Source organism: Cupriavidus sp. 2TAF22 (genome assembly GCF_052115045.1).
Classification (GTDB): domain Bacteria; phylum Pseudomonadota; class Gammaproteobacteria; order Burkholderiales; family Burkholderiaceae; genus Cupriavidus.
Map to the genome: position 1 here is coordinate 1 of NZ_JBFRFX010000042.1, position 54,876 is coordinate 54,876.

The 54,876-nt window shown below is 68.0% G+C and carries 51 protein-coding genes, 1 rRNA gene and 1 pseudogene (1 of these 53 only partly in view); 31 read left to right on the plus strand and 22 right to left on the minus strand.

Annotation, left to right across the window (positions count from 1 at the left end; all coding sequences use genetic code 11):
• The 4 genes from rrf to AB4Z48_RS33010 form a co-directional block, all read left to right on the plus strand.
• Positions 1–94, plus strand: a 5S ribosomal RNA gene (gene rrf, locus AB4Z48_RS32995); the annotation flags it as partial.
• A 175-nt stretch (positions 95–269) separates the two neighbouring features.
• Positions 270–572 carry a GIY-YIG nuclease family protein gene (locus tag AB4Z48_RS33000; RefSeq protein WP_441621837.1) on the plus strand — a complete coding sequence of 101 codons (303 nt, stop codon included), beginning with the start codon at positions 270–272 and terminating at the stop codon, positions 570–572.
• A gap of 129 nt (positions 573–701) precedes the next feature.
• The gene (locus AB4Z48_RS33005) at positions 702–2,165 is read left to right on the plus strand and encodes a DegQ family serine endoprotease (RefSeq protein ID WP_441621839.1); all 1,464 of its coding nucleotides are present in this window, start codon (positions 702–704) and stop codon (positions 2,163–2,165) included.
• A gap of 284 nt (positions 2,166–2,449) precedes the next feature.
• Positions 2,450–2,767, plus strand: coding sequence for a hypothetical protein (locus AB4Z48_RS33010; RefSeq protein WP_441621841.1), 318 nt, complete (start codon positions 2,450–2,452; stop codon positions 2,765–2,767).
• A 199-nt stretch (positions 2,768–2,966) separates the two neighbouring features.
• On the opposite strand, the gene AB4Z48_RS33015 is transcribed toward AB4Z48_RS33010, so the two are convergent.
• The 5 genes from AB4Z48_RS33015 to AB4Z48_RS33035 all read right to left on the minus strand — a co-directional run bounded on the left by AB4Z48_RS33015 (position 2,967) and on the right by AB4Z48_RS33035 (position 9,156).
• Positions 2,967–4,541, minus strand: coding sequence for an MFS transporter (locus tag AB4Z48_RS33015; protein ID WP_441621842.1), 1,575 nt, complete (start codon positions 4,539–4,541; stop codon positions 2,967–2,969).
• Positions 4,538–5,026, minus strand: a complete 489-nt coding sequence (locus AB4Z48_RS33020) for a MarR family winged helix-turn-helix transcriptional regulator (RefSeq protein ID WP_441621844.1) — start codon at positions 5,024–5,026, stop codon at positions 4,538–4,540. Before AB4Z48_RS33020 ends, AB4Z48_RS33015 begins: the two co-directional genes overlap by 4 nt.
• 117 nt (positions 5,027–5,143) lie before the next feature.
• Complete coding sequence (locus AB4Z48_RS33025; RefSeq protein ID WP_441621846.1) at positions 5,144–7,168, minus strand: transglutaminase TgpA family protein; 2,025 nt, start codon at positions 7,166–7,168, stop codon at positions 5,144–5,146.
• Positions 7,165–8,229, minus strand: a complete 1,065-nt coding sequence (locus AB4Z48_RS33030) for a DUF58 domain-containing protein (protein ID WP_441621848.1) — start codon at positions 8,227–8,229, stop codon at positions 7,165–7,167. The genes AB4Z48_RS33025 and AB4Z48_RS33030 overlap by 4 nt, the downstream gene beginning before the upstream one ends.
• 6 nt (positions 8,230–8,235) lie before the next feature.
• Entirely contained in the window at positions 8,236–9,156 is a 921-nt protein-coding gene (locus AB4Z48_RS33035) for an AAA family ATPase (RefSeq protein ID WP_441621850.1), read from the minus strand.
• A gap of 180 nt (positions 9,157–9,336) precedes the next feature.
• Here AB4Z48_RS33035 and AB4Z48_RS33040 point away from each other — a divergent pair, with 180 nt between their 5' ends.
• Positions 9,337–10,185, plus strand: a complete 849-nt coding sequence (locus tag AB4Z48_RS33040) for a phytanoyl-CoA dioxygenase family protein (protein ID WP_441621852.1) — start codon at positions 9,337–9,339, stop codon at positions 10,183–10,185.
• A 10-nt stretch (positions 10,186–10,195) separates the two neighbouring features.
• Here AB4Z48_RS33040 and AB4Z48_RS33045 read toward each other — a convergent pair whose 3' ends face one another.
• On the minus strand, positions 10,196–11,041 hold the full coding sequence (locus AB4Z48_RS33045; protein ID WP_441621854.1) for an IclR family transcriptional regulator: 846 nt from the start codon (positions 11,039–11,041) through the stop codon (positions 10,196–10,198).
• A gap of 153 nt (positions 11,042–11,194) precedes the next feature.
• Between AB4Z48_RS33045 and AB4Z48_RS33050 the strand changes: the two genes are divergently transcribed.
• On the plus strand, positions 11,195–12,118 hold the full coding sequence (locus AB4Z48_RS33050; protein ID WP_441621856.1) for a LysR family transcriptional regulator: 924 nt from the start codon (positions 11,195–11,197) through the stop codon (positions 12,116–12,118).
• A gap of 136 nt (positions 12,119–12,254) precedes the next feature.
• On the opposite strand, the gene AB4Z48_RS33055 is transcribed toward AB4Z48_RS33050, so the two are convergent.
• On the minus strand, positions 12,255–12,533 hold the full coding sequence (locus AB4Z48_RS33055; RefSeq protein WP_441621858.1) for a hypothetical protein: 279 nt from the start codon (positions 12,531–12,533) through the stop codon (positions 12,255–12,257).
• Positions 12,534–12,806: 273 nt separating this feature from the next.
• The gene (locus tag AB4Z48_RS33060) at positions 12,807–13,376 is read right to left on the minus strand and encodes a YggT family protein (RefSeq protein ID WP_441621860.1); all 570 of its coding nucleotides are present in this window, start codon (positions 13,374–13,376) and stop codon (positions 12,807–12,809) included.
• A gap of 201 nt (positions 13,377–13,577) precedes the next feature.
• On the opposite strand from AB4Z48_RS33060, the gene AB4Z48_RS33065 reads away from it, so the two are divergent.
• Complete coding sequence (locus tag AB4Z48_RS33065) at positions 13,578–14,027, plus strand: MarR family winged helix-turn-helix transcriptional regulator (RefSeq protein ID WP_441621862.1); 450 nt, start codon at positions 13,578–13,580, stop codon at positions 14,025–14,027.
• Positions 14,028–14,159: 132 nt separating this feature from the next.
• Positions 14,160–14,846: a glycine zipper 2TM domain-containing protein gene (locus tag AB4Z48_RS33070; protein WP_441621864.1), complete on the plus strand. Its 687-nt coding sequence runs from the start codon at positions 14,160–14,162 to the stop codon at positions 14,844–14,846.
• A 13-nt stretch (positions 14,847–14,859) separates the two neighbouring features.
• Here AB4Z48_RS33070 and AB4Z48_RS33075 read toward each other — a convergent pair whose 3' ends face one another.
• The 3 genes from AB4Z48_RS33075 to AB4Z48_RS33085 all read right to left on the minus strand — a co-directional run bounded on the left by AB4Z48_RS33075 (position 14,860) and on the right by AB4Z48_RS33085 (position 18,292).
• Positions 14,860–16,395: a fatty acyl-CoA synthetase gene (locus tag AB4Z48_RS33075; RefSeq protein WP_441621866.1), complete on the minus strand. Its 1,536-nt coding sequence runs from the start codon at positions 16,393–16,395 to the stop codon at positions 14,860–14,862.
• Between the two features lie 269 nt (positions 16,396–16,664).
• Positions 16,665–17,372: a dienelactone hydrolase family protein gene (locus tag AB4Z48_RS33080; RefSeq protein WP_441621868.1), complete on the minus strand. Its 708-nt coding sequence runs from the start codon at positions 17,370–17,372 to the stop codon at positions 16,665–16,667.
• 182 nt (positions 17,373–17,554) lie between these two features.
• A complete protein-coding gene (locus AB4Z48_RS33085; RefSeq protein WP_441622003.1) occupies positions 17,555–18,292 on the minus strand; it encodes a DNA/RNA non-specific endonuclease in 738 nt (245 codons plus the stop codon).
• A 316-nt stretch (positions 18,293–18,608) separates the two neighbouring features.
• On the opposite strand from AB4Z48_RS33085, the gene AB4Z48_RS33090 reads away from it, so the two are divergent.
• Together AB4Z48_RS33090 and AB4Z48_RS33095 are read left to right on the plus strand one after the other, a co-directional pair.
• Complete coding sequence (locus AB4Z48_RS33090; protein ID WP_441621870.1) at positions 18,609–19,520, plus strand: LysR family transcriptional regulator; 912 nt, start codon at positions 18,609–18,611, stop codon at positions 19,518–19,520.
• A 127-nt stretch (positions 19,521–19,647) separates the two neighbouring features.
• Positions 19,648–20,391 carry an SDR family oxidoreductase gene (locus tag AB4Z48_RS33095; RefSeq protein WP_441621872.1) on the plus strand — a complete coding sequence of 248 codons (744 nt, stop codon included), beginning with the start codon at positions 19,648–19,650 and terminating at the stop codon, positions 20,389–20,391.
• Between the two features lie 37 nt (positions 20,392–20,428).
• Here AB4Z48_RS33095 and AB4Z48_RS33100 read toward each other — a convergent pair whose 3' ends face one another.
• A complete protein-coding gene (locus AB4Z48_RS33100) occupies positions 20,429–20,680 on the minus strand; it encodes a hypothetical protein (RefSeq protein WP_441621874.1) in 252 nt (83 codons plus the stop codon).
• Between the two features lie 349 nt (positions 20,681–21,029).
• Here AB4Z48_RS33100 and AB4Z48_RS33105 point away from each other — a divergent pair, with 349 nt between their 5' ends.
• Positions 21,030–21,236 carry a dodecin gene (locus AB4Z48_RS33105; protein WP_441621876.1) on the plus strand — a complete coding sequence of 69 codons (207 nt, stop codon included), beginning with the start codon at positions 21,030–21,032 and terminating at the stop codon, positions 21,234–21,236.
• Here AB4Z48_RS33105 and AB4Z48_RS33110 read toward each other — a convergent pair.
• Together AB4Z48_RS33110 and AB4Z48_RS33115 are read right to left on the minus strand one after the other, a co-directional pair.
• Complete coding sequence (locus AB4Z48_RS33110) at positions 21,205–21,996, minus strand: tetratricopeptide repeat protein (RefSeq protein WP_441621878.1); 792 nt, start codon at positions 21,994–21,996, stop codon at positions 21,205–21,207. The genes AB4Z48_RS33105 and AB4Z48_RS33110 overlap by 32 nt on opposite strands.
• Before the next feature lie 101 nt (positions 21,997–22,097).
• Positions 22,098–24,311 carry a TonB-dependent receptor gene (locus tag AB4Z48_RS33115; RefSeq protein WP_441621880.1) on the minus strand — a complete coding sequence of 738 codons (2,214 nt, stop codon included), beginning with the start codon at positions 24,309–24,311 and terminating at the stop codon, positions 22,098–22,100.
• A gap of 551 nt (positions 24,312–24,862) precedes the next feature.
• Between AB4Z48_RS33115 and AB4Z48_RS33120 the strand changes: the two are divergent.
• Positions 24,863–25,066 (plus strand): annotated as a pseudogene (locus tag AB4Z48_RS33120) (sigma-54-dependent Fis family transcriptional regulator); the annotation flags it as partial.
• A gap of 30 nt (positions 25,067–25,096) precedes the next feature.
• Here AB4Z48_RS33120 and AB4Z48_RS33125 read toward each other — a convergent pair.
• Positions 25,097–25,423 (minus strand): hypothetical protein, encoded by a 327-nt coding sequence (locus AB4Z48_RS33125; RefSeq protein WP_441621882.1) that lies wholly within the window; start codon positions 25,421–25,423, stop codon positions 25,097–25,099.
• A 107-nt stretch (positions 25,424–25,530) separates the two neighbouring features.
• A complete protein-coding gene (locus AB4Z48_RS33130; protein WP_441621883.1) occupies positions 25,531–26,415 on the minus strand; it encodes a helix-turn-helix domain-containing protein in 885 nt (294 codons plus the stop codon).
• Positions 26,416–26,789: 374 nt separating this feature from the next.
• Here AB4Z48_RS33130 and AB4Z48_RS33135 point away from each other — a divergent pair, with 374 nt between their 5' ends.
• On the plus strand, positions 26,790–27,767 hold the full coding sequence (locus AB4Z48_RS33135; protein WP_441621885.1) for a Bug family tripartite tricarboxylate transporter substrate binding protein: 978 nt from the start codon (positions 26,790–26,792) through the stop codon (positions 27,765–27,767).
• Positions 27,768–27,861: 94 nt separating this feature from the next.
• Here AB4Z48_RS33135 and AB4Z48_RS33140 read toward each other — a convergent pair whose 3' ends face one another.
• Complete coding sequence (locus AB4Z48_RS33140) at positions 27,862–28,206, minus strand: YgiW/YdeI family stress tolerance OB fold protein (RefSeq protein ID WP_441621887.1); 345 nt, start codon at positions 28,204–28,206, stop codon at positions 27,862–27,864.
• Between the two features lie 235 nt (positions 28,207–28,441).
• Between AB4Z48_RS33140 and AB4Z48_RS33145 the strand changes: the two genes are divergently transcribed.
• The 7 genes from AB4Z48_RS33145 (at position 28,442) to AB4Z48_RS33175 (ending at position 37,744) form a co-directional block, all read left to right on the plus strand.
• Positions 28,442–29,587, plus strand: coding sequence for an exonuclease SbcCD subunit D (locus AB4Z48_RS33145; protein WP_441621889.1), 1,146 nt, complete (start codon positions 28,442–28,444; stop codon positions 29,585–29,587).
• Positions 29,584–32,661 (plus strand): AAA family ATPase, encoded by a 3,078-nt coding sequence (locus tag AB4Z48_RS33150; protein ID WP_441621891.1) that lies wholly within the window; start codon positions 29,584–29,586, stop codon positions 32,659–32,661. The genes AB4Z48_RS33145 and AB4Z48_RS33150 overlap by 4 nt, the downstream gene beginning before the upstream one ends.
• A gap of 394 nt (positions 32,662–33,055) precedes the next feature.
• Entirely contained in the window at positions 33,056–33,736 is a 681-nt protein-coding gene (locus AB4Z48_RS33155; protein ID WP_441621893.1) for a 3-oxoacid CoA-transferase subunit A, read from the plus strand.
• Positions 33,737–33,756: 20 nt separating this feature from the next.
• Positions 33,757–34,401, plus strand: coding sequence for a 3-oxoacid CoA-transferase subunit B (locus tag AB4Z48_RS33160; RefSeq protein WP_441621895.1), 645 nt, complete (start codon positions 33,757–33,759; stop codon positions 34,399–34,401).
• 53 nt (positions 34,402–34,454) lie between these two features.
• Positions 34,455–35,657 (plus strand): 3-oxoadipyl-CoA thiolase, encoded by a 1,203-nt coding sequence (gene pcaF, locus AB4Z48_RS33165; RefSeq protein ID WP_441621897.1) that lies wholly within the window; start codon positions 34,455–34,457, stop codon positions 35,655–35,657.
• Positions 35,658–35,866: 209 nt separating this feature from the next.
• Positions 35,867–36,598: an SDR family NAD(P)-dependent oxidoreductase gene (locus tag AB4Z48_RS33170; protein ID WP_441621899.1), complete on the plus strand. Its 732-nt coding sequence runs from the start codon at positions 35,867–35,869 to the stop codon at positions 36,596–36,598.
• A gap of 126 nt (positions 36,599–36,724) precedes the next feature.
• Positions 36,725–37,744, plus strand: coding sequence for a Bug family tripartite tricarboxylate transporter substrate binding protein (locus AB4Z48_RS33175; RefSeq protein ID WP_441621901.1), 1,020 nt, complete (start codon positions 36,725–36,727; stop codon positions 37,742–37,744).
• Between the two features lie 211 nt (positions 37,745–37,955).
• Here the strand turns inward: AB4Z48_RS33175 and AB4Z48_RS33180 are convergent, their stop codons facing one another.
• Complete coding sequence (locus AB4Z48_RS33180) at positions 37,956–38,177, minus strand: hypothetical protein (protein ID WP_441621903.1); 222 nt, start codon at positions 38,175–38,177, stop codon at positions 37,956–37,958.
• 342 nt (positions 38,178–38,519) lie between these two features.
• Here AB4Z48_RS33180 and AB4Z48_RS33185 point away from each other — a divergent pair, with 342 nt between their 5' ends.
• A complete protein-coding gene (locus AB4Z48_RS33185; RefSeq protein ID WP_441621905.1) occupies positions 38,520–39,062 on the plus strand; it encodes a PadR family transcriptional regulator in 543 nt (180 codons plus the stop codon).
• Positions 39,063–39,116: 54 nt separating this feature from the next.
• Here AB4Z48_RS33185 and AB4Z48_RS33190 read toward each other — a convergent pair whose 3' ends face one another.
• Positions 39,117–40,112, minus strand: a complete 996-nt coding sequence (locus AB4Z48_RS33190; protein ID WP_441621907.1) for an NAD(P)H-dependent flavin oxidoreductase — start codon at positions 40,110–40,112, stop codon at positions 39,117–39,119.
• 101 nt (positions 40,113–40,213) lie between these two features.
• On the minus strand, positions 40,214–40,588 hold the full coding sequence (locus tag AB4Z48_RS33195) for a nuclear transport factor 2 family protein (protein WP_441622005.1): 375 nt from the start codon (positions 40,586–40,588) through the stop codon (positions 40,214–40,216).
• A 348-nt stretch (positions 40,589–40,936) separates the two neighbouring features.
• Here AB4Z48_RS33195 and AB4Z48_RS33200 point away from each other — a divergent pair, with 348 nt between their 5' ends.
• Together AB4Z48_RS33200 and galE are read left to right on the plus strand one after the other, a co-directional pair.
• Positions 40,937–42,001, plus strand: coding sequence for a tyrosine-type recombinase/integrase (locus AB4Z48_RS33200; protein WP_441622007.1), 1,065 nt, complete (start codon positions 40,937–40,939; stop codon positions 41,999–42,001).
• A 134-nt stretch (positions 42,002–42,135) separates the two neighbouring features.
• A complete protein-coding gene (gene galE / locus AB4Z48_RS33205; protein WP_441621909.1) occupies positions 42,136–43,155 on the plus strand; it encodes a UDP-glucose 4-epimerase GalE in 1,020 nt (339 codons plus the stop codon).
• A 93-nt stretch (positions 43,156–43,248) separates the two neighbouring features.
• Here galE and AB4Z48_RS33210 read toward each other — a convergent pair whose 3' ends face one another.
• Positions 43,249–43,554, minus strand: coding sequence for an H-NS histone family protein (locus AB4Z48_RS33210; protein WP_441621911.1), 306 nt, complete (start codon positions 43,552–43,554; stop codon positions 43,249–43,251).
• Between the two features lie 339 nt (positions 43,555–43,893).
• Between AB4Z48_RS33210 and AB4Z48_RS33215 the strand changes: the two genes are divergently transcribed.
• From AB4Z48_RS33215 to AB4Z48_RS33225, 3 genes are all read left to right on the plus strand, one after another.
• On the plus strand, positions 43,894–44,505 hold the full coding sequence (locus AB4Z48_RS33215; RefSeq protein ID WP_441622009.1) for a flavin reductase family protein: 612 nt from the start codon (positions 43,894–43,896) through the stop codon (positions 44,503–44,505).
• Between the two features lie 140 nt (positions 44,506–44,645).
• Complete coding sequence (locus AB4Z48_RS33220) at positions 44,646–46,391, plus strand: methyl-accepting chemotaxis protein (protein ID WP_441621913.1); 1,746 nt, start codon at positions 44,646–44,648, stop codon at positions 46,389–46,391.
• Positions 46,392–46,526: 135 nt separating this feature from the next.
• Positions 46,527–48,476 carry a putative bifunctional diguanylate cyclase/phosphodiesterase gene (locus tag AB4Z48_RS33225; protein WP_441621915.1) on the plus strand — a complete coding sequence of 650 codons (1,950 nt, stop codon included), beginning with the start codon at positions 46,527–46,529 and terminating at the stop codon, positions 48,474–48,476.
• A gap of 52 nt (positions 48,477–48,528) precedes the next feature.
• Here the strand turns inward: AB4Z48_RS33225 and AB4Z48_RS33230 are convergent, their stop codons facing one another.
• Positions 48,529–49,281 (minus strand): hypothetical protein, encoded by a 753-nt coding sequence (locus AB4Z48_RS33230; protein WP_441621917.1) that lies wholly within the window; start codon positions 49,279–49,281, stop codon positions 48,529–48,531.
• 473 nt (positions 49,282–49,754) lie between these two features.
• Here AB4Z48_RS33230 and AB4Z48_RS33235 point away from each other — a divergent pair, with 473 nt between their 5' ends.
• The 5 genes from AB4Z48_RS33235 to AB4Z48_RS33255 all read left to right on the plus strand — a co-directional run.
• Positions 49,755–50,138 (plus strand): response regulator, encoded by a 384-nt coding sequence (locus AB4Z48_RS33235; RefSeq protein ID WP_441621919.1) that lies wholly within the window; start codon positions 49,755–49,757, stop codon positions 50,136–50,138.
• A 169-nt stretch (positions 50,139–50,307) separates the two neighbouring features.
• A complete protein-coding gene (locus AB4Z48_RS33240) occupies positions 50,308–50,784 on the plus strand; it encodes a chemotaxis protein CheW (RefSeq protein WP_441621921.1) in 477 nt (158 codons plus the stop codon).
• 46 nt (positions 50,785–50,830) lie between these two features.
• Positions 50,831–52,480: a methyl-accepting chemotaxis protein gene (locus tag AB4Z48_RS33245; RefSeq protein ID WP_441621923.1), complete on the plus strand. Its 1,650-nt coding sequence runs from the start codon at positions 50,831–50,833 to the stop codon at positions 52,478–52,480.
• A gap of 271 nt (positions 52,481–52,751) precedes the next feature.
• Positions 52,752–54,563, plus strand: coding sequence for a methyl-accepting chemotaxis protein (locus AB4Z48_RS33250; RefSeq protein ID WP_441621925.1), 1,812 nt, complete (start codon positions 52,752–52,754; stop codon positions 54,561–54,563).
• A 93-nt stretch (positions 54,564–54,656) separates the two neighbouring features.
• Positions 54,657–54,876: the 5' end (the start) of a DUF4088 family protein gene (locus tag AB4Z48_RS33255; RefSeq protein WP_441621927.1), read on the plus strand. 515 nt of this gene lie beyond the right edge of the window; only the first 220 of its 735 coding nucleotides appear in the window; the start codon lies at positions 54,657–54,659; its stop codon lies beyond the right edge, outside the window.

Here is a 54,876-nt window from a genome sequence, read left to right on the forward strand (position 1 = left end):
GGAACCACCCCTTCCCATCCCGAACAGGACCGTGAAACGACTCCACGCCGATGATAGTGCGGATTACCCGTGTGAAAGTAGGTAATCGCCAGGCTCTCCCTTGAAACCCCTCAGTACGCAAGTACTGGGGGGTTTTGCTTTTGCGGCGCTGATTTATAGCGATCGATCCGCAGCGGCGGTCTTGCGATGGCCTGAATGCACGGTGTCTTTGCAGTCATCGTGCCAGCCGGCATAATTGCCCTGTTTCCATACATTTCTAACCCCCCCGGATGCCAGCCGAGAGCAACGTTTCATGGTTTCTCTACCTGCTCGAATGCGAAGGTAATACCATCTACACCGGCATCACGACCGATGTGGAGCGTCGTTTTGCCCAGCATCAGGCAGGAACCGGCGCCAAATACACGCGTTCGCGCAAGCCGATCCGGATCCTCGCCTGGCAGGAATTCGAAAACCGCTCGGAAGCCTCGAAGGCCGAGGCTGCCGCCAAGCGCCTGAATTCAGCGCAAAAGCGCGCATTATGCGCGATGTTGTCGGAAAATCACGATCCCGGGCAAATGACTGCGGCCAGCTAGTACGCCGCGGACTCCAGAGTTCCCACTTCCTTTCCTTCCCTTAAGTCTGGTTTAAGGATGGCCCCTTAGCATGGTCCTGTCGCGTCCCGACTCGAGGACGCCCAAGGTAACTCAGGAAAGGAAGACGCCATGATCCGCCAGACACTAGCCCGCTCTGCCATCGGTATTGCTGCCCTGGCTGCGCTTGCCGGGGGATATACCTATCTGCAGAAGGAAGTCATCACGCCGGGATATGCCGCACAGGCGCCCGCGACGGCATCGTCGCAGCCAGTGGCCGTGGCCACCCCGGCCGATTTTTCGGGCATCGTCGACCAGTACGGCCCTGCCGTGGTCAATATCAGCGTGACCGCGCGCGCGCAGCGCACCTCGGCGCAGGTGCCGCAGGGTATGGACCCCGACGACCCGCTGTTCCAGTTCTTCAAGCGCTTCGGTCCGCAGTTCCAGGGTCCGCAGAGCGGCCAGCAGCAGTTGGTGCGCGGCCTCGGCTCGGGCTTTATCATCAGCCCGGACGGCCTGATCATGACCAATGCCCATGTGGTGGACGGCGCCCAGGAGGTAACCGTCAAGCTGACGGACCGCCGCGAGTTCAAGGCCAAGGTGCTCGGCGCGGATGCGCAGACGGACGTTGCCGTGATCCGCATCGATGCGAAGAATCTCCCGACGGTGCGCCTGGGCGATCCTTCGCGCGTGCGCGTGGGCGAACCGGTCCTCGCCATCGGATCGCCTTACGGTTTCGAAAACACGGTGACCGCCGGCATCGTCAGCGCCAAGTCGCGCTCGCTCCCGGACGACACCTATGTGCCGTTCATCCAGACCGACGTTGCCGTCAATCCCGGCAATTCGGGCGGCCCGCTGTTCAACCAGCGCGGCGAGGTGATCGGCATCAACTCGCAGATCTACAGCCAGACCGGTGGCTACCAGGGACTCTCCTTTGCGATTCCGATCGACGTGGCCACCAAGGTGCAGGCGCAACTGGTCGCGCACGGCAAGGTCACGCGCGGCCGTCTTGGCATCGGCGTACAAGAGGTAAACCAGGCCCTGGCGCAATCGTTCGGCTTGCCGAAGCCCAGCGGCGCGCTGGTGAACTCGGTCGAGCCTGACAGCCCCGCGGCGAAGGCCGGCGTCAAGCCGGGCGACGTGATCGTGCAACTGGGAAGCGACGTGATCGATCATTCGGGCGACCTGCCCGAGCACGTCGCCGACCTCGCGCCGGGCACGCAGACTTCGCTCAAGGTGATCCGCAAAGGCGAGCCCGTGACCCTGACCGTCAAGATCGGCACGGCGAAGGATGCGGCTGTCGCCGACAAGAGTCCCGCCAACAATGCGGGTGGCAAGCTCGGCCTGGCGGTGCGTCCGCTGAGCCCCACGGAGAAGCGCGACAGCGGCATCGACGGCGGCCTGGTCGTGGAGGATGTCGCGGGCCCGGCGGCCAAGGTAGGCATCCAGCCCGGCGACGTCATACTGTCGATCAACGGCACGCCGATCAGTTCGGCGGATCAGTTGCGCGCGCTGGTGTCGAAGTCCGGCAAGCAGGTCGCCTTGCTGGTGCAGCGCGATGACGCCCGTATTTTCATCCCGCTCGACCTCGGTTGAGCGTCGTTGGAAGCGTGGTAAACCGCCGCTGAAAGCGCGGTGATAATCGAGTCGGAAAACGTGAGCGGGCCGGTAAACGCGTATACGTTTACGTATACGCGGACGTATACGCCAGGTATACGTCCGGCCCGCCAAGCCTTGCTGGAAGCCGAATTCCGGTGCAAATAGGGCTGTCAGAACGCGCTGTAACAGGTATTATCTCGACTGCGACGCAAGACACGCCGCGACGGCTGCAGGCCCTTGTTGCGAATTCGTCTTGCTGACTCGAAGACACAAGGAAGTCTATGCAGTTGGATTTCACCCGCGCGTCCGCGATCACGGGTACCGAAAGAGCGCGGCGCCTGCCGCAATCGACGCCCTCTCCGCGCCGCCGCAAGAAAGCTGAAGCCCCGCACTGGGAGCGTGGCTACCGTTCGCACTTCTACCGCAATGAGCGTGGCGAGAAGCTTGGCGAGGTACGCCTGTCAGATCGTGGCGAGCTGCCGGTCGTCTATCACTGGGCCGCCGGCAACTATTCCGGCGCGGAAGGCTCGCTCGTGCATGCGCGCATGCGTGTGGAAGAAACCATCGGCTTCGGCATGCGCCAGCTGCCGCTGTTCTAAGCGCAGGACTCCGATGTCGCCGGCGGCTTTGCCGGCAGATGCAGTGCCCGTATCGCGCAAGCGCGCCGCAGCGATCCAGCCCGGCCACACGCATTGCCCACGGCAAGCCGCCAAGCGGTGACGCCCGCCTCACCATCCCCGCGGCACGCACGCCGTATCCGAACCAGTCCCTGCCGCTCTCCGTTCAGTCGCGCTCCGTTCAGTCCAGGCGTCTCTGAGCCAGCATGAAGGCCGCAGCGGTCAACGCCAGCACCGCGATCAGCCGGTACAGGTCCTCGCATGCAATCAGCCGGGCCTGTGTGTCGACCAGGCTGGCGAGTTGCGCCATCGCGGCCTGGTGCGCACTGCCGGCATCGAAGCCGCGCGCGCTCCAGCCCGCCTGCACCGCGTCCAGCCATTGCTGTGCCTGTGCGGTGTGCTGGCCAAGGGCGCCGGTCAGGCTGGTGTGCACGGCGAACTGCCGGTTCTGCAACAGTACAGCGCCCAGCGCGGAGGCAAACGAGGCGGCGATCTGGCGCAGCAGATTCTTGCTGCGATAACCATGCGCGAAGTCTTCCTCGGCCAGCGAGCGGAAGGTCAGGCCCGCGATGGGGATGATCACCATCACGCCAAACAGGCCCTTGCCGATCAGCCCGGCGATCAGCGCCTGCGTACCGGCGTCCGGCGGCATCGACGAAAACCACCATGCCGCGCCTGCCATCAGTAGCAGCCCGCTCGCCATCAGCGGCTTCTTGTGCGGCAGCTTTGGCGCCACCCGCAGATAAACCACGATGCCGGCCAGGCTGACCATGGCGGCAAAGCTGTTGAGCCAGCCGGTGGTGGCCAGCGGCATGCCCAGCGCCTGTTCCGCGTAGATCGGGAACACGTAGGCGCTCAGGTTGCTGATCAGATAGTAGGCGAAGTACATCCCCAGCCCGGTCAGGTAGACGGGGTTGCGCAGCGCGCGCACGCGCAGCACTGGCGCGCTGTGGTGCCATTGCTGCCAGAGGAACCAGCCGAACAGGCCGACCCCGACCGCGCCGATCGCCACCAGTCGCAGCGGGTGCGAAAAGACGTCGAAGCGGGCCTCGGTCAGGGCGGCCTGCAGCGACACTACCGCCGCGCCGAACAGCAGCAGCGGGCCAAGCGCGGGGCCCTGGTCGTCGTTGCCCGGCTCCGCATCGGGCAGCAGCAGCCACGCGCCCAGCGCCGCCAGCGCCGCGAAGGGCAGCGCGCCGTAGAACACGTCCTGCCACACGCCGCGCTCGATCAGTTCCGCCGCCAGTGCCGGCGCCACCGCGGAGGCCGAGAAGATGCCGAGCATGAAGATGCGCGCCGCGCGGGGCCGGTCGGCCGGCGCGAACATCACATTGACCAGGATGCGGCAGCTCGTAAACAGCGCGCCGCCACCGACGCCCTGGACGAAGCGCGCGCCCACCAGCTGCGGCAGCGAATGGCTGGTCGCCGCCGCCAGCGTGCCCGCCATGAAGATCAGCAGCGCGCCGGTGAGGTAGTAGCGGTAGCCGAAGCGCTGCGCCAGCCATTGCTGCTTGAGGATCATCAACATGCTGCCGACCGCGTAGGCGGCCTGGACCAGGGCGAAGCTGCGCGGGTCCGCGTCCACGCCGCCGACGATGTGGCTGGACGCAAACACGAACATGATGTTCTCGAGAAACTCGACCGAGGTGGCCAGCGCGAGCAGCAGCATGACCAGTGTCTGCCGCTGCCGGCGGCTGAGCAGGCGCAGCCAGCGCAGCCCGAGCCGAAGCGGGCGCAAGGCAGAGCCTGATCTCATGGCTCCAGCGCGAGCAGGTTCTTGTGCATGCGGTTCAGGGCCCGCGTGGTGGTGCCCAGGCCGCTGTCTCCCAGTGGCTGCCAGGCTTCGGCGTAAGCGGCGTGCACCGCCGGTGCGGCACGTTCGAGCAGGCGCAGGCCGGCCGCGGTGAGCACGAGCTCGGTGCTGCGGCGGTCCTGCGTGGAAGCATTGCGGCGTACCAGCCCGCGCGCTGCCAGGCTGTCCATCAGGCGTGTCATCTGGGTGCGGGTGGCGTCGAGCGTCAGCCCTAGCTCGGACGGCAGCGTCGGCTGGGCGTCATCGGTGGCGAGCATGCTGATCGCCAGGTATTGCTGGAGGTCCAGCTCGAACGGTGCAAGTGCCCGGTCGATATGGTCGCGCAGCAGGCGCGCCGTGCGCAGCAGCAGCCGCGAGGCCAGGATCAGGTCACGCGGTGCCTCGGGGTGGCTGGCACAAAAGCGTTCAATGCGGTCTTCGAACGACATGGAGGCGTAATGCTTCTGGTGATGCCGGCGCAAGCGGGTGCTGCACCGGCGAATTGATTTCGTATGAAATTATATCACTTGAAACAAGTAGCCGAGATGACGGGCGGCTCGGCAGCTTCATGCGCCCCGCGGGGTGCGGTGGAGTTGCCGCAGGGCCCGGCGCAGCGCGGCCAGCTCGGCCGTACGCAGCGCCGGCGCAAGTTGCCCGTAGCGCAGCCTGACATAGCGCTGGTTGAAATCGTGCACGGCGCGGGCGGCGGCCGGCCAGGCGAGCGCCGCGCGTTCGGCGAAATCCTGCGGCCCCTCGGAAGGCGAGCGTACGCACCCGTGGCGTGCCAGTTGCCGGCAGAAGCGCGCATAGAGCGCCTGTACCGGATCGGTCTCGCGGCGCCGGCGCATGAGCGGCACCAGCCCCAGCAGGCTGAGCGCGGCCAATCCACCGAGCAACGCCTGCGGCAGGTTGTCGCCGACGCCGATCCGGTGCATGAACCGGGCCTGCTGGCCGCGATCGTATTGCAGCACCCAGCGCTGCCAGGTGTAGACCATGCCATCCATGCCCCAGCGCAGGTTGCGCAGCCAGCCCGGGTCGCGTACCGCGCGCAGTGCCTCGATCTCGCTGGCGTCGAGCGCTGCGTCGATGCCGCGCTCGACGCGGCTTGGCGCCACCGCGCTGGTGGGATCGACGCGCACCCAGCCGCGTCCGGCCAGCCAGATCTCCGCCCATGCGTGCGCATCGGCCTGGCGCACGATGTAGTTGCCGCCGATCGGGTTGTACTCGCCGCCCAGGTAGCCCGTGACCACCCGCGCCGGCACGCCCGCCGCGCGCATCAGGAAGACGAAGCTGCTGGCATAGTGCTCGCAGAAGCCGCGGCGGGTGTCGAACAGGAAGCTGTCGATCTGTTCGCGCCCGAGCGGGGCGGGCGACAGCGTGTAGCCGAACGGCGCCGCCGCGAACAGCTGCAGCGCGGCCTGCGCGCGTTGCGCAGGCTCCGGATAGCGCTGCGCCCATTCGGCGGCAAGCGCGCGGCTGCGCGGGTTGCCGGGCGGCAGCGAGAGCGCCAGTTGCAGTGCCTGCGGATCGAGCGCTTGCGCTGCGCCCGGCGCCGAGCGCGCGCGATAGCGCAGGCGCCGGTCGACCGCGTCGCGGACGAAAAACTCGCCGTCGGCATTGATCGTGGCGCCGGCTTCGGCAGCGATGGCCTGGCCGCGGTCGAGCAGGAACAGCCACGGGTGCTGGCTGGGTTCGAGCGTGATGCTGTAGTCGATCACGCCGGTCGCCGCCGTGTTCGCGGCTGTGCCAGCCACGGTGTCCGTCGCGTCGGCAGCTGGCGGCAGCCCCGGCGCGGGCTGCGCGGCGCGTTGCCTGCCCGGCGCCGGGCGCCAGGTCTGGCCGTCGAACTGCCAAAACACCAGCGCCCGCCAGTACAGGGCGCCGGCCGGCAGCGGGCCGCCTTGCACGTCGGCGCGCAGCGCCACTTCGGTCGACTGCGTCAGCTGGCTCACGCTGCCGGGGCTCATGGTGTCGCTGATGCCGGTGGCGGCTGTCGCCTCGGCCTGCGGCAAACGCCACAGCGGTCGGTCCAGGCGGGGAAACAGCACGAACAGCACCAGCGCCCACGGCAGCCCGATCAGCGTCAGCTGGCCTAGCAGCGGCCATACCGCGAGATAGCCGCGCGCCTCCGGATGGCCCAGGAACAGCCAGTTGCGCAGCAGCCAGGCAGCGATGGCGAGGCCATACAGCGCCAGCCAGAAAGGCTGGTCGAACAGGTACAGGCTCAGCAGCAGGTAGAAGCAGAGCTGCGTCACCAGCGTGGCGTCGGCCAGCACGCGGCACTCGAGCAGCTTGAGCACGACGAAGGCGCCGAGCAATGCCACCGAGAGATCGCGGCCTACGTTGCCGCCGGCCTGCCACGCCAGCGCCGCGGCCACCAGCAGCACCAGCCCGGCGGTCAGCCCGAGCATCAGGCGCGACGGCAGCGGCGCGCGCTGGCGCCAGAGCAGCCAGCGCCAGCCCATCAGCAAGACCAGCAGGACGCTGATGGTGACGGGCAGCCCGCGTGCCTGCGGCGCCAGCACCAGCGCCAGCTGCCCGAGCAACAGGCCGTGCTCTTCGTGGGCGAGCGCGCGCGGCGGCGCTTTCATCGCGGGCTTTCCGGCGCGGGCTGTCCCGGCTTGCCAGGCCACAGCGCCAGCGCCTCGAGGCAGGCGCGGCGATGCGGGCCACCGCGGCCGGGCGCGATCTCCACGCCGGGCAGCCGCAGGCCGATCTCCACTGCATCGCCCGCGGCCAGTACCCATGCGCACAGGCGCGACAGCCGTGCCTCGTTGCCCAGGGCGGGCGGCATCGAATGCCATTCGAGCCAGCAGGACGGCTGGCTGCCGGACTGCCCGGTGCGACTCAGCCAGCGCCCGGTGCGCGCGCTGTGCTTCCAGGCGATGCGGTGTAGCGGGTCGCCGCTACGGTAGCGCCGCAACTGGTCGGTACCGTCGTCCGACACCAGCGTGGACGCGCCATCCTCGTCCGCCTGCGTGGCGAACGGCAGCGGCGGTGCGCCGGCCTCTGGCAGCGGGTAGACCAGGGCGGCCAGCGGCAGGTCGGCGTAACTCCATACCCGGAAGAGGTTGAACGGAAAGCGGCTCGACAGCGTCACGCGCGGCAGCGCAAGCCAGCCGCGCCGGCTGGTGGGCAGCCGCAGCGTGAGCGTGCCCGCGGTGCCGCGCGCCAGGCTCAGGCTGGCCGGCGGCGCTCCGGCCTGCGCCGGCAGCGTGGCTTCGATGCCGATGCGCACCGGCGCATCGTCGCCGGCGACGCCCGCCACGCGCAGGCTGAACGCAGCGGACTCGCCGACGAAGACCGGCGCGGCGCTGGCGCCGGCCACGGTCATGTCGAGCAGGTTGCGGTAGGCCTGCCACATGCAAGCCATGCCGATGCCGCCCAGCAGGAAGGTGAGGGCGAAGCCGAGGCTGATGTTGTAGTTGAGCGAAGTCAGCAGCATGGCCAGCAGCAGCAATGCAAAGCCGAGGCCCGCGCGGCTGGGCAGGATATAGAGATGCTGGCGGTCGAGCGTCACCAGGCCTTGCCGGGGCGCGCGCCTGCGCCGCAGCCACGGCGCCGTGGCCCAGGGCCATGGCTTGCGGCCCGGCGCACGTGCCGGGGACGGCCGCGGCGGGCTATGCGGCGAGAGCGGCCGGCTGCGCGACATCGCGGCTCAGGGAATGGCAACGTCGGCCAGCAGCCGCGCGATGGTCTCCTGTCCCGCGCCGGCGCCGCTCGCGGGCAGCAGCCGGTGGCCGGCCACCGGCTCGAACACCGCCTGCACGTCTTCCGGCAACACCATGTCGCGCTGGTGGAGCAGGGCCCAGGCCCGCGCGCAGGCCAGCAGCGCAAGGCCGGCGCGCGGCGACAGCCCGGCCGCAAAGCCAGGATGCGCGCGGGTGGCCTGCACCAGCGCCAGCGCATAGTCCACCAGGGCGGGGCCGGCATAGACCTGCGCCGCGGCCTGCTGCAGCGCCGCCACCTGGTCCGAATCCATCACGGGAGCGGCGGCCGCGGGCGCCGCGCCGCCGAGGTACAGCACACGCTCGAAGGCCGCATCGGGGTAGCCCAGCGACAGCCGCATGGTGAAGCGGTCGAGCTGCGACTCGGGCAGCGCGTGGGTGCCGATCTGGTCCAGCGGATTCTGCGTGGCGATGACGAAGAACGGCGAGGGCAGCGCGTGCGTGACGCCATCGTGCGTGACCTGGCCTTCGGCCATGGCTTCGAGCAAGGCGCTCTGCGTCTTGGGCGTGGCGCGGTTGATTTCGTCGGCGAGTACCACCTGCGCGAAGACCGGCCCGCGATGGAAGCGGAATTCCGCGCTGTCGCGCATATACACGGAGACGCCGATCAGGTCCGCCGGGAGCAGGTCGCTGGTGAACTGCACGCGCTGGAACTGCAGGCCGAGCGTGCGCGCCAGCGCATGGGCCAGCGTGGTCTTGCCCACGCCGGGCAGGTCCTCGAGCAGCAGGTGGCCGCGCGCCAGCATGCAGGCCAGCGCCAGGCGGAGTTGCCGGGGCTTGCCCAGGACGATGCGGCCAAGCTGGGCTTCCGCCTCGGAGAGCGAGGCGACGATGCGGGGGCGAGCGGTCACTGGAGGCCTGCGGGTCGGATCGAGGACCCGGCCATTGTAGCGGCGCGCGCGTACCGGGGAACAGTCTGTTTGCGCACGTAGCGAGGGCTACTGGCGGGCCGGCTTGCGCCAGATCACGCCGGATGGCGCGGCTTCTGGCATTATCGAAGCTGTCAGCCCTGCCAACCCACATCCGCTGCAATGAACTCCCCCCTCGCCGCATCCCCGGGCGCCGCTGCTTCGGCGGCAGCCCAGGCCTCCGCCATCGTTCCCGCTCCCGCCGAACTGGAAGCGCTGAACCGTGCCTTCCATGCCGATGGCTTTATCGTGCTGCGTGGCTTTGCGCCGCCCGAAGTCTGCGACCGCCTCGAGCAGGTCACGCGCGCGCAACTGGCCCAGGCGGCAGCGCCGGTGGAATACGAAGCCGAACTCGGTTATCCGGGCGCGCCGGCCAGCCGCGATGCGGCGGGCGGCGGCACCGTGCGCCGCCTGCGCCAGGCATATGGGCGCGACGAAGCCTTCCGCCAGTGGGCAAGCGACCCCGCGGTGACGCAGGTCGTGTCGACGCTGCTGGGCGAGCCGGTCTGCCTGACGCTGGCGCACCACAACTGCGTGATGACCAAGCATCCACACTATGGCAGCCAGACCGGCTGGCACCGCGATACGCGCTACTGGTCGTTCGCCAGTCCTGAACTGGTGACGGTGTGGCTGGCGCTGGGGCGCGAGGACGAGAGCAACGGCGTGCTGCGCGTGATTCCCGGCTCGCACACGGTGGCGCTGGAACCGGGGCAGCTCGACGCGGCGGAATTCCTGATCGAATCGCACCCGGCCAGCCAGGCTTTGCTGCGCGGCGTGCGGCCGCTGGCGCTGGCGCGCGGCGACGTGCTGTTCTTCGACAGCCGGTTGTTCCACAGCGCGGGCCGGAACAGTTCCGAGGCGGTCAAGCTGTCCGCGGCCTTCGCGTATTTCGGCGCCAGCAACCATCCGTTGCCGGGCACGCGCTCGGCCGAGTTCGGCAGCGTCGCGCTGCCCGCGGGCGAGGCGCGCTGAGCGCGCTCTCTCAGGTTCGCAGGCTGATCAGGCTCGAGATCTTCTCGGACGCCGCCAGCAGCGGCGGCAGGAAACTGGCGGCCATCTCGTCGGCGCTGGTGCGGTTGGCCTGGCCGCTGATATTGATGGCGGCGATGATCTGTCCCGCGCGGTTGCGGATGGGCGCCGCCAGCGACACCAGGCCCTCCTCGAGTTCCTGGTCGTTGAGCGCCCAGCCGCGCTCGCGGATGCCGGCGACGATGGTCTTGAGTGCCGCGGGATCGGTGACCGTGCGACTGGTGCGGGCGCGCAGGTCGGAGGCGCCCAGCACGCGCTCCAGCTCCGCGTCCGGCAGGCCGGCCAGCAGCACGCGGCCCATCGACGAGCAATAGGCCGGCAGGCGGCTGCCGATGGACAGGTTGATGGTCATGATCTTGCGTGCCGGCACGCGCAGCACGTAGACGATCTCGGTGCCATCGAGCACCGAGATCGAACAGCTCTCGTGCACCTCCTGCGAAAGCGCCTCCATGATCGGCTCGGCCAGGTTCCAGAACGGCATCGAGGTCAGGTAGGCGAAGCCGAGGTCCAGGATCTTGGGCGTCAGGCGGAACAGGCGCCCGTCGGCGCGCACATAGCCCAGCCCCACCAGCGTCAGCAGGATCCGGCGCGCGCCGGCGCGCGTCAGGCCGCTGGCCTGAGCGATCTCGCTCAGCGTCTGGGCCGGATGCTGGGCATCGAAGGCGCGGATGACCGAAAGGCCGCGTGCGAAGGACTGCACATAGGTATCGCTCGGTTTTTCCTGGGCCGGTGCTGCGGGGTCCGCGCCGGCGCCGGCGGCAGGGTTGGCTGGATTGTCTGGAGCGGCAGGGCTGGCCATCGGTCGGTTCGGCCGAACGCCGAATATGCACGGAAAGGCCGAAAGGGTAGAGGAAATGCGCGCCGCGCGCCAGTGTTGCCCTGCGCGGCCGCCGCGCGTGCCGCATAATGGCGCGCGTCTGGAAACATAGTTTGGAAAAGGAAGACCGGCCTGGTGAACGAGACAATCCAGTGGAACGATTGGGAAGCCTTCTGCTGCGTGGTCGAGCAAGGCACTTTCACGGCAGCGGCCGAGCAGCTCGACTGCCCGAAGTCCCGGGTCTCGGCGGCGGTGGCACGGCTGGAAGCCGCCATCGGAGCCAAGCTGCTGCAGCGTACCACCCGGCGCATGCGTCTGACCGACGCCGGCAGCGCCGTGTACCGCGATGTGGCGCCGCTGTTCGCGCGGCTGCGCGAGATCCGGCAGGAAACGCTGGCGCGCGAGGAGCGCGTGCAAGGCGTGCTGCGTATCGCCACGCCGTACGAGTTCGGTGCGCAGCGCCTGGGCGGCGTGATCTGTCATACGCTTGCCGCCCACCCGGCCCTCGATGTGAAGGTGGAAATCTGCCAGGGCATGGTCGATCCCATCCGTGACGGCTTCGATGTCGCCTTCGTCGCGGTCGATAACGACCTGCCCGACTCCGGCACGGTGGCGCGGCGCATCTATCACGTCGAACGTGGCTTGTTCGCGGCGCCGGCGCTGGCCGCCAGCCTGCCGCAGCAACTGCAACCGGAGGACCTGTCCAACCTGCCCACGCTGACCACGCCCGGGGACGGGATGTGGGAGTTCATGCGTGGCGAGGAACGCGTGTCCGTGCCGATCCGCCCGCGCATGCAGACTTCCAACGCGGAATTGCGTCTGCAAGGGGCGCTGGCCGGACTTGGCATCGCGCGGTTGTCAGAGGCTTATTGCGAGGCGGAGGTCGCGCAGGGGCGGCTGGTCAAGGTCATGCCGGACTTCCTGACGCCGCCGCTCCGGGTCTTTGCCCTGCTGCCGGACCGCAGGCTGCAGCCGCGCAAGGTACGCGTGTTCATGGAAGCCGTGGAGGCCATGATGGCGGCCTCCGACCTGCAGGGCCAGCTGCGCGAGGACGGCTGAGCTGCTGCGGCGCGCCCAAAACGAAACAGCCGCGCCCGGCCCGTGAGGGCTGGCGCGGCTGCATGACCGGCTGGCAGGCCGGCCTTGGCCTGCTGCTGTTGTCTCTTCCGTCCCGGGGGATACCGTTGTGCTGTGCTCAGGCGCCGTCGCTGAAGCTGCTGCGCGCATCGCTCACGCTGCGGGCACCGTCGGTGAACGCATCGCGCTGGCCGGTCAGCGCGCCATCGGTGAACGGGTCGCGCGGGCCTTGGCGTGCGCCGTCGGTGAAAGCGTCGATCTGGCGGCCGATGCTGCCGTCCAGGCGGGCCAGGTCCGAGACCGGCGTGCTGGCGTGCGCGGAAGCGGCGGCCAGCGACAGGCCAATGGCGCAGAGTAGGGTTGCGGCGAGGGTGCGGGGCTGTGCGAGGGTCTTCATGGAGCTTTTCTTCCTGGGCTTATCGTGATGCTTAGTGGCGTGCGCCACGTTGCCCGTAATGTATGCTGCCGGCTTCCCAGGAAAAAGCCCTAATCCTCGAAACACTGTCCAACGTCATGGACAATGGTAGTCCTGCATGCCGCTGGCGACGGGCCAGGCGAAGGCTCGCCGGCGCCCCGGCAGGCACCATGGCAGCCCCTCAGCGTCAATTCAAGTGTTCTGGGCTGCTCATGCGCCACTCGCGCCCCGCCAATGTGTCCTTCAGAGCCCGAATCAGAGCCCGAATCGCGCGCCGAACAGCCCCGCGCCCAGGCGGGCGATGATCATAAGGAGGATCTGCGCGATCACGAACAGCACCAGCGGCGAGATATCGAAGCCGCCCAGGCGCGGCACCACGCGGCGGATCGGGCGCAGCAGCGGTTCGGTCAGGTGGTTGATGGCAGGGGTGACCGGCGAATGCGGGTTCACCCACGACAGGATGGCCATCAGCAACGTGACCCACATCACCATGCTGATGCCCCATTTCAGCACGTTGAGCAGCGAGATGAACACCAGCAGCGGCAGCAGGGTGGACGGATCGGCGCCCGACAGCATGATTACCAGCAGCAGGAACACGATCGCGGTCAGCCATGCGCCCAGCAGCGTGGCCCAGTCGATGCCACCAAGGCCGGGGATGATCCGGCGCAACGGCCGCACCAGCCAGTCCGTGATCTGGAATACACCTTGCGAAACCGGGTTGCGGGTTGGCAGGCGCGTCCATTGCATCCAGACACGCAGCAACAGCGCCATGCCGAACAAGGTGAAGACGGTATCGAGCAGGAAGAGGGCGATTTCCGTGAACATCGGTTTCGGTTCCGTGGCAATGAAAGGTGTCGGCAGTCGGGAGTGTCTGCGGACGCACAGATTCTGCCATACCCGCACCGGTGCCGGTCGAAATGCGGGCGCATGCACGCTGGCTTGCTGCCGCAGCCCCAAGGGACGGCCCCGGGCACAGCCCTATAATGAGCGTCGAGCCAAGATCACAGCGCAACGACGCTGCCCGCCATGACCCGTCAGCCTGCCGCCTCCAAACCGCTTGCCAAGCAGGATTTCGAGGCGCTTTCCGATTTCCGCTACCAGCTGCGGCGTTTCCTGCGTTTCTCGGAGGACGCGGCCCACAACGAAGGCCTGACCGTGCAGCAGTATCTGCTGATGCTGCATATCCGCGGCTGCGCCGACAAGGACTGGGCGTCGATCGGCGAGCTGGCCGAGCGCCTGCAGGCCAAGCAGCATGGCGTGGTGGCGCTGGTCAATCGCTGCGAGGCAGCGGGCCTGGTCAAGCGCAAGGCCAATTCGGACGACCGCCGCATCGTGGAAGTGCATCTGCTCGCCAAGGGCGAGCGCTTCCTGAACCGGCTGGCGATGCTGCATCGGAGCGAGCTGGAGTCGCTGCGCGGCACCTTCCGCGTGGCGCGCCTGACCCAGTTCAACGACGACGGCGCGGAGCGCGGCTGAACGGGCGCATCGCGGCGCCGCGCACGCGGCGTTACAGGCAGTTACCAATCACAAGCCTCGGTGACACCCGCGGCGCCCTGCCGGCCCTAGACTCGCGCGCATCACAACACGCGACTACCGCAGGAGCCACCGATGTCTTTCCCCTTTTCTCCCCTTCGTACCACCGTGCTGGGTTTGCTTGCCGCCGGTGCCCTGGCCGGCTGCGTGACCGCGCCATATGGAGGGTATGGCGCAGGCTATGGTGGCTACGGAGCCGGCAGCACGCAGGCCAGCGCAGGCTATCCGGTTGCCTATCCGCAGCAGGGTTACCCGCAAGCAGCCTATCCGCAATCGGGCTCCCAGCCTGGCTATCCGCAAGACAGCTATCCGCAGCAAGGCTACCCGCAGCAGAGCTACCCTCAGCAGGGCTACCCGCAGCAGCCGTATCCCCAGGCCGGCTACCCGCAGGCCAACCCTGCCGAGGGCGGCTATGACGCCTATGGCGTGCGTTACGGCCAGGTCGAATCGATCGAGATGGTGCAAGGGCAATCGCCGGGCGGCGGCGTCGCCGGCGCGCTGATTGGCGGGGTGGTCGGTGGCCTGCTAGGCCACCAGGTCGGCGGCGGGCGCGGCAACACGGTGGCGACCATCGGCGGCGCCGTCGCCGGCGCGGTGGCCGGAAACGAAGTCGAGAAGCATGCCAATACGGCGCCGCCGGCTTACCGCATCCGCGTGCGCACCACCGACAACGGCTATCTCACGCTGACCCAGTCGACGCCGTACAACCTGCGCAACGGCGACCGGGTCAAGGTGCAGAACGGCGTGGCGATGCCGTACTGACGGCGCGGCGGCATCAGGCGCCGAACAGGCTCGCGTAATCCTCGCGCAGCTGGCGCTTGAGCAGCTTGCCTGCCGTGTTGCGCGGCAGGTCCGCCACGAACACGATGCGCTTGGGCACCTTGAACGGCGCCAGCGCCGCGCGCGCATGGGCGAGCAGCGTTTCTTCGCCTGCGTGCGCGTCGCGCTTGAGCACCACGCAGGCGGCCACCGCCTCCACCCACTTCGGATGCGGCAGGGCGAACACGGCCACTTCCGCCACTGCCGCATGCTGGTACAGGCACTCCTCGACCTCGCGGCTCGAGACCAGCACGCCGCCGGAATTGATCACGTCCTTGATGCGGTCGACCACATAGAGATAGCCTTCCTCGTCCATATAGCCCAGGTCGCCGGAATGGAACCAGCCGCCACCGAACGCCTCGGCGGTCTGCTCCGGCTTGTCCCAGTATTCGGTCAGCAACTGCGGCGAGCGGTGCACGATCTCGCCAAGCTCGCCGGGGCGCGCATCGCGCATCGTCTCGTCGACGATGCGCGTTTCCACATTGAGCACCGGGCGACCCGCGGAGGCTGGCCGTTCGCGATGCTCTTCCGGCCCCAGCACGGTGGCCAGCGGCCCGATCTCGCTCTGCCCGTAGCAGTTGAACAGGCGCAGCGCGGGCAGGCGTTCGCGCAACTCCTGTAGCACCGGCAACGGCATGATCGACGCCCCGTAGTAGGCCTTGGTGAGGCTGCCAAGCTGGCGCGGATCGAACTCCGCGTGGCGCAGCAGCGAGATCCAGACCGTGGGCGGCGCGAAGAAGCTGGTGATGCCGGCCTCGCGCACCGTGCGCAGGCAGAAGCCCGGCTCGGGGGCCTGCGCCAGCAGGCAGGTGCCGCCCATCAGCAGCAGCGGCATCAGGAACACATGCATCTGCGCCGAGTGGTAGAGCGGCAGCGCCGCCAGCGAATAGTCTTCGGCCTTGATATCGCAGGTGGCGATGGCGCTCATGTACTCGGCCAGCAAGGCGCGATGCGTGAGCACCGCGCCCTTGGGCGCCGAGGTGGTGCCCGAGGTGTAGAGGATCTGCGCCGGCATGGCTTCGTCCAGCGTGGCGAGGATCGCGCCGGCGGCCCCATCGGCGGCGGCCAGCACATCGTGCGGGCCTCCGCCATACAGGCTGCCAGTCACGTTGCAGGGCAGGCCGTCCACCAGCGGCGCCAGCGCCGGATCGGCAAACAGCGCGCTGGCGCCGGACTGGCTGACGATGTACTCCACCTCGCCGCGCGTCATCGAGAAATTCACCGGTACATGGATCAGCCCGGCGCGCAGGCAGCCCAGCCACAGCAGCACATAGGCATCGGAATTCTTGCCGAACGCCGCCACGCGGTCGCCCGGACGCAGCCCCCAGCGCTGCAGCGCGGCCCCCACGCTGGCGCTGGCCGCTTCGAGCTCGCGATAGCTCCAGCTGCGTTCGCCGAAGCGCAGCGCGGTTTTGCCGGGGCTGCGCCGTACCGCGCGGGCAAGGGCATCGGGGATGGTGTTGCGCAGGACGCGCTGCTGCTCTGACTGCATGGTGGTCTCCGTCTTGTCGTTAGGGTCCAGCAAGTCTTGAGCCGCTGCCGCCCGGCTCGCGCCAGGGCGCGCGCAGCGCGCTGGCGGCAAGGTCGGCGGCGTCGGCGAACGTCGGCCAGCATACGGGCGGCAGGGATTCGGTGCAAGGCACACCGGGGAGGGGGTGGGCGCGGGCGGAGACGCCGTGCGAGAGGAGGGACGGCCCGCGCCGGGAGCATCGTGGCGCGGGCATGCAGCCGGCTGGCTGCCGAGGTGCGACGCTGCGCGGCTTACAGCGCGCCGGCCAGGAAGGTCAGTGCGCGGCCATGCGCGAGCACTGCCGAAGGCTGGTGATAGGAGCCGCGCGCCCAGCAGTTGAAGCCGTGGTCGGCCTGCTGGTACACATGGACTTCCGCGCGCGGGTTGCCCGCCACGGCCGCACGCACCTTTTCGACGGCCTCAGCCGGGATGTGCGCGTCGAGCGCGCCGTAGTGGAACTGCACCGGCACCTTGATATTGGCGGCCTCGTGCAGGTTGTTCTGGATGCCGCCGCCATAGTACGGCACGGCTGCGTCGACCAGCCCGCGCGCGGCGCTCAGGTAGGACAGCAGGCCGCCGAAGCAGTAGCCCACCGCGGCAATCTTGCCGCCCGCGCCGATCTGCGCGCGCAGCGCCCCGGCGGTGGCGGCGAGATCCTTGAGCGCCAGCTCCACGTCGACCTTCTGGCGCAGTTCCATGGCGCGCGCCATGTCGTCACCGGAGTAGCCCAGCTCGACGCGCGGCGCCTGGCGCCAGAATACGTCGGGAGCCAGCACCACGTAGCCATCGAGCGCGTACTGGTCCGCCACGGCGCGGATATGTTCATTGACGCCGAAGATCTCCTGCACCAGCACGATCCCGGACGCGTTGGCGGTCTTGCCGGCCGGCGGCAGGGCAAGGTAGGCATCGAAGGCGCCGCCTTCGGTTTCGACGCGGATCCATTGGCTATTGTTCGACATGGGGGCTTGCTCCATCGTTAGTGAGACAGATAACAGAGGTGAGGCCAGGCAAGGCTAGCGTGGCGATGCGGCGGCGCCGTGACAGGCTGGCTGGCCCGCCGGTGCCGCGGCAAACCGCCAGTGTGCCACTTTCGCGGCTTTCAGGTACGCGGCCGGCAAGGCGCGCCGCCATCGGCCCTTCCTCAGTCCGCCAGGCGCACGCCCGGCAGGAACTCGATGCCGGTGCGCCGGACCAGTTCACTGTAGGAAATCGGCTTGCCCGGCCGGGCTTCGTCGGTGTTCTCGATCCAGTGCGCCCACGCGCGGTTGGCCGACGGGTCGTAGACCAGCTTGTAGAGATACTTGGGTACCCAGACGTTGTCGTTGCCGATGGTCTGGACCTTGCCTTCGAAGACGGGGCCGGAGATCACGTACACATCGCCGCTGGCACGCAAGGCGTACTTGCGCGTCGCCTTCTCGATGGAGGCCCACGCCTTGCGATTGTTCTGCGGTGCCTGGGGAACCATGTTGGCGAGCGAGAAACTCTGCGCCATGGCCTGGGCGGTCGGCTGGTCGGCCGCCGGCGAGAGGTGGCCGCGGTCGTAGCCGCTGCCCTTGTAGTCATCGAGTTCGGCGCGTTCGGCGCGCGGCAGGCGCGCGTCGGCGAAGAAGCGGTCGGTCCGTTCCTCGTCCTTCGCGTCGATCAGCTGGCTGCGCGACAGCCGCTCGGCCACGTACAACGGCGTCTTGCTGCGGCCGGAGTGGAGCACGGCGAAGGCGTCGTAGCAAAGTTCGCGCGCCTTGATCTGCGGGTCGCTCTGCACCCTGGGCGCGGCGCTGCGGGCGAAGAACTGGGGGCATTGCGCAAAGCCGGGCGCGCTGGCGCCGGCTGCGCGCGGTGCCGGCGCGGCATCCATGTCCATGCCGCGGGACTTGGCCATGGCGGGCGGCGCGACTGCTGCCGCCACGGCAAGGAACAGGGTCGTCAGCACGGTTGCTGCTGCTTTTGTCGTGATCGTCGCTAGTGTTGTTGCTGTCTTCATTCTTCGTGTCGGGAAACGGGCAGCCCGCGCAAGGCGGCCGCAAGGGCGCAGTGGCAGGCCATGCGGCACCCGGGCTTGCAAGCTGCCCGGGCCGCGGGCGTCGCGCATTCTGCCAGAGTGCCGCGCAGTGCGGCATGGCGCGGTGGCCGGCGCCTTTTATAATCGCGCTTTCGCGTCATCGTCACGCGCACGCATACAAGGCGTCCACACAACCATGCTCAACCGGCTCGAAATGCTGAGGATCTTCTGCGCGGCGGCGGAGTCGGCGTCGTTCAAGGCGGCTGCCGCGCGGCTCGGCACGTCGCCGCAGACCGTGACGCGCGCCATCCAGGATCTCGAAGAGGCGGTCGGCGAGCCACTGTTCCACCGCAACACGCGCCAGATCCGCATCACGGCCGCGGGCGAACGGCTGGCCGAGCGCGCCCGCGCGGCGCTGCTCGACGTGGACAGCCTGTTCGCGCATCCGGCCAGCCGCTCCGACAGCGAGCTCAAGGGCGTCGTGCGCATTACCGCGCCCAGCACGCTGGGCCGCCAGCACCTGCTGGTGGCGCTGCGGGCACTGGCCCTGGCGCATCCCGGCATCACGCTGGACATCCGGCTGTCCGACCAGATTGCCGACGTGGTGGACGACGAGATCGATATCGGCCTGCGCCTGGGCATGTTCCGCGACCAGCGCCTGGTGGCGCGCATGACCACCCGCGTGGCCTTCCATGTGGTGGGCACGCCGGAGCTGATCGCGCGGGTGGGCAAGCCCGCCGGCCTCGCCGACCTGGCGGCGTTGCCTGTCACCGGCCTGATCGACCGCAGCACCGGCCGCGCCTGGCCCTGGTACTTCGCCCAGGGCGAGCAGTTCACGCCGCGCTCGCCGGCCTTCCTCAGCGACGATCCCGAGACCGAGATGGAGGCCATCCTCTCGGGCCTCGCATACGGTCAGCTGCCAGACTACCTCGCCCAGCCTCACCTGCGCTCGGGCCGCCTGGCCAGCGTGCTGGAACGCTACGCGCCGGCGCCATGGGGTTTGTATATCTACCGGTCGCGGCGCAGTCCCGTGCCGATGCGCATCCGGCTGGTATTCGATGCGCTGGTCGCCTATTTCGGCAATATGGCCGCGGCGCATGCGTCCTGAGCGGCCATCTCTGGTATTCCAATTATTGGAATTCTGAAATCAAAACATTTCCATTTTTGTTGATTCATGCGCCAGACATAATGACTTCGTCGGCAGGCACCACGCTTGCATTCCACGGAGCAAGAGCATGAGCAAGGGTATCGAAGGAAAAGTCGTCGTCATCACCGGCGCAAGCAGCGGACTGGGTGAGGCAACCGCGCGCCACCTGGCCGGGGCAGGTGCCTCCCTGGTGCTGGCGGCGCGCCGCGGCGACCGCCTGGAAGCGCTGGCAGCGGAGATTCGCGCCAAGGGTGGGCGCGCGGAGACCGCCGTGGTGGACGTCAGCCGCCGCGCGGACGTGCAGGCGCTGGTGGAGAAAGCCGTGGCCGCCTTCGGCCGCGTCGACGTGATGGTCAACAATGCCGGCCTGATGGCGATCGCCCCGATGAGCGAGGGCAAGGTCGACGAGTGGGACCGCATGATCGACATCAATATCAAGGGCGTGCTGTACGGTATTGCCGCGGCGCTGCCGGTCTTCCAGAAGCAGGGCGCGGGGCATTTCATCAACATCGCCTCGGTTGCCGGCGTGAAGGTCTTCAGCCCGGGCGGCACTGTCTATAGCGGCACCAAGTTCGCGGTGCGCGCCATTTCCGAAGGGCTGCGCCACGAGGTGGGCGGCACAATCCGCACCACCGTGATCTCGCCGGGCGCGGTCGACTCCGAACTCAAGCTCGGCAGCAGCCACGCGCAGAGCACGCAGGCGGTCAATGAGTTCTACCAGCAGGCGATTCCGGCGGATTCGGTGGCGCGCGCGATTGCATACGCCATCGAGCAGCCGGCGGACGTGGATATCAACGAGATCGTGCTGCGCCCGGCGGTACAGGAATTCTGAGCCGGTGACCGGGCGGCGTGACAGCGCGGCTGCCGTGTCAGGCGGCGCGCGGTGTCTTGCGGGTTCGCATGCCCGAAGGGCGGACCTGCTGCAGCGTGCGCAGGCTCTGGATGGCGTCTTCGATGGCTTCGATGCCTTGCGTGAGGCGGTCGCGCGCAAGGCCCAGCGCGGTCTGCGTCTCGGCATCGAAAATGGCCAGGTGATCGAGGGAGTCGACTTCAGCCTGCAGTTGTCCGACCAGCCGTCTTAGCTGGGCGGTGCTGTGTGAAGCGGTGGAGCGTATTGCCATTGCGGTCTCCGAAAAGGCAGGGCGCACATTCGTAAGGTAGAACGTATGTGGCGGAAAGGACAAACACTTTCGCCGCCCCATTCATCTGATTCACGCGCCCTGCAACAGTTCGCGTCGACTATGCACGAACGCGCGCGCCGTCGCCATGCCGCAGGTCATAGTGGCATGAACCTTGCCGCCCGGATTCTCGTATGCCGCAAGCGGCGCAAGCCGCCGGCCCACCGCGCATGCTCCTCTCGCTTGGGCTTTGCCGTGCCCGCTGCCTATGATGAAGAGGCGTATCTGGCGCGCCGGGAAGCCCCCCGGGCGCCGGTATAACTTGCGGCCAACGAACGCCAAGGAGACGGACATGTCAAGCCACACTTACAAGCTGGTCGAGATCGTGGGCTCCTCGCCGGACAGTTGCGATGCGGCGATCCGCAGCGCCATCGAAAAGGCCAGCGAGACCATCCAGCATATCGACTGGTTCGAAGTGGTAGAGACACGCGGCCATATCGCCGATGGCAAGGTGGCGCACTTCCAGGTCACGCTGAAGATTGGTTTCCGCGTGAGCTGAGTGCCCGCGCGGCGGCGTCCGCATGGCCGAACAGCCGGTTGAGGGCGGCATCGGGCGCGTCGCGCAGGAACGCGAGCATCTTCTCGATAAAGGGGGCATTGGCGGTCCGCGGTACCTCGCGTACCCAGCGGATGGCTTCGCCATCCTTGCCGCACAGGGCGAGCGCGCGCGCGTAGTTGAACTGTCCGCGGAAGTCGCCGGCTACGGCCGCGCGGCGATAGTAATCCATCGCCATGGCCGCGTCGCGTTCGACTTCCCAGCCGTCTTCGTAGAAGCCGCCCACGATATTGAGCGACTTGGCGTGTCCCATGCCGGCGGCGCGCTCGTACCACGCCAGCGCGTCGGTGCGGCTGGCGGCGATGCCGCGGCCGAGCACGAGCGCGGTGGCCAGGTTGTACATGCCCCATTCGGAGCCGCGTTGCGCCGCCAGCGTGTACCACTGCGCGGCCGCGTGATCGTCCTGCGTGGTGCCCCAGCCGTTTTCGTAGCAGCGCCCCGCCAGGTTGGCGGCGCCCGCGTGTCCGGCATGGGCCGCGTACTTGAACCAGGCGAAGGCGCGGGCCTCGTCGCGCGGCACGCCGTGGCCGGCGAGAAACCACTGGCCCAGGATCATCTGGGCGTCGAGGTTGCCTTGCACCGCCGCGCCGCCCAGCCAGGGCAGCGCCAGGTGCGCGGGCTCGCGCAGTTTGCCGGCCAGCCCGGCAGCGCCGAGCTGGTCCAGTTCGCCGGGGGAGGCGATGCGAAAGGGCAGTGTGTCCATGCGAAGAGTGAAAGGAAAAACGGCACACCGCGCCGCGAGGGGCGATGTGCCGTGTCAGGCCGGTGCCGGTTCGCCGGCCGCGGCCGCGGGCCAGCGCGGACTCAGTAGCGCACGTTGAGGTTCACGATTGCCGCGCGCCCCGGCGCGATGGACGCGTAGTGGCTGGCGTAGGCCTGGTTGTAGTAGACCTTGTTGGTCAGGTTCAGCAGGTTGAGCTGCAGGCCCACGTTCTTGTTGATGCGGTACGCGGCCATGGCGTCGAAGCGCCAGTACGAGGGCACCCACTTGTTGGTGGCTTCGCTGCCCCAGATCTTTGACACGTAGTACGCGCCGCCGCCCACCGTGAGCTTGGGCATGGCCTGGTAGGTGGTCCATGCGCTGAAGCTGTCCGCCGGGGTGTTGGGGAAGGACTGGCCGTCGGTGGCACCGAAGGCAATCCCGGAGCCGCCGTTCTTGCGCAGCTCGCTCTTCAGGTGGGTATAGCCGCCGAACACCGCCCACTTGTCGGTGACATTGCCGGCGAAGCCGAGCTCGACCCCGTCCACGCGCTTGTTGCCGGCCATGACCGCGGTGCCATCCTGCTGGACGATGCGGGCATTGGTGGTCTCCACGCGGAAGATGGCCGCGGTCAGTTGCAGGCGCTTGTTCAGCACGTCCCACTTGGTGCCGAGTTCGACGGCACGGTTCTTTTCAGGGGCGAGCTGGTCGCCGCGATTGCCGGCGCGGTCCGGCGCCAGCGCATTGCCGTCGCTGCCCTGGGACAGGAAGGAGCCGGCCGGCGTGGACGAGGTACCGTAGGAAATGTAGATGCTGCCGTTTTCCACCGGCTTGAACACCAGCCCGAACTGGTAGTTGAACAGGTTATCGTTGCGCGAGTATTCGGCGCGCGTGCCGTTGGCTGCGCGGGCGGCCTGGAAGTTGGCGGTGTAATGATCGAAGCGCACGCCGCCGTTGAACAGCCATTGCTTGCTCAGCTCGATCGAGTCGAAGGCGTAGACCGAACTGGTGGTGGTCTTGGAGTTGGTCGGGTTGTTCGCGCGCGTGATCGAACCAGCCCACGGATCGTTCGGGTTCGGGTTGAACAGCGTGGTGCAGTTGTAGCCGCCGGCGGCGCCGGGACCGCTGGGGCAGCGGTTGCTGCCGGTGGCCACGGTATAGCTGTCGTTCTCGCTCTTTTCCTGCCCGAACTCCACGCCGAACGCGTACTTGTGCTTGACGGTGCCGGTGGCGAATTCGCCGGACAGGTCGGTCTGGTTGGCGATGGTCTTCGCGGTAGCGACGCGCGTGTTGACGCGGCGCCAGACCATGTCGTAGTAGATGTTGCCCTGGCTGTCGTCAGGCTGCGTCCAGATATAGTCCTGCGTGGTGCGCGCAAACCGGGTCTGGTTGCGGAATTTCAGCGCCGGGCTGAAATCGTGCTCGAAGCGCACCGTGCCCATGTCGGCCTTGTCCTTGCGGAAATCGCGGTCCAGCAGGCCGTAGTACGTATTGCGCGGCACGTTCACGGGCGAGCCGTCGCCGGCCAGGCGCGTGCGCGGGCGGCCATCGGTGCGGGCGTTGAACGTGGGGTTGTTGTAAGGGATGCCGGTGTCGGGGATGTCGTCGGACTGCATGTGGTAGTACGACAGCGTCAGACGCGTGTCGGTACCCAGCCCGAACGCGACCGAGGGCGCGAAGCCCCAGCGGTTGGCGTGCGTGGCGTCGCGGCCGGGCACGTCGGCATCGTGGTACATCGCGTTCAGGCGGAACGCCGCGTGGTCGGCAAACTTCCAGTTGCCGTCGACGGTGCCGCGCTTGTAGTCGGCGTTGCCGAGGCTGACGTTGCCTTCGGCGAAGCTGGTCAGCTTGGGCGCCTTGCTGACGATATTGATGCTGCCGCCCGCGGAGCCGCGGCCGTCGTAGGCGCCGGCCGGGCCCTTGGTGACTTCCACCGACTCCACATTGAATAGCTCGCGGCTTTGCGAACCGATATCGCGGAAGCCATCGAGGAAGGTGCTTGCCTGTGCGTCGTAGCCGCGGATGAACGGGCGGTCACCCACCGGGTTGCCGCCTTCGCCGGCACCGAATGCAATGCCGGGTACGGTGCGCAGCACTTCGCTCAGGCTGGTCGAAGCGGTGCTCTGGATCACTTCCTGGGGGATGACGGTGATCGACTTCGGGGTATCGAGCAGAGCCGCGGGCGTCTTGATCGAGGAAGCCGTGTCTGCCTTGAAGCCGCTGTCGGCGGCACCACTCACCGTCACTTGCGGCAATTCCACGTGCGACGCGGTATTGCCCGTGGTCTGCGCCGCCACCGGAGCGGCTGCGACCGCCATGCCGACCGCGCCGGAAAGGCGGGGGATGGCGTTAGATCTCTTGCTTTTATCGATGGCGACAACAGTCTGCACGATTACCTCTGTTTTATTGAATCGTAGTACGAATGAGAGTAATTATCATTTGATGTTATATGTCCGTCAAGACATACATCCGAACTATGTGTAGCGAAAACGTTACATTTATCGGGTGAGTTACGCGGTGGGGCCTGGCATCAGGTGCGTCGCAGGCAAGGGGGATGCGCCCGCCGAATGGAGCTGGCGGGAGGGAGACGAGGCGCGCAGACGGGCGGATGGCAGCCCGGACTGGGCGACCGGCATGACGCCGGTCGAGGGGATGAATGGAGCAGGCGCCTGGGTTGGCCCGTCATTCGGTCAGTCGAAACGAACGCAGCGCCTTGCATGGTTTCGTGGTTCCACTGAAAGCAGATGCGATCCATTGTCACCTGCACCACAACCATCAAATCGTAGGATTTCGCTGCAAAGCGCTGCGGAAACTTCTGTCTTTCGATATTTACTCGAACTGATACGAGTCAGTGCGTTCGGGCCCCGACCTGCGCCCGGGCGCCTTCGACGGCAACGAGCGCAATGCCGGCTGGCGCGGCGAGACCGGGGAGCACCGCCGTATCGTGGCCGCGCAGGTTGGCAACAGCTGGCGTCGCCAGGATACGGCCGCCAGCCTCGGCATCAGCCGCAAGGTACGGTGGGAGACGATGCGCAAGTTCCGGATCGCGGACAACGAGACCGGGCCCGCCTGAGCCCGATCTCCCCGCAAGGCAGGCCGCGCCTCAGAACGTCTTCTTGCCGCGCTGGTAGGTGCTGACGACGCGGTTCAATTCGGCCACCTGCGCGGCGACATCGCCGTGCAGCGCGCGCGCGATGCCTTGCATATAGCCGAGCAGCTCCTGCTTGGCCGCTTCGGCGAACTCCATGGTGACGGCCTGGTCCTCGTACAGCAGCACGTAGGAGCGGGCGAAGCCGTACAGCAGGAAGTAGGCCGCGGCGTGGGCGGGATCGGTATCGATAAGGTCGCGGGTGGCGTTCTTGACCGCCACGAAGGCGTCGGTGCCGGGGAGCGAATCCTGGAATTGCTGGAGCGTGGTTTCAAGCGTCATGGCGCAATGCGGTGAGTGAAGGCTGGATCGGTTGAACAAAGACTACGCGAAGAGAGCGTCTGTGAAAGTCTGTGAAAGAGAGTCCGCAGGATTCCGTGGAGGCCGGGCTATACGCTGTTGAGCATGCGCCGCAGCAGCGCGGCGCCGTCGCTGCCCTTGTAGGCCCGTTGCCACAGATCGTTGACCATGGCCGTGTAGAGCCGCACGGCCTCGGGCGCGGCGGTGACCGTGGCGATGCCGGTCGACACATTGGGAAACTCGCCGAAGCGGAAGGGACTGGTCGCCACATACGCCCGGCCCGGCCGCTCGAAGACCTGGAACGTCACGTTGGGCATGCTGCCGTCGACGATGCCGATCTGCAGGCCGATCGGCTGCGCGTCGAGCAGTGCGATGACCCGCTCGATCTCGCGCCGCGCCGCCAGCGAGCGTTCCATGCGCACCGCGGGCGGCAGGTCCAGGCGCCCCACCAGTCCGAAATGCACGAAGCGCTCCAGCGAGCGCAGGTCGATCAGGCTGGTGATGGGCGGCACGCTGCGCGCGAACGATTGCTTGCGCTCTTCGAGCAGCGCCAGCAGCGCATCGATGGTGGGTTGCGGCGCCGGCTGCGGGCTCTCCGCCAGCATCTGCCGCAGATGACCGGCGTAGTCCGGCGAGGTCAGCAGGTAGGAGATCGGCTCGAAATGCGCCAGGATGCGGGTGGCGCCGTGCTCGAGCTGGCGCATCCGTTCGATATATGCGACCGCCGAGTGGTAGTACTCGGACTCCACGCCGAGCATCGATGCCAGCGACGTGCCCAGCAACTGGGCCAGCCGCCCGAGCGTCTCGATCTTGACGATGTCGCCCTTTTCCATGCGGTAGATGGCGGCGCGCGAGACCCCGAGCTGTTCGGCAATGGCCTCGGCTCGCATGCCCGCGCCCAGGCGATAGGCGCGCAGGCGGTTGCCGATTTCCACGAAATCGACGGGCATCCCGGCAGCGAGCGGAGCATCCATCCTGAAAATCTCAAAAAGAAGACATGGCCTATCCTAGCATGCAAGATCCCGGGATGGCGAGTGCTGGCAGGCAGTGCATGCCACACCGCAGGCGGCATCGAGGCCGCCCGACGCCGTTTCTTTCCCGCGCGTCGCGCGCATGGCGGGTGCAAAGGCTTTGCGCTTCCTTCGCGGCTCTTGCACAAATCTGGTGCGGAAGATGACCGGATGGGTCCAGTTTGGTCTCGTAAACGATACTTGGCTAGATTTTTGGATGGCATGTATATTGCGGCCCGCACCAGGGCGTGGCGATCATCGGGCTGCTCGTTGATCTCCCCCCGCATTACGCAAGATATATAGCAAGCGCGCCCTCACAGGCGCAGGAAAGGAATCCGATGAACAAGTCCCTCGCCGCGGTGCTGTCCGCCGCCGTCTCGCTGTCCTTCGCCGTCGCCGCCGCGCCTGTCGCCGCGGCCGGGTATCCCGACCGGCCCATCACCATCATCGTGCCCTACGCGGCCGGCGGCAGCAACGATCTGGTGGCGCGCGTCCTGGGCCAGCGCCTCGGGCAGGATCTCGGCGTCTCCGTGGTGGTGGACAACGCGCCCGGCGCCAGCGGAACCATCGGCGCGATCAAGACCATCAACGGGTCGGCCGACGGCTATACGCTGCTGCTGGGCTCCAACAGCGAAATCTCGATCGCCAGGCTGACCAACCCGAAGATCCGATATGACGGCCAGCGCGACCTGACACCGCTGCGCATGGTGGGCTCGCAGCCCATGGTGCTGGTATCCGGCGCGCAGTCCGGCATCCACGGCGTGGACGGCTTCCTGGCACTGGCCAAGAGCAAGAAGCCGGTGAACTACGGCACCTCGGGCATCGGTACGCCCTTGCACCTGTCGGGCGAACTGATCCGCGCCGCCAGCAAGGTCAATATGACCCACGTGCCGTACAAGGGTGGCGCGCCCGCCATCGCCGACCTGATGGCCAACCAGATCGAGCTGGGCGTGCTGGTGCTGTCCACCGCGCTGCCCCAGATCAAGTCCGGCAAGCTGGAGGCCATCGGCGTGACCTCCGCCACGCGCTCGCATGCGGCGCCCAATATCCCGGCGCTGGCGGAGAACAAGGCCATGGCCAGCGTCGACATGCGTCTGTGGTTCGGGCTGTTCGCGCCGGCCAGCACGCCGAAGGCCGTGACCGACAAGCTGTCTGACGCGCTGGCGCGTGCCATCAACGCGCCCGAGGTGAAGAACAAGCTGTCCGAGGCAGGCGTCGATATCGACGCCAAGGATGCCACGGCGTTCCGCGCCTTCATTGCCAGGGAGACCGAGGCGTACCGCAAGATCGTCAGCGAAGCCAATATCCAGGAATAACGCCCGGCACCTTTGCCGGCAGCAACGCCCTGAAGACAAGAAGCCCGACGCGAGCGCGCCGGGCTTCTTGTCTTTCAGCAGCAGCCCTGCCGGGTCAGAGCAGGCGGATCTGCTTGACCTTGAACTTGGGCTCGCCCACCCAGTCCTTGTCGTATTCACCGGTCAGCTCCACCTTGGTGGCCGCGCCGACAGGCTGCCCGGCCGGCCACAGCTTGTGCTTGATCTTGACCCGCATCCGCCCGGTGCCGTCATCGAAGCTGTAGAGTTCGTCGCCGATGCTGCTGACGATCTGCCCGGTGAGGACCGCCGGCTGGTCGTCCTTGCCTTGTGCCTGCAGGCTCTTGACGGTGGCGCCAGGCACGGTCGACGGCCCGGTGTATTGCGCTTGCGCGGCCATGGCTGCGGCCGTGAGTGCGGCTGCGATCAGAATGCGTTTCATCTTGTTCTCCTGGTTTTGCATGGCCGGGCATGGGATTGGCCCGGCGTGCCGTGGGCTGGCGCCCTTGCACCAGCATTTGTGCATTGTGCTGAGCACGCGCTGAACCGGAGCTGAACGCCGCGCCGGGCGTTTATCATGTCGCCTGCCGCGGCCGGCCAATACGGGCACGCGTTTCGCACAAGGCTCGCCAAGAGCTCATGAAGGGCCCAGGAAGGGCCCGCACAGGGATTCCATATTGCGTTTTCTTCACACTGCCGACTGGCATCTCGGGCGCGTCTTCCATGCGCGCAGCCTGCTTGAAGACCAGGCCTGGGTGCTCGATCAGTTCGTGGCGCTGGTCCGCGAGCGCAAGCCCGATGCGGTGCTGATCGCCGGCGACGTCTATGACCGCGCGGTGCCGCCGCCCGAGGCGGTTGCGCTGCTGGACGACGTGCTGGCGCGCATCGTGGTGGACGCGGGCGTGCCGGTGGTGATGATCGCCGGCAATCACGACAGCGCGCAGCGGCTCGGTTTCGGCGCGCGGCTGCTGACCGCGCAGGGCCTGCACGTGGCGGGCCGTACCGAGCGCGACGCCGCCTGCGTGACCTTGTCCGACGCGCATGGCGAAGTGCGCATCTATGCCTTGCCCTATGCCGAGCCCGCCACGGTGCGCGATACCTTCGGCGTGGAAATGCCGGGTCACGAAGCGGCCATCTCCGCCCGCCTCGATGCGATCCGCGCCACGCATCCGGCCCATGCGCGGTCGGTGGTGGTGGCGCATGCCTTCGTGATCGGCGGCGAGGCCAGCGAATCCGAGCGGCCCCTCTCGGTGGGCGGCAGCGGCGCCATTGCCGCGGGCGTGTTCGACGGCTTCGACCTGGTGGCGCTGGGGCATCTGCACCGGCCGCAGACGCTGGGCGAACGCATCCACTATTCCGGCTCGCTGCTGAAGTATTCGCTGTCGGAGGCCGCGCATGCGAAATCGGTCTCCATGATCGAGCTGGGTGCCGACGGTGCCGTCGCCATCGAGACCATCGCCCTGGCGCCCCGGCGCGAGCTGCGCATTCTCGAAGGCGAGCTGGCCGCGCTCGTTGCGCAGGGCGCGGCCGATCCGCGGCGCGACGACTATATCCATGCGGTGCTGACAGATGCGGGCGCCTTGCTCGATCCAATGGCACGCCTGCGCCAGGCCTATCCCAATGCGCTTGCGATCGAGCGCGCGGTGCTGTCGCGCTCCGGCGAGGCAAGCGCCGCGGGCCGGCGCTTGCGCCAGCTCGACACCGGCGAGCTGTTCGCCAGTTTCTTCCGGGAGGTCGCCGACGAAGAACTCGACGAGGGCAAGCGCCATGCGCTCACGCAGGTGCTGGAGGGCATTGCCGCCGCCGACCGGGAGTCCGCATGAGACCGCTGCACCTGAAGCTGCAGGCGTTCGGTCCGTTCGCCGCCTGCGAGGAGATCGATTTCAGCCGGCTCGGCGAGCAGGCGTTCTTCCTGATCCACGGTCCCACCGGCGCCGGCAAGACCACCTTGCTCGACGCCATCTGCTTTGCGCTCTATGGAGATACCTCGGGCGGCGAGCGCAGTGCGCAGGACATGCGCAGCGCCAACGCCGAGGCGGGCCTGCGTACCGAGGTGACCTTCGAGTTCAGCCTGGGCGCGCAGCGCTACCGGGTCACGCGCTCGCCCGCGCAGGACCGCCCCAAGCTGCGCGGCGACGGCATCGTGAAGGAAACCCCCAAGGCCCAGCTCGACAGCATGGACGAGGCCGGCTGGACCAGCAAGGCCAGCCAGCCGAACCGCGTGGACGAGTTCGTGCGCAACCTGCTTGGCTTCGACAGTAGTCAGTTCCGCCAGGTCATCGTGCTGCCGCAGGGGCGTTTCCGCGAGCTGCTGACGGCGGACTCCAAGAGCCGCCAGGCGATCCTCGAGCGCCTGTTCCGCACCGAGCTATACCGCCGCGTGGAGGAACTGCTCAAGGCCCAGGCCGCGGGCATACGCCAGCAGGCGGAACGGCTGCGTATCGAGCAGTCCGCCTTGCTGCAACAATATCAGCTCGATTCCGTGGCGGCGCTGCGCGAGCAGGTGGCGGCGTTGCAGGCGCAACTCGATGAACTCGTTCAACGCGAGGGCGTCGCGCGCGTCGCCCTCGAGCATGCCAGGCTGGCGACCCAGCAGGGCGAACAGGCTGATGCACGCCTGCGCGAGCAACGCGAAGCCGAGGCGGCCCACGCGGTGCTCGCGGCACGGCAGGCAGAGGTGGCGGAACAGCGCGAACGCCTGCGCGCGGCACGCAGGGCCGCGCAGGTGCGGCCCCTCGAGCAGCATCTCGCGCAGGCTGCGCAGGAGCACCGGCAGGCACAGCTGGCCCTGGCAAGCGCCGGCGAGCACGCCAGCGCTTGCGCCGCCGTTTCCACGCGCGCGGCCGCCGCGCTCGCCGTGCAGACCGCGCGCATCGGCGAGCGCCAGCAGATGCAGAAGCAGGTGGCGGAGCTGGAGGCCATGCTGCCACAGGCGCAACGCCTGGGCGCATTGCAGGCCGCACTGCAGCGCGCCGCTGCCGGGCAGGCACGCGCGGCAGCGGCGCACGCGGATGCCGCGCGTGAGCAGGAACAGGCTGCCCTTGCGATGCGCCAGGCCGAAGCCGGCCTGGCCCAGGCCGAGGCCGGCGCGCAGGGCCTGGAGACGATCCTGCTCAAGCAGGCGGAACTGGGCCGGCAGGGCACCACGCTGGACAAATACGCCACCGCCCTGGCGCAGGCGGCACAGGCCCGGCGCCAGGCCGAGGCCGCACAGCACGCGGCGCAGCAAGCCGCCGCGCGGCAGTCGGCCGCGGCCCTGCTTTTGCGCGAGACCGAGCAGGCTTGGCGGGCCGGGCAGGCGGCCCGGCTGGCGGCCAGCCTGCGCGCCGGTGAGGCATGCCCGGTCTGCGGCAGTGCCGCCCATCCGCAACGCGCCCTGCAGTTCGATGCACCGGTGGCGGACGAGGTCCTGGACCAGGCGCGCGAAGACGCGCGGCTGGCGGACCAGGCCGCGCACGCAGCGTCCGCCGCTGTGCAGGGCGCGCTGGCGGCACTGACGCTGCGCCAGGATCAGCTGGAAGAATCGCGCGCGGCCGTCGACGCCCCCGGCATGCCGGCCAACGCGGCAGCGGATGCCGATGCCGCCAGGCACGCGCTTGCCGAGGCCGGCAAGGCGCTGCGCGCGCAGCAGCAAGCCGCGCAGGCCGCCGCGGCGCAGCGCCAGGCACTGGCCGCGGAACTTGAGCGCCAGCGTGGCGCGCTGGCCGCGGCCGAAGCCGCCATTCGCGCCGCCGATGCCGCCGCGCAGGATGCGGCGCAAGGCCACGCCAGGCTGCAGGGCGAGTGGCAGGCAGCCAGCGAACAGGTACCGCCGGAGCGGCGCGAGCCGGAACAGCTCGCGCGCGCGCTGGAGCAGGCACGACACGAACTGGCCGCATGCGATGCCGCGCTGGCGGCCGCCCAGGCTGCCGACAAGCAGGCCGGCGCCGGTCTCGCCGCGGCGCAGGCGGCGCAGGCGGCCGCGCAGGCCAGCATGGCCGGCAGCGCGCTGCGCGAGCAACAGGCCGACGCGGCATTCGCGGGCGCGCTGGCCCAGGCCGGCTTTGCCACGCCGCAGGCTTATGCCGAAGCGTGCATGCCGGAGGCGGAGTCCGTGCAGCTCGAAGCCCGCGTCCAGCGTTTCGACCTCGACCTGGCCGCGGCCACGGATCGCCGCGAGCGCGCTGCCGCCGCCGCGCGCGACCTGGCGGCACCCGATCTCGACACCCTGCGCCGGGTGCAAGCCGAGGCCACCAGCGCGCTGGAAGCGCTGGTGCGCCAGCAGGCCGACCTGCACCGTGGCCGCGAGAACCTGCTGCAATGCCAGCGGCGCCTGGACCGGCTGGCCAGCGACGGGGCGGACATCGAGCGCAGCTACGCGGTATTGGGGCGCCTGGCCGAAGTGGCCAACGGCAACAACCCGCGCCGCATCACTTTCCAGCGCTTCGTGCTGGCTACCCTGCTCGACGAGGTGCTGGAGGCAGCCTCGCTGCGGCTCATGCGCATGAGCCGCAGCCGCTATGAACTACAGCGCGTGCGCGAGCAGGGCGACCTGCGCGCGGCGGGCGGGTTGGACCTGGAGGTGTTCGACCACAACACCGGGATGGCGCGTCCGGCCAATACCCTGTCGGGTGGCGAGGGCTTCCTGGCCTCGCTCTCGCTGGCGCTGGGCCTGGCCGACGTGGTGCAGTCGCGCTCGGGCGGCATCCAGCTCGATACGCTGTTCGTGGACGAAGGCTTTGGTACGCTCGACCCGGAGAGCCTGGATTTCGCCATCCATACCTTGATCGACCTGCAGCAGGCCGGCCGGCTGGTGGGCATCATTTCCCATGTGGCGGAGTTGCGCGAACGCATCGATGTGCGGCTGGAGATCCGGCCCGGCGCCTCCGGCAGCCGGGCGGAACTGCAACTGCCCTGAGCGGCCCGGGGGCGACGGGAAAGGCGTAAGCTGCGAAGGCCGCCCGGCGCCACCCGTGCCGCCGGGCCGCCAGGCCGCGGGCCGCATCGCGGCAGGGGTGTCCGGCTAACGCACAAGCGATTTGCCGGCGCCTTGACCGCCTTCCGAGCGGGGGTGTAATCTGTTCATTGTGCGAATTGAGGTTCGCAATTAGAACAAACCAGAATAATAAGAAAAACCAAATTCTGTTGGATTCGTGTCCGGCAGCACGCTCCTGCGGCAATCGCGGGGCGGGCGGGCCGGATGGCCCTTCCGGCAGGACTGTCCGGAGACAGCGTTTCCTGCGCCGCCTGATGTTCCCTCCTTGGCGGCCGGTCCCGGGTAGTTCGTCCGGGCTTTCGGAACTGGAACGCAAGTGATCAACAAGCTATTCGACTCGGTGGAAGCGGCCATGGCCGACATCCACGACGGCGCCACCATCCTGATCGGCGGCTTCGGCATGGCCGGCATGCCGGCACAGCTCATCGACGCCCTCATCGCCCAGGGCGCGCGCGACCTGACCATCGTCAACAACAACGCCGGCAACGGCGACACGGGGCTGGCCGCGCTGCTCAAGGCCAAGCGCGTGCGCAAGATCATCTGCTCGTTCCCGCGCCAGGCCGATTCCTACGTGTTCGATTCGCTCTACCACGCCGGCGAGATCGAGCTGGAACTGGTGCCGCAGGGCAACCTGGCCGAGCGCATCCGCGCCGCCGGTGCCGGCATCGGCGGTTTCTTCACCCGCACCGCCTACGGCACGCCGCTGGCCGAGGGCAAGGAAACCCGCATCATCGACGGCCAGGGCTATGTGTTCGAAAAGCCCATCCACGCCGATTTCGCCCTGATCAAGGCGCAGCGCGCCGACCGCTGGGGCAACCTGACCTACCGCAAGACCGCGCGCAACTTCGGCCCGATCATGGCGATGGCTGCCAATTGCCCCATCGTGCAAGTCAGCGAGATCGTCGAACTCGGCGAACTGGACCCGGAGCACATCGTGACCCCGGGCCTGTTCGTCAAGCGCGTCGTCAAGATCGACGCCGGCAAGACCCCCGTCTGAGCGACAAGGAGATCCAGAACATGCAACGCCTGACCCGCGATCAGATGGCCGCCCGCGTGGCCAAAGACATTCCCGACGGTGCCGTGGTCAACCTCGGCATCGGCCTGCCCACCCTGGTCGGCAATCACCTGCCGGCCGACCGTGAAATCCTGCTGCACAGCGAGAACGGCCTGCTCGGCATGGGCAAGGCGCCCCCCGCCGGCGAGGAAGACGGCGACCTGATCAACGCCGGCAAGCAGCCGGTGACGGTCAAGGCCGGCGGCTCGTATTTCCACCATGCCGACTCCTTCGCCATGATGCGCGGCGGCCACCTCGACTTCTGCGTGCTGGGCGCCTTCCAGGTGTCCGAGAAGGGCGACCTGGCCAACTGGCACACCGGCGCGCCCGGCGCGATCCCGGCCGTGGGTGGTGCCATGGACCTGGCCATCGGGGCCAAGCAAGTGTTCGTGATGATGGAGCACCAGACCAAGCAGGGTGAAAGCAAGATCGTGCCGCAATGCACGTACCCGCTCACCGGCATGACCTGCGTCACGCGCATCTACACGGACCTGGCCACCATCGACGTCACGCCCGAAGGGCTGGTGGCCCGCGACCTCGTCGAAGGCCTGTCCTTCGAGGAACTGCAGGGCGTAACCGGCGTGCCGCTCAAGCAGGCCGCCGCCTGACCGGCAAGCGCCATCCGCACCACGCTTTCACATACAAGCAAGAGAGAGACAACATGACCGAAGCCTTTATCTGCGACGCCATCCGCACCCCCATCGGCCGCTACGGCGGCAGCCTGTCCGCGGTGCGCCCGGACGACCTGGGCGCGGTGCCGCTCAAGGCGCTGATGGCGCGCAACCCGAACCTGGACTGGTCCGCCATCGATGACGTCATCTACGGCAACGCCAACCAGGCCGGCGAAGACAACCGCAACGTGGCGCGCATGTCGCTGCTGCTGGCCGGCCTGCCGCAAAGCGTACCGGGCGCCACCATCAACCGCCTGTGCGGCTCCGGCATGGACGCCACCGGCACCGCCGCGCGCGCCATCAAGTCCGGCGAAGCCGGCCTGATGCTCGCCGGCGGCGTGGAAAGCATGAGCCGCGCCCCGTTCGTGATGGGCAAGGCCACCAGCGCGTTCTCGCGCGACGCGCAGATCTTCGACACCACCATCGGCTGGCGCTTCATCAACCCGGCCATGCGCGCGGCCTACGGCGTGGACTCGATGCCCGAGACCGCCGAGAACGTCGCCACCGACTACAAGATCAGCCGCGAAGACCAGGACCTGATGGCCATGCGCAGCCAGGAAAAGGCCTCGCGCGCGCAGGCCAACGGCACGCTGGCGCAGGAAATCACCGCCGTGACGATCGCCCAGAAGAAGGGCGACCCGCTCGTGGTAGACCGTGACGAGCACCCGCGCGCCACCAGCATGGAAGCGCTGGCCAAGCTGCGCGGCGTGGTCCGCGCCGACGGCACCGTGACCGCCGGCAACGCCTCGGGCGTCAACGACGGCGCCTGCGCCATCCTGCTGGCCAGCGAAGCTGCCGCCAAGCAGCATGGCCTGACCCCGAAGGCACGCATCGTCGGCATGGCCACCGCCGGCGTGGCGCCGCGCGTGATGGGCATCGGCCCGGCGCCGGCCACCCAGAAGCTGCTCAAGCAGCTCGGCATGACCATCGACCAGATCGACGTGATCGAGCTGAACGAAGCGTTCGCCGCGCAAGGCCTGGCCGTGCTGCGCGAACTGGGCGTGGCGGACAACGACGAGCGCGTCAATCCCAACGGCGGCGCGATCGCGCTGGGCCACCCGCTCGGCATGAGCGGCGCCCGCCTGGTCACCACCGCCATGTACCAGCTGCACCGCACCGGCGGCCGCTTCGCGCTGTGCACGATGTGCATCGGCGTGGGCCAGGGCATCGCCATGGTGATCGAACGCGTCTGATCGCTGCAGTCTTGCCGCGCGCCCGCGGACTCCGCGGGCGCGCGGCGCTAAAGAACACCGACCTACCGCCGTTAGCCTGGGCTGGATGTACAGGCTGATGACGTTTCCCAACGCAAGAAGCAATGCGACAGGGCCGACTGGCTCGCCGGCTCTCGTCGCATCCCCTTTTGGCATGACCCGGCGCAGGCTTGCGCCGGTCGGAGCAAACGATGTCTCTTCCCGTTGCCACGCTCGTTACCGGCGCAAGTTCCGGTATTGGCCGCGCCATCAGCGAGATGCTGCTGGCCGACGGCGTGACCCAGGTGGTCAATGTCGACTATGTCGCCCCCGCCTGGTCCCACCCGAACATGACCTTCTTCCAGGCTGACCTGACCGACGCCGCCGCGACCCGCGCCGTGGCCGAGCAGGTGGTCTCGCGCTTCGCCGTCACGCGGCTGGTCAACAATGCCGGCGCCACGCGCCCCGGCACTGCCGACACCGCCCGCGTCGAAGACCTCAACTACGTGGTCGGGCTGCACCTGCAGGCCACCATGCTGCTGACCCAGGCCTGCCTGCCCGCGATGCGCGCGGCGGGTTTCGGCCGCATCGTCAACATGGCGTCGCGTGCCGCGCTGGGCAAGCCCGAGCGCGTGGTGTATTCCGCCACCAAGGCCGGCCTGATCGGCATGACCCGCACGCTGGCCATGGAACTGGGCGGCGACGGCATCACCGTCAACGCCGTGGCGCCGGGCCCGATCGCCACCGAGCTGTTCCGCAACAGCAACCCGGACGGCAGCGAGCAGACCAAGCGCATCCTGGCCAGCATCGCGGTCAAGCGCATGGGCACGCCGGAAGACGTCGCGCGCGCTTCGATGTTCTTCCTCTCGCCGGAGAACGGGTTCGTGACCGGCCAGGTACTCTACGTTTGTGGTGGCACCACGCTTGGCGTCGCCCCCGTGTAAGCCCGGGGCGTGGGCGCGGCCAAGGTGCCGCGGCGTCATCACGCCGAAGCAGTTCATCAGTCAATAACTAAAATGACGGCCCGGGCCACGAGCGCGGGCCGATAAGCGATTTATCCTGGAGCAAACATGAAATCCGATTCCCAAGCACGCACCCCGCACGCCAATACGCGCCGGCGCCTGCTGGCTGCTGGCGTGGCGCTGGCAGCGACCTTCGCCGGCGTGACCGGCAGCGCCTTCGCCCAAGGCACCTACCCGACCAAGCCGATCACCCTGATCGTGCCGTTCTCGGCAGGCGGTACCACCGACATCCTGGCCCGCATCGTCGGCCTGCAACTGGGCAAGGCGCTCGGCCAGCCCGTGGTGATCGACAACCGTCCGGGCGCTGGCGGCAATATCGGCGCATCGCTGGCGGCCAAGGCGCCTGGCGACGGCTACACGCTGTTCATGGGCACCATCGGTACCCACGCCATCAACCAGTCGCTGTACTCCAAGCTGCCGTACGACCCGGTCAAGAATTTCGCGCCGATCTCGCGCGTGGCCATGGTGCCGAACCTCGTGGTGGTCAATCCCAAGGTGCCGGTCAACAACATCAAGGAACTGATCGCCTACGTCAAGGCCAACCCGGACAAGCTGTCGTACGGTTCGTCGGGCAGCGGTTCGTCGATGCACCTGTCGGGCGAGCTGTTCAACTCGATGACCAACCTGCACATCCAGCACGTGCCGTACAAGGGCAGCGCCCCCGCGGTCAACGACCTGCTGGGCAACCAGATCGGCCTGATGTTCGACAACATGCCGTCGTCGTACCCGCACGTGAAGGCTGGCAAGCTGCGCGCCATCGCCGTGACCTCGGCCAAGCGCTCGCCGGCCCTGCCGAACGTGCCGACCGTGGCCGAATCCGGGGTGCCGGGCTATGAAGCCACTTCCTGGTTCGCGCTGTACGCCACGGCCGGCACGCCGCAACCGATCGTCGACCGCCTCAACGCCGAAGTGGTGAAGATCCTGGCGATGCCGGAAGTGAAGAAGCAGATGGCGGACCAGGGTGCGGAGCCGCATCCGGAGAAGCCGGCGCAACTGGCCGCGTTCATGAGCGCCGAGACCGCCAAGTGGGCCAAGGTGGTGAAGGCTTCCGGCGCGACGGTGGACTGATCCGCCAGCTGTCCTGCCGTTTGTCCAGCCCGCGGTCGGGGACAACAGTCCCCGCCGCGGGTTTGTCATTTGTGCGCGCCCGATGCCCGGCAGCAGGACGAAAAAAAGCCCGCGGGCAGCGCGGGCTTAATTCCGGCCCATGATCTGGGCAGGAGGAGACAACAAACAACAGAAGAGCGTCAGGGACGCATGCCCCAGATGAGGCTGTATCTCAGACGAGGCTGTATTTGACGACCTGTTCTTCAACGCCGACAAAGCGCACCAGCTGCCGCAAGCCGCTGGCATATTCCTTGATGTGGTGGCCTTCGGGCGTATCCGGCAGGCGGTAGTACACGGGTGTGGATGCTGCCGGTGGAGGCTGTGCCGCCGGCCTGGCGGCGTCGGCTTCCCACGGGACATCCCGGTCTTCGGCGAAATCTGCTTGTCCTTGCATGGACCACTCCTGATCGATGGATTCGCATGCCATGCGCCGCGGCCGAATAGCGGTCCCAGGCATGCAAAAGATGACTATGTCTGCAAATGTATTGCAGTCGATCGGAAAATGCCATTTCGCATTATTTAACTCTGGTCCGATCTTTGCTTCAATTTGTCATAGGCCATGCAATTAACGGCCTGGATTGCGCGGCATTGAGGCTGGCTGGCATCGATCCGGCCCGGCGGCCGGCGGCGGAGTCTGCGCGCGAGCGGCTATGCGCTACCATACGCGCTCGCCATCCCGGCCATGCGGCTCGCCGGCTTCATATTGCCGGACCGCCTCCACGTCACGCCTTCTTGCATGTCCGTTCAGCACGCACTCCTGACTTCCCTGCTGGAAAAGCCGTCCTCCGGCTACGAGCTGGCACGCCGTTTCGACCGTTCGATCGGCTATTTCTGGCATGCCACGCACCAGCAGATCTACCGCGAGCTGGGCCGCATGGCGGAAAGCGGCTGGATCGCCGCGGAGGAAGGCGAGGGCGACGCGCGCAACCGCAAGAAGGTGTATTTCGTGCTGCCGCCGGGGCGCGACGAACTGGCGCGCTGGGTGCTGGCGCCAACCGCCGGGCTCGACCAGCGCGACGAGATCCTGGTGAAGCTGCGGGCGGACGCGGTGATCGGCCCGCTTGGGCTGGCGCCTGAAATGGCGCGCCTGATCGGTTTGCACCGCGAGCGCCTGGACACTTATCGCAAGATCGAAGCGCGCGACTTTTCCGCCGCCGAGCCGACGCGCGCGCAGCAGTTGCAGCATGCGCTGCTCAAGCGCGGCATCCGCTACGAAGAGGGCTGGGTGGAGTGGGCCGAGGAACTGCTGCCGCTGCTGGAGCAGGGCGGCGCGGCCTGAGAGGGCGCGCGCGGCCCGGCGCGCAAGGCGCCGGGGCCGCGCGGTGACAACGGATCAGGCCAGGTCGGCCGCGGTCGTGGCGGGCGCCGTTTGCGGGGCCAGGCCGAGCCGGCGGCGCGCGAGCGCGTATTCCTCGGCGAAGCGGCGCACCAGCTCGGCGGCAGGCACCACGCGCTTGATCGCGCCCACGCCCTGGCCGGCGCCCCAGATGTCCTTCCATGCCTTGGCGCTGCCCGAACCGAAATTCATCTTGGACGGATCCGATTGCGGCAGGCCTTCCGGATCGAGCCCTGCATTGACGATGCTCTGGCGCAGGTAGTTGCCATGCACGCCGGTGAAGAGGTTCGAGTAGACGATGTCGGACGCGCTGCTGTCCACGATCATCTGCTTGTAGCCCGTCTGCGCGTTGGCTTCCTCGGTGGCGATGAAGGCCGAGCCCACGTAGGCCAGGTCCGCGCCCGCCGCCTGCGCGGCAAGGATGCCGTCGCCGCTGGCGATGGCGCCCGACAGCAGCAGCGGGCCGTCGAACCACTCGCGGATCTCATGCAGCAGTGCGAACGGCGACAGGACGCCGGCATGGCCGCCGGCACCGGCGGCGACCGCGATCAGGCCGTCCGCGCCTTTCTCGATGGCCTTGCGCGCGAAGGCGTTGTTGATGATGTCATGCAGCACGATGCCGCCATAGGAATGCACGGCGTCGTTGACTTCCTTGCGCGCGCCCAGCGAGGTGATGACGATGGGCACCTTGTAGCGCACGCACAGTTCCAGGTCGTGGTCCAGGCGGTCGTTCGACTTGTGCACGATCTGGTTGACCGCGAACGGTGCCGACGGCCGGTCGGGGTGCCTGGCGTCATGCTCGGCCAGTTCGGTGGTGATGCGGTCCAGCCAGTCGTTGAGCACCGGGCCCGGGCGTGCGTTCAGCGCGGGGAAGGAGCCCACCACGCCGGCCTTGCACTGGGCGATGACCAGGTCGGGGTTGGAGATGATGAACAGCGGCGAGCACACCACCGGCAGGGAAAGGCGGTTCTGGAGGATGGCGGGAAGGGACATGGCGATCAGCGCAAGGTTAGGTCAGTGGAGCGGAGCGGAAAGAATCCGGAATTGAAGGAATGCGGCGGCAAGCGGCGCGGGTCCGGCGCGGGTCCGGCGCGTCAGGCGCCTTGCAGGGCTGCCTTCTGGCTGGCCAGGCGCGCGCCCATGGCGGCGGCAAGCGCGTCGAGGCCGCTCTTGGGGCGCACCATGACTTCGAAGTCGTCGATCTTGCCGTCCGCGTTGAAACGGATCATGTCGATGGCCTTGACGGACTTGCCGTCCACCTTGGCGCTGAACTCCAGCACCACGCTGTGGCCGTCGTCGCTGACGAAGCAGCGGTGGTAGCGGAAGTCCTGGAAGACCTGGTTCACGGTCTCCAGCACCATGCGCAGCGCGACGCGTCCCGGGTAGGGCGTGTGCGCCACCGGCGAATGAAACACGACATCGTCGGCGACGATGCTGTCCAGCTCGGCCATCGAATGGGTGGCGATCATCCGATGCCAGGTGGCCAGCGAGGCTTGCGCCGCTGTGCTCAGGGCTGCTTGGTTCACGGTGTCTTCTCCGGGTTGGCCAAGGGCGCGCGCGGCGCCTCGGCATCGTTCTTCAGCGTTGTCTGCAAGCTTGCTATGCAACCAGTTGCATAGCAATGCAGTGAAAGGTAGCAGCCCGGGCGCGCAAATGCAACAAGGCGCGGTGGCAGTGCCGCTCAAATGCCCGCCGCAGGCGTCGTGCGCTGCGCTTGATGCGCGCTTGCGGGTGCCGCGGGGCTCGGTCTTTTGTGGCGATTTGTCTACAATACGGCCATTGCCGCAACCAACGCAGGAGCGCGCGTGAAGACCAACATGAGCGCCGACGGGCTGACTTCCGCCCTCTTCGATGCGGACCTCGACGCCTGGCGCAACCAGCCGGAGCGCGCCTTCGACGGCTGGCTTGCCCGCCACGGCTTTCGCCAGGGCACCGCCGTGGTCTACCGGTCCATGTGGGGCAAGCTGCTGCGCTGGTCGGGCGAGCGCGGCGTGGCGCCGCTGGCCTGGTCCGCCGAGCAGATCGGCGCCTTCCTGGACGAGCAGGACCTGCACAAGCACCACCGCTACCGCTACGCGCGCCTCATCGAGCGCGTGTTCCATCACCTGTCGCAACTCCAGGATGGCTTGCACAACCCCGCCAGCCAGGCCGTGCGCGCACATCTCGCCGAAGGCGAGAACGATCCCACGGCCTTCCTGCTGCCCGCCGAGCGGGACATCCTGATCGCCCGCGTGCTTGCTCCGGCGGCCGCGTCGCCGTTGACGGATGGCAAGGACGGCAAGGACGGCAAGGACGGCAAGGACGGCAAGGACAGCGGCAAGCCTTCGCCCACCCAGTGGAAACGCGCGCGCGACGCCGCGCTGGTGGCGGTGCTGCTGGGCGCTGGCCTGAAGGTCGGCGAAGCGCGCATGCTGCGCACCGACAGCATCGAGGCGGATGTCTCTGTCCTGCGCCTGGTGCGCGCCGACAACGGGCGCGCCTATGCGGCGCCGGTCTTCCCCTTCGCCCGGGCGGCGGTGCTGGCGTGGCTGGAAACCCGCGCGGCCTCCGGCACGCACGGCGACCTGGTATTCCCGGCAATGCCCAGCGGCCGGCCCCTGCACGCGGCTTCGCTATACCGCCGCGTGGAGATCCTGCTCGACGAGGCCGGCGTGCTGGCGGAGCGCAGCGAACGGGCTTCGCCGCAGACGCTGCGCAATACCTGCTGCGCGCTGCACTTCGAGGCCGGCGCGAGTCCCGCCGAGGTCGCCCAGCGCCTGGGCATGCGTGACCTGGAATCGGGCTGGCGCCTGCGCACCGCTTTCGAGGCCTGGCAGGCCCGCGCCGGCCTTGTGCCCGCACAAAATCCTGCCACCGCCCCGGGCGCGCCGGACTTGGCCTGATATGCTTAGCCGTCACTTCCGAGGCGCCGGCCCGGCCTTGGTCCGGCTTCCGGGGCAGCTTGTGCGCGACGGGCACGACCGGAGCCACTGCAGCGCCTTTTTAGCCACTTTCATAACCTCATCGATGAATCGCCATGTCTGAAACACTGCTGCTCACGGGAGCCACCGGTTATATCGCCTCGCACACCTGGGTCGCCTTGCTCGAGGCCGGCTATCACGTGATCGGCCTGGATAATCTCTGCAACAGCAATCGCGTCGTGGTCGAGCGGCTGGCGCAGATTACCGGCCAGCGCCCGCATTTTGTGGAAGGCGACGTGCGCGACCGCGCCCTGCTGGACCGCTTGTTCACGGAACACCGGATCTCGGGGGCGATTCATTTCGCGGCGCTCAAGGCCGTGGGGGAATCGGTCAGCAAGCCGCTCGATTATTACGACAATAATCTCAATGGCCTGCTCACGCTGTGCTCGGCGATGAACGCGGCCGGCGTGAAGCAGCTCGTGTTCAGCTCGTCCGCCACGGTTTATGGCAATCCGCACACGGTGCCGATCCTCGAGGACTTCCCGCTCTCGGCCACCAATCCCTACGGCCAGACCAAACTGATGAGCGAACAGATCCTGCGCGACCTGGAGCGCGCCGACCCGGCATGGCGCATCGCTTACCTGCGCTATTTCAATCCGGTGGGTGCGCATGAAAGCGGGCTGATCGGCGAAGACCCGGGTGGCGTGCCTAATAACCTGATGCCTTATGTAGCGCAGGTGGCCGGCGGCCGACGCGAGAAGCTGATGGTCTATGGCGGCGATTATCAGACCGGCGACGGCACCGGCGTGCGGGACTACATCCACGTCAGCGACCTCGCGGACGGCCACCTTGCCGCGCTGGTCTACCTGCGCGACAAGCAGCAGTGCCTGACCGTCAACCTGGGTACCGGCCGGGGCTACAGCGTGCTGGAAGTCGTGGCGGCCTACCAGCGCGCCAGCGGGCGTCCGGTGCCGTACGAGATCGTCGCGCGCCGGCCCGGCGATATCGCCGCGTGCTATGCGGATCCGGCGCTGGCGCAGTCGCTGATCGGCTGGCGCGCCAGGCACGATCTCGACCGCATGTGCGTGGATTCGTGGCGCTGGCAGTCCATGAACCCGCTGGGTTTCGCCGGCTGAGCGGTCTGGCGCTGCTCAGGCAGCAAGTAAAACGGCCGGGCATTAGCCCGGCCGTTTTACTTCGCGCGGGGAAAACCCCGATCTCAGCCGATCTCAGCCGATCAGGAAGTCGTCGATATTCTTGCCGGCGGCCAGCGCCTGCGTCAGCCAGCCCGGACGCTTGCCACGGCCGGTCCAGGTATTGCCCGCGCTGTCGCGGTAGCGTACCGGCACCTTGCGGGTGGCCTTCTTGCTGGCGGCCGGCTTGGTACCGAAGCCGAGGTCGTCGGCGGTCAGTCCATATTGCTCAATTTTCTCGCGAATATCGGCGATGACGGAAGCCTGCTCGCGCGCCTTGATTTCCTCGGCCTGCTTTTGGAGTTCGCTGATTTTTTGAACAATTTCCTGATAAGTCGCCATTACGAGCCTCGATTTACTGGGTTAGCGGGTGAGAGTGAGACGATTATAACGGCGCCCGGCGATTCTGCATATGCCCGTGCCGGCGGAAAAGAGAATTCTGATAAATCGATGCCGAGGCCCAATTAATGAACTTCCGTGCGAATCGCAGGTCACCGTGCACCCGGGATTTGTCGCGGTCGCGCTGCGCGGCCGGAAAATCCACGCGCCGGCCATTTGCATTGTTTTGCCGGGCAATCGGAAATAACCCTCGCCGGCGTATTGGCGCACGCCGGCGAGTGCGTTTGCTGCAACAATAGCGGCCTCATTGCAAATCAGGCTCTCCCGCGCATCATCATTGCCATGTCATCCGATCTCACCGACACCGCAGCCAACATCCCCGCACGCCTTGTCCCCGTGGAACTGGCCAAGGCTTACCGCCTGCTGAACCACGGGCCCGTGACGCTGGTGACCAGTGCGCACGGCGCCAGGCGCAACGTGATGGCCGCCTCCTGGGCCATGCCGCTCGATTTCCAGCCGCCCAAGGTGGCAGTCGTCATCGATGCGCGCACCCTCACGCGCGAACTGGTGGACGCGTCCGGCGAGTTCGCCCTGAACATTCCGGCGCGGCCGCAGGCCGCCGCCACGCTGGAGGTCGGTTCGCACTCCGGCCGCGAGGCCGACAAGTTCGCGGCCGCAGGCCTGGCGACATTTCCGGCCCGGGAAATTGCCGCGCCGCTGCTGGCGGGATGCCTGGCATGGCTTGAATGCCGGGTGATTCCCGAGCCGCATAATGCCGCGCGCCATGACTTGTTTATTGCCGAGGTGGTTACTGCCTGGGCCGACTCCGCCGTATTTTCCAACGGCCGATGGCATTTTCCGGATAGCGAGTGCCGTTCGATACACTATCTGGCCGGCGGGGCATTTTTTGCCACAGGCGAGGCGTTCCAGGTCGAAACGGGAGGGGGCGGCTGAGCCGCGTGCCGCGCACGGCACCTTGCTCAAGGATTCTCGCGGGCTCGCCGTTATCTGCCCTGAGCGGGTCGCAGGGGTGTCGATCCGCCGGGCCGGGGCCGGAGGAGGCCCCGCGCGTTCCTTACCGTATCGGGTGCTTCATGTCTTTCCATAACAATATCCAGATCAAAACCTTGCTGCGCGGCGCAATGGCCGTGCTGTCGCTGCTGCTCGTGCTCGTCGGCGCGGCCGGCCTGTACGGAATTTCGCACAGCAATGACGCACTCCAGGAGACCTACGGTAACCAGCTGGCCTCGGCGCAGGCACTGAGCGAGACCATGCTTGGCACCACCCGCATGCGCCTGGCGCTGGACCGTGGCGTGATGCCGGGCGAACCCGGCGACGGCAAGGTGGCGGTGGACCGCTCGATGGTCTTCATCGACGGCGCCGAAGCTGCCTGGAAGCGTTATGCCAGCCTGCCGCAGAGCGCGGAGGAAAAAACGCTGGCGGATGATCTGGAGCGCAAGCGCCGCGATTTCATGGAAAAGGGCATCAAGCCCCTGCAGAAGGCGCTGCTGGAGAACAACGCGGAGCAGGCGCTGACGATCGCCAAGAAGGAACTGCCGGATATGCAACGCAGCATGGCAACGGCCTATGAAGCCCTGCAGGGGTACCAGATCCGCACCGGCGAGTCCAACTTCAATGTCTCGCAGACCCGCTTCGAGCGCGTGCGCATGCTGTCGTTCGCGCTGGTCGTGGCCGGCCTGCTGGTGGCCGCGCTTTGCACGGCGGCCCTGCACCGGGCCATCGTGCGGCCGGTGGAGGAGGCGCTGTCGGTGTTCGAGCGCATCGCCGCCGGCGACCTGACTTCGCGCATCGTCAATGTGTCGCGCAACGAAGTCGGGCGCATGATGCAGGCGCTGTCCGCCATGCAGGACAGCCTGTCGAATATCGTGTCGCAGGTGCGCGGCGGCACCGATTCGATCGCTTCGGCCACCAAGCAGATCGCCACCGGCAACCTCGACCTGTCCCAGCGCACCGAGGAGCAGGCCTCCTCGCTGGAGCAGACCGCCGCCAGCATGGAAGAGCTGACCACGGTGGTGCGCCAGAATGCCGATAACGCGCGGCAGGCCGGCGTGCTGGCCGGCGACGCTTCGCAGATCGCCCTCAAGGGCGGCAACGTGGTGGGCCGCGTGGTCGATACCATGAACGAGATCAGCGGCTCGTCGCGCAAGGTGGTGGAGATCATCGGCGTGATCGAGGGCATTGCCTTCCAGACCAATATCCTGGCGCTCAATGCCGCGGTGGAAGCCGCGCGCGCCGGCGAGCAGGGCCGCGGGTTCGCCGTGGTGGCAGGCGAGGTGCGCAGCCTGGCGCAGCGCTCTGCCGCCGCCGCGAAGGAAATCGAGGCCCTGATCAGCGAGTCCGGCCAGCGCGTCGAAAGTGGCACGCGGCTGGTGGCGGAAGCCGGCCAGACCATGGGCGAGATCGTCGACGCGGTCAAGCGCGTCACCGACATCATGAACGAGATCAGCGCGGCGTCGCAGGAGCAGACCAGCGGCATCGAGCAGGTCAACCAGGCGGTCACGCAGATGGACGAGGTCACGCAGCAGAATGCCGCGCTGGTCGAGCAGGCAGCGGCCGCGGCGGGTGCGCTGGAAGAGCAGGCGCAGAAGCTCGACGGCGTGGTGTCCGTGTTCCGGCTCTCCGGCGGCCAGGCCGCCGCGGCGTCCGTGGCGCGGGCAAGCGCGCCGGTTGCGCGTGTTCCGGTGACTGCGGCAGCCGCGCCCCGGCGCCAGCCTGCCACGCCTGCGCGACAGCGCAAGGCGGTCCAGCGCGTGGCGCCGATGGTGCGTCCGCAGGCCCTCGGGGCCGGCGCCGGCGGCGACGACTGGAGCGCGTTCTGAGCCATGGCGGTGCGCTTGCAGCCGTTTTCCTTTTCGGGGAAGGCCGCGTGATGCGATGATGCGGGTCTCGCGCCCGCGTAGATCTCTTCGTCGCGCCATTTTCGCCCCCAATTTTTGCGCAGCTTGCTTATTGACATGAGTGCTAGCCTTCTGCTGCTCGCTGCCCTCTCCGGCCTCGCGGTCGGATTGGGCATTCGCGCAGCCAAGCCGGACCGGGAGCTGGCGCGCGGCCCCGCCAGGACGCTGCATTGGGCGTTCCTGCTGCTGTCGCCTGCCTCCGTGGGCCTGCCGCTATGGGTCGCCCTGGGTTCCGGCAGCCTGCGCGTGACGCGCGAGGTGTCGCAGACCGCGGCGGCCCTGGCCGTGACCGCCGCGCTGACGCTGGCGGTTCCCTGGCTGCGCCGCAAGCTGCCGATGCTGCGGGCCGGAGCGTTGCTGGGCATGCTGGCCGGCGCCGGCGTGGTGGTGGCCGCGGGGGCCCGCCTGAGCACCTTGTGCAGCGACACGTCGCGCCGCACCGCCCTGTGCGGCGATGCGGGCATCGTCATGCAGCCAGCCTGGCTGGCCATGGGCGCGCTGCTGGCGTTGCCGCTCGGTTTCTTCTGGCTGCGCCGCGCCAACCTGCGCGGCTGGCGGCTCGCCAGCGCCAATGGCTACGGCGCGCCCGATGCCGGCGGGCTGGACGACATGCCGGACGAACCGCCCGTGGGCACGTCCAGCGGCGGCGCCATGCCGGTGCGCCGCCGGGGCCGCATCCCGGGCCGCCTGACCGTGCGCACGACCGCGCGCGGACAGGGCACGGTCGGCGAGTACAGCGTCAGCACCGACCTGCCGGACCGCGCCGCGTTTGCGCGCTGGCTCGACCAGTCGATCGCGCAGGCGCGGCTGGAAGAGACCGGCTGCGCCGTGCTGCTGGTGCATATCGCCGATTTCCGCGAAGTCGACGAAGTCTTCGAGGTACGGGCTGACGATATCCTGGCCCAGGATGCCGGCGCCCTGGCGCAGGCCGCGCTCGAGCCACACGATTTCCTCGCGCGCCTGGCGCGCGACGAGTTTGCCGTCGGCGTGCCCGAACTGGTGCATCAGGGCCGCGCCAATGAGCTGGGTTCGCGCCTGCTGGGTTCGCTGGCGGAGTTTGTCGCCGCCCGCGGGCTGCAGATGCAGATCGGGGTGAACATCGGCATCGCCATCTACCCGCGCGACGCCCAGACCTCCGAAGCCCTGATGCAGGCCGCGCGGGTGAGCCTGAGCGAAGCGCGCGAAAGCGGCTCCAACCAGGTGCGCGTGTTCAATTCCGCGGCCGGCGAGCGCGCCCGGCGCATGCGCGTGATCCGGCGCGACCTCTGGCTGGCGATCCAGGACGACGGCCTCTCGCTGCAGTACCAGCCCAAGTTCGACGTGCGCCAGCGCACCGTGGTGGGCGCCGAGGCGCTCTGCCGCTGGCGCCACCCCACGCTGGGGCAGGTCAACCCGGCCGAGTTCATCACCGTGGCCGAACAGTCCGGGCAGATCGACAAGCTCGACGACTGGGTCATCGCCACGGTCTGCAAGCAGATCCGCCAATGGCAGGACGCCGGCATCCCGACCGTCCCGGTGGCCATCAATGTCTCGGGCCTGCGCTTTGCCAGCCGCGATTTCCCGCAATACCTGCTGGAGCAGATCCATCAGCACGACATCCCGCCGTCGGCGGTCACGCTGGAGATCACCGAGACCGCCGCGATGAAGGACATCGCGCAATCGCTCGAGACCCTGGTCGAGCTGCAGGCGCTCGGCATCCATGTGGCGCTCGACGATTTCGGCAGCGGCTACTCCAGCCTGGGCTACCTCAAGCGGTTGCGCGTGGGCACCCTGAAGATCGACCGCACCCTGATCGGCGGGCTCGACATGGACGCGCAAGGACGCGCCATCGTCGGCTCGATGGTGGCGCTGGCGCATGAACTGCGCATGCGCGTGGTGGCCGAAGGGGTCGAGTCGAGTTCGCAGCTCGACATCCTGGCCGCCATGGGTTGCGACGAGGTGCAGGGCTACCTGCTGTCGCATCCGCTCGACGCCGGCAGCTTCGCCGGTCTGCTGGCGGGCGCCTGAACCGCCAAGCGGCAGCGCTGGTGTCTTGCGTGCTTGTGCCGCTGAGCGCCGCTCAGCGCCGCGGCGTGTACGGCTCGGGCAGCGAGCCACCGGGCGGGAACAGGGCCAGCACGCGGGTGAAGCACCCGCTCTCGGGCACCAGCAGGGCAAAGCGGGTCTCGCAGTGATGTCCTGTCACTGCGCCCAGGCGCCGCAACTGCTGGCTGCATTGCACCAGCGACGGCAACCCGCGCGGCAGGTAGATGCTGGCCAGCAGGGCCTCGGGCTCGATGCGCGTGCGCCCGTGGAAGCGCGCCAGCTGCATCAGCAACGCATCGGACATGCAGGACTCGCTGCTGGTATCCAGGTGCAGTGCGAGGCCGAGCGCGTCACGGCTCGCCAGCGTCTGCACATCGCGCCACGACAGCGGCATCGGGCCGTCTCCCAGCACCGGCGCGAACAGCACCGAAGCCAGCAGCTCCAGGGTGTGCGGCAACGCCTGCGCGGTGGTCGGCACGATCGGCCCGCAGCCGGTGGCCGCGGCAGCGGTGCCATCGACCAGCACGGTGAGCACCAGCCGCTCGGGGTGGCGCAGCGAACGCAGGCGCTGTGCCAGCGTCGCGCCGATCTGCCGCTCGGCGATGACGATCTGCGCATCGGCCGGCTGGCGCGGGCGCCGCGACAGCCATTGCAGCCGACCGTCGAAGTCAGGCAAGGACGCCAGCAACACGTCCGGCGCTCCCTGCACGAGCACCGTGAGCTTGTCGGGCTGGCGCGCGTCGGGAGATTCCCGCTGGTTCCACGGGGGGGCTGGCAAGTTCGACATATGACGTTCCGATGGCTTTGCGGTGCCCGTTCGCGGTGACGCAGGCCTTCGCCTTGGCCGTCCAGGAGCGCGGCGCGGCTTGCAGCGGGCGCCGTAGTATGCCGGCTCAGCGACAAGCTGCTGCACCCCATGCAGGTAGGGTAAGCGCAATTCCGGCGATCGGTTAGGGCTGATGGACGGGGCATGGCCGCTGCCGCAACCGCGGCGCGATGGCCAGCCGTGATGATCGGTCGCCGGCACGCGCATCGGGCCTACGGATTTCGCCGCCGCTGCCGATATGCCCCGAGAGGGGCGCCGTTTGCACCGGCCATGCCGGCTTGCGCGCGGCGCCTGCTTCAGCCTCGTCGCCGGTGCGTGCGAAAACGCGCGCGGCGACCGCCGGGCCCACGCCGCCCGGGGCAAGAACGAACACTGGTCCACCGCGCCAGGCAGCGCGCCCGTGGGCTCACCATCGTGCTGTCAACGGAGCCGCCATGTCTTTGCCTCATATCCTTGTCGTCGACGATTCTCCCTCCCTGCGCCGCATGATCGGCGCCTGCCTGCGCGCGGGCGGCTACGTCGTCACCGAAGCCGCCGATGGCGACGAGGCGCTGGCCCAGGCGCGGCAGGCATCCTTCGGCATGCTGGTGACCGACCAGGTCATGCCAGGCACCGATGGCCTGACCCTGATCCGCACGCTGCGGGCCACGAGCGCCTATGCCGCCATTCCCATGCTCATGCTCACCACCGAGGTCGACAGCCACGTGCGTGAGCAGGCACGCGAGGCCGGCGCATCCGGCTTCCTGGCCAAGCCGTTCGATCCCGATCAGCTGATGGAAGCCGTCGGGGCGCTGCTGGACCCCACCAAAGTAGGGTGAATGCATCGGTATTGTTACCCTTCAGCCACGTCCCCGGCTGCCGTTAAGCAGTAAACGATATTCGTGCCTCGGCGGCGGCCGGGTCTCGGCCAGGCTGCCCGCCCGCGGGCGGGCCGGCCGTGGCTTTGGTCGCACCGCAGGGCCGGACTTGGCAAGCGGGAGCCAGTAAATGAAGAACGGGATCAAGACGGAAGGCGCAGGCGAGGAATTCCTCGCCTTCAGGCTGGGTGGCGAGGAGTACGGCATCGACATCCTCAAGGTGAAGGAGATCCGTGGCTACGAGAACGTCACGCAGATCGCCAACGCGCCGGAGTACCTGAAAGGCGTGATCAACCTGCGCGGCATCATCGTGCCGATCATCGACCTGCGCATCAAGTTCCGGCAGGCCAAGATCGACTATGACCAGTACACGGTCGTGATCATCGTCGAGCTGCACGAGCAGACCACCGGCATCGTGGTCGACGGCGTGTCCGACGTGCTGACGCTGGGCGCCGGCGAGATCCGGCAGGCGCCGCAGCTTTCCGGCGAGACGGAGTACATCCGCGGCATCGGCTCGGTCGAGAACCGCATGCTGATCCTCGTCGATATCGAGAAACTGCTGGACACCGAAGAGCTCGCGGCGCTTGAAGCAGCCGTGGCCGCCTGACGCGGAAGCGATCCACGCCAGCCCGACCCACGCAGTTTTTCCACACATGCGAAACAACCAGCCAGTAACGAACCGCGAGTACAAGCTCTCGCCTGACGACTATCTCATCTCCCGGACCGACCTGAAGGGGCGTATCACGTTCGCCAACCGCGCCTTCATCGAGGTCAGCGGCTTCGCGGCGGAGGACCTGCTCGGCGCGGCGCATAACCTTGTGCGCCACCCCGACATGCCGCCCGAAGCGTTTGCCGATCTCTGGCAGACCATCCAGGCGGGCCGTTCCTGGGTTGGCATCGTCAAGAACCGCCGCAAGGATGGCGATTACTACTGGGTGAACGCCACGGTCACGCCGACCGTGATCGACGGCCAGCTGGTGGGCTATACCTCCGTGCGCGCCACGCCGCAGCGCGAACAGGTCGAGGCGGCCGAGGCAGCCTATGCCCGCCTGCGCGAAGACCAGGGCCGCCGGCTGACGGTTCGCGACGGCGCCGTGGTGCGCCGTGGCCTGCCCGGCCTGGTCGGCAGCCTGCGCAAGTTCTCCCTCAGGCGCCGCATCCTGGTGTCGCAGGCATCCGGGCTGGTGTGGTTCCTGGCCGCGCTGGTGGCATTCGAGCTGCTGGCGGGCGATGCTGGCGCGAGCGCGCTGCGGCCATGGCTGTGGAGCGGCTTCGCGCTGGCGGTGGCGTCATCGTTCATCGCTGGCTCGCTGTTGCTGGCACGGGTGAACCGGCCGGTACGCGACATGCTGGACTTCGCGCTGCGCATGGGCGCCGGCGACCTCACTACGCACCTGGAGTACCGCGCGTCCGACGAGGTGGGCGCACTGGCGCGCGCCATGCGCACCATGCAGCGCAGCCTGCTTTCGGTGGTCGGCGAGATCCAGGAAGGCATGTCGAGCATCTCCTCGGTCACACGCCAGGTAGCCGCGGGCAACAGCGACCTGTCGCAGCGCACCGAGCAGCAGGCGGCCTCGCTGGAAGAGACCGCATCGAGCATGGAAGAGCTGACCAGCACCGTGCGCCAGAACGCCGACAACGCGCGCCAGGCCACCGGGCTGGCGGCCAATGCCTCGGAGACCGCGGTGAAGGGCGGCGAGGCAGTGGGCCGGGTGGTGCAGACCATGGACGAGATCACCGAGGCCTCGAAGAAGATCGTCGATATCATCGGCGTGATCGAAGGCATTGCCTTCCAGACCAACATCCTGGCCCTGAACGCCGCGGTGGAAGCCGCGCGTGCCGGCGAGCAGGGCCGCGGCTTTGCCGTGGTGGCCGGCGAGGTGCGCGGGCTCGCGCAGCGCAGCGCCAACGCCGCCAAGGAAATCAAGACCCTGATCGGCGAGTCCGAAGCGCGCGTGGCCAATGGCTCCGCGCAGGTGGACCAGGCCGGCAAGACCATGGGCGAGATCGTGCAGGCAGTCGAGCGCGTGACCGGGATCATGAGCGAGATCAGCGCGGCCTCGGCCGAGCAGAGCTCGGGCATCGAACAGGTCAACGAAGCCGTGGCGCAGATGGATCAGGTGACGCAGCAGAACGCGGCACTGGTGGAGCAGGCCGCGGCTGCGGCGGGTTCGCTCGAAGACCAGGCCGCGCGCCTGCGCGACACGGTGGCCACATTCCGCGTCAGCCTGCGCCCGGAGGCGCGGCCCGTGCGTGCGCGCCGCGAGCCGGCGCCGGGTGAACAAAGGCTGGCGCGAGCCTGAGGTGCGCAGGCTGCGGGGCCGGGCATCGTGCAGGCAAGTCAGGGCAAGCGAGTAGCAGGCGAGTAGCAGGCAGTGCATTGAAGTAGCCGGCAATACTTGGACGGCCAAGGCAGACCGCCCGGCACCGGCCCAGTGTCTCCGGCTGAGGCAGTCAGTCTGAAAACATCTGTTCTAGAAAATAATAGCGCCCGCCGTCTGCGCTCGCCGGCATCCGCCGGCCCGGACAGGCAAGGCGCCTGGTCAAGTCATTCAGAGAAAAGAGGTAGTCGGCATGCAATGGTTCAATCAGCTGCGCGTCACGACCAAGCTGGTCGTTGGCTTTCTGGTCGTGTCGTTCATCGGCGCTGTGATGGGTCTGCTCGGCGTCATCAACATGGGCCGCATGGCCGACTGGACGGGCAAGATCTACCACGGCGACCTGCAGGCGCTAAAGAGCGTGCAGGGCGCCAATATCGACCTGCTCTATTCCAGCCGCGCGCAGATCGCGCTGCTGTCCGCATCGACGATGGGCGAGCGCGCCGCCGAGAAGGATCAGATCGAAAAATCGCTGAACGCGCTCGAAGAGCGCGTGAAGGGTGCGCGCTCCATGTTCACGCAGCCCGAAGGCCAGGCCTTGGTCAAGCAGATGGACACGCTGCTGCCGGCCTACCATCAGCGCATCAACGCCTATGTGGCGCTGGTGGGCAAGCAGCCGCTCGATACCTCCCAGTTCGAGAGCCAGGTGTTCAGCGAAAGTGCTGACCTGATCAAGGAGAGCCGCGCGCTCGAAGACGTGATGGCCAAGATGGTCAAGCGCCGCGATGACCGCGCGCTGGCCAATATGCAGGAAGCGCGCGGCGTCTATGAGGCTTCGCGCCTGTGGATGCTGGGCCTGGTGCTCGGCGGCCTGGCCGTTTCCGTGGCGCTGGGCGCCTTCCTGGCGCGCACGTTGTCGCGCCAGCTTGGCGGCGAGCCCGGCTATGCCGCGGCCATTGCCGCGCGCATCGCCGGCAGCGACTTCTCTGGCGAGGTCAAGCTGCGCAGCGGCGACAAGACCAGCCTGCTGCACGCCATGAAGCAGATGCAGCAGCAGTTGTCGGCCACGGTGCGTGACTTCAAGGAGTCGGCCGAGTCCATCGCTTCCGCCTCGCGCCAGATCGCCGCGGGCAACAGCGACCTGTCGCAGCGCACCGAGCAGCAGGCGGCCTCGCTGGAAGAGACCGCGTCGAGCATGGAAGAGCTGACCAGCACCGTGCGCCAGAACGCCGACAACGCGCGCCAGGCCAGCGGCCTCGCCGCCAACGCCTCCGAGACCGCGGTGAAGGGTGGCGAAGTGGTCGGCCGCGTGGTGCAGACCATGGACGAGATCAACGATGCTTCGAAGAAGATCGTCGACATTATCGGCGTGATCGAAGGCATTGCCTTCCAGACCAACATCCTGGCGCTGAACGCCGCGGTGGAAGCCGCGCGTGCCGGCGAGCAGGGCCGCGGCTTTGCCGTGGTGGCTGGCGAAGTGCGCAGCCTGGCGCAGCGCAGCGCCAACGCCGCCAAGGAAATCAAGGGCCTGATCGGCGACTCGGTGGCGCGCGTGGAGAACGGCTCGGCGCTGGTGGACCAGGCTGGCAAGACCATGGGCGAGATCGTGCAGGCAGTCAAGCGCGTGACGGACATCATGGGCGAGATCAGCGCGGCCTCGGCCGAGCAGAGCTCGGGCATCGAGCAGGTCAACAAGGCCGTGGCGCAGATGGACGAAGTCACGCAGCAGAATGCGGCGCTGGTAGAGGAAGCCGCGGCCGCGGCAGGGTCGCTGGAAGACCAGGCCGCCCGCCTGCAGGCTTCTGTGGCCAGCTTCCGCCTGGCCGACGTGCAAGGCGCCGCCGGCAGCCGCGTGGAAGCGCCGCGCGCCAGGGCGGCGGCGGTATCGCGGCCGGCGCGCATCGAACCGAAGGCCCCGGCGCCCGTCCATTCGGCCGGCAGCGAGGCAGAACCTGCCGTGGCGGACGAGAAGGTGGCGCCGGCCGCCACCGCGCCGGCCGCCACCGCGCGCGCTGCGCGTCCCGCCGCGATGGCGACGTCGGACAGCGGCGACTGGAGCGCATTCTGAGGCGAGGCCTCTTCGAGGCGGCGACGCATCGCCTGATGCTGCCGGCATTGCCGGCAGCGCCGCTTTTCTGCGCCAACGTCAGCACTGAACCCCATGACAACGGAAATCTCCCTCGCGCTGTCCGCAGAGACAGCCGCCAAGCTCCGCGCCGAGTTCGACCACTTCGTCAAGCTCTCCACCGGGCTGGACCACGAATTCACGCCGCCGGACTATGACGATTTCCTGCGCGCGCGCCTGCTCCACCACGATGGCCCGCTGACCGAGCGCGCCGTCACGCGGCTGCTCTCGGGGGGCGAGTACGCATGGGCCAAGC

Bases quoted from the DNA above. Each gene is read 5' to 3' on its own strand.
- AB4Z48_RS33220 (WP_441621913.1), top strand. From the start codon at position 44,646: ATGTCTTTCCATAACAATATCCAGATCAAAACCTTGCTGCGCGGCGCA.
- AB4Z48_RS33180 (WP_441621903.1), bottom strand. From the start codon at position 38,177: ATGCAAGGACAAGCAGATTTCGCCGAAGACCGGGATGTCCCGTGGGAA.
- AB4Z48_RS33010 (WP_441621841.1), top strand. From the start codon at position 2,450: ATGCAGTTGGATTTCACCCGCGCGTCCGCGATCACGGGTACCGAAAGA.
- AB4Z48_RS33090 (WP_441621870.1), top strand. From the start codon at position 18,609: ATGCTCAACCGGCTCGAAATGCTGAGGATCTTCTGCGCGGCGGCGGAG.
- AB4Z48_RS33115 (WP_441621880.1), bottom strand. From the start codon at position 24,311: ATGGCGGTCGCAGCCGCTCCGGTGGCGGCGCAGACCACGGGCAATACC.
- AB4Z48_RS33160 (WP_441621895.1), top strand. From the start codon at position 33,757: ATGCAACGCCTGACCCGCGATCAGATGGCCGCCCGCGTGGCCAAAGAC.
- AB4Z48_RS33210 (WP_441621911.1), bottom strand. From the start codon at position 43,554: ATGGCGACTTATCAGGAAATTGTTCAAAAAATCAGCGAACTCCAAAAG.
- AB4Z48_RS33125 (WP_441621882.1), bottom strand. From the start codon at position 25,423: ATGACGCTTGAAACCACGCTCCAGCAATTCCAGGATTCGCTCCCCGGC.
- AB4Z48_RS33235 (WP_441621919.1), top strand. From the start codon at position 49,755: ATGTCTTTGCCTCATATCCTTGTCGTCGACGATTCTCCCTCCCTGCGC.
- AB4Z48_RS33060 (WP_441621860.1), bottom strand. From the start codon at position 13,376: ATGTTCACGGAAATCGCCCTCTTCCTGCTCGATACCGTCTTCACCTTG.
- AB4Z48_RS33055 (WP_441621858.1), bottom strand. From the start codon at position 12,533: ATGAAGACCCTCGCACAGCCCCGCACCCTCGCCGCAACCCTACTCTGC.
- AB4Z48_RS33095 (WP_441621872.1), top strand. From the start codon at position 19,648: ATGAGCAAGGGTATCGAAGGAAAAGTCGTCGTCATCACCGGCGCAAGC.
- AB4Z48_RS33070 (WP_441621864.1), top strand. From the start codon at position 14,160: ATGTCTTTCCCCTTTTCTCCCCTTCGTACCACCGTGCTGGGTTTGCTT.
- AB4Z48_RS33100 (WP_441621874.1), bottom strand. From the start codon at position 20,680: ATGGCAATACGCTCCACCGCTTCACACAGCACCGCCCAGCTAAGACGG.
- AB4Z48_RS33110 (WP_441621878.1), bottom strand. From the start codon at position 21,996: ATGGACACACTGCCCTTTCGCATCGCCTCCCCCGGCGAACTGGACCAG.
- galE (WP_441621909.1), top strand. From the start codon at position 42,136: ATGTCTGAAACACTGCTGCTCACGGGAGCCACCGGTTATATCGCCTCG.
- AB4Z48_RS33080 (WP_441621868.1), bottom strand. From the start codon at position 17,372: ATGTCGAACAATAGCCAATGGATCCGCGTCGAAACCGAAGGCGGCGCC.
- AB4Z48_RS33040 (WP_441621852.1), top strand. From the start codon at position 9,337: ATGAACTCCCCCCTCGCCGCATCCCCGGGCGCCGCTGCTTCGGCGGCA.
- AB4Z48_RS33085 (WP_441622003.1), bottom strand. From the start codon at position 18,292: ATGGCCAAGTCCCGCGGCATGGACATGGATGCCGCGCCGGCACCGCGC.
- AB4Z48_RS33195 (WP_441622005.1), bottom strand. From the start codon at position 40,588: ATGATCGCCACCCATTCGATGGCCGAGCTGGACAGCATCGTCGCCGAC.
- AB4Z48_RS33250 (WP_441621925.1), top strand. From the start codon at position 52,752: ATGCAATGGTTCAATCAGCTGCGCGTCACGACCAAGCTGGTCGTTGGC.
- AB4Z48_RS33045 (WP_441621854.1), bottom strand. From the start codon at position 11,041: ATGGCCAGCCCTGCCGCTCCAGACAATCCAGCCAACCCTGCCGCCGGC.
- AB4Z48_RS33200 (WP_441622007.1), top strand. From the start codon at position 40,937: ATGAGCGCCGACGGGCTGACTTCCGCCCTCTTCGATGCGGACCTCGAC.
- AB4Z48_RS33130 (WP_441621883.1), bottom strand. From the start codon at position 26,415: ATGGATGCTCCGCTCGCTGCCGGGATGCCCGTCGATTTCGTGGAAATC.
- AB4Z48_RS33000 (WP_441621837.1), top strand. From the start codon at position 270: ATGCCAGCCGAGAGCAACGTTTCATGGTTTCTCTACCTGCTCGAATGC.
- AB4Z48_RS33190 (WP_441621907.1), bottom strand. From the start codon at position 40,112: ATGTCCCTTCCCGCCATCCTCCAGAACCGCCTTTCCCTGCCGGTGGTG.
- AB4Z48_RS33020 (WP_441621844.1), bottom strand. From the start codon at position 5,026: ATGTCGTTCGAAGACCGCATTGAACGCTTTTGTGCCAGCCACCCCGAG.
- pcaF (WP_441621897.1), top strand. From the start codon at position 34,455: ATGACCGAAGCCTTTATCTGCGACGCCATCCGCACCCCCATCGGCCGC.
- AB4Z48_RS33150 (WP_441621891.1), top strand. From the start codon at position 29,584: ATGAGACCGCTGCACCTGAAGCTGCAGGCGTTCGGTCCGTTCGCCGCC.
- AB4Z48_RS33185 (WP_441621905.1), top strand. From the start codon at position 38,520: ATGTCCGTTCAGCACGCACTCCTGACTTCCCTGCTGGAAAAGCCGTCC.
- AB4Z48_RS33105 (WP_441621876.1), top strand. From the start codon at position 21,030: ATGTCAAGCCACACTTACAAGCTGGTCGAGATCGTGGGCTCCTCGCCG.
- AB4Z48_RS33245 (WP_441621923.1), top strand. From the start codon at position 50,831: ATGCGAAACAACCAGCCAGTAACGAACCGCGAGTACAAGCTCTCGCCT.
- AB4Z48_RS33065 (WP_441621862.1), top strand. From the start codon at position 13,578: ATGACCCGTCAGCCTGCCGCCTCCAAACCGCTTGCCAAGCAGGATTTC.
- AB4Z48_RS33170 (WP_441621899.1), top strand. From the start codon at position 35,867: ATGTCTCTTCCCGTTGCCACGCTCGTTACCGGCGCAAGTTCCGGTATT.
- AB4Z48_RS33225 (WP_441621915.1), top strand. From the start codon at position 46,527: ATGAGTGCTAGCCTTCTGCTGCTCGCTGCCCTCTCCGGCCTCGCGGTC.
- AB4Z48_RS33230 (WP_441621917.1), bottom strand. From the start codon at position 49,281: ATGTCGAACTTGCCAGCCCCCCCGTGGAACCAGCGGGAATCTCCCGAC.
- AB4Z48_RS33025 (WP_441621846.1), bottom strand. From the start codon at position 7,168: ATGAAAGCGCCGCCGCGCGCGCTCGCCCACGAAGAGCACGGCCTGTTG.
- AB4Z48_RS33075 (WP_441621866.1), bottom strand. From the start codon at position 16,395: ATGCAGTCAGAGCAGCAGCGCGTCCTGCGCAACACCATCCCCGATGCC.
- AB4Z48_RS33005 (WP_441621839.1), top strand. From the start codon at position 702: ATGATCCGCCAGACACTAGCCCGCTCTGCCATCGGTATTGCTGCCCTG.
- AB4Z48_RS33240 (WP_441621921.1), top strand. From the start codon at position 50,308: ATGAAGAACGGGATCAAGACGGAAGGCGCAGGCGAGGAATTCCTCGCC.
- AB4Z48_RS33175 (WP_441621901.1), top strand. From the start codon at position 36,725: ATGAAATCCGATTCCCAAGCACGCACCCCGCACGCCAATACGCGCCGG.
- AB4Z48_RS33030 (WP_441621848.1), bottom strand. From the start codon at position 8,229: ATGTCGCGCAGCCGGCCGCTCTCGCCGCATAGCCCGCCGCGGCCGTCC.
- AB4Z48_RS33135 (WP_441621885.1), top strand. From the start codon at position 26,790: ATGAACAAGTCCCTCGCCGCGGTGCTGTCCGCCGCCGTCTCGCTGTCC.
- AB4Z48_RS33015 (WP_441621842.1), bottom strand. From the start codon at position 4,541: ATGAGATCAGGCTCTGCCTTGCGCCCGCTTCGGCTCGGGCTGCGCTGG.
- AB4Z48_RS33215 (WP_441622009.1), top strand. From the start codon at position 43,894: ATGTCATCCGATCTCACCGACACCGCAGCCAACATCCCCGCACGCCTT.
- AB4Z48_RS33140 (WP_441621887.1), bottom strand. From the start codon at position 28,206: ATGAAACGCATTCTGATCGCAGCCGCACTCACGGCCGCAGCCATGGCC.